Origin of the sequence: Myroides sp. N17-2 (genome assembly GCF_002286775.1) — a bacterium.
Taxonomy (GTDB): domain Bacteria; phylum Bacteroidota; class Bacteroidia; order Flavobacteriales; family Flavobacteriaceae; genus Flavobacterium.
This window is the reverse complement of sequence record NZ_NSGJ01000038.1, coordinates 1-52896: the sequence shown is the minus strand read 5'-3', so window position 1 is coordinate 52896 and position 52896 is coordinate 1. Positions and strand designations below refer to the sequence as shown.

45 protein-coding genes and 1 tRNA gene are annotated in these 52896 nt (G+C 32.9%); 10 read left to right on the top strand and 36 right to left on the bottom strand.

What is annotated here, in order from left to right; all coding sequences use genetic code 11:
• The first annotated feature begins 365 nt into the window (after nucleotides 1-365).
• Nucleotides 366-1895, top strand: a complete 1530-nt coding sequence (locus tag CF599_RS14625; protein ID WP_006266575.1) for a SulP family inorganic anion transporter — start codon at nucleotides 366-368, stop codon at nucleotides 1893-1895.
• Between the two features lie 254 nt (nucleotides 1896-2149).
• On the opposite strand, the gene arsA is transcribed toward CF599_RS14625, so the two are convergent.
• From arsA to CF599_RS14570, 11 genes are all read right to left on the bottom strand, one after another.
• Nucleotides 2150-3880, bottom strand: a complete 1731-nt coding sequence (gene arsA / locus CF599_RS14620) for an arsenical pump-driving ATPase (RefSeq protein WP_121966740.1) — start codon at nucleotides 3878-3880, stop codon at nucleotides 2150-2152.
• 86 nt (nucleotides 3881-3966) lie between these two features.
• Complete coding sequence (arsD, locus tag CF599_RS14615; protein ID WP_006266573.1) at nucleotides 3967-4299, bottom strand: arsenite efflux transporter metallochaperone ArsD; 333 nt, start codon at nucleotides 4297-4299, stop codon at nucleotides 3967-3969.
• A complete protein-coding gene (locus CF599_RS14610; RefSeq protein ID WP_006266572.1) occupies nucleotides 4296-4538 on the bottom strand; it encodes a thioredoxin family protein in 243 nt (80 codons plus the stop codon). Before CF599_RS14610 ends, arsD begins: the two co-directional genes overlap by 4 nt.
• 10 nt (nucleotides 4539-4548) lie before the next feature.
• Complete coding sequence (locus CF599_RS14605; protein WP_121966739.1) at nucleotides 4549-5247, bottom strand: aromatic aminobenezylarsenical efflux permease ArsG family transporter; 699 nt, start codon at nucleotides 5245-5247, stop codon at nucleotides 4549-4551.
• 6 nt (nucleotides 5248-5253) lie between these two features.
• Nucleotides 5254-5715: a nitrophenyl compound nitroreductase subunit ArsF family protein gene (locus tag CF599_RS14600; RefSeq protein WP_121966738.1), complete on the bottom strand. Its 462-nt coding sequence runs from the start codon at nucleotides 5713-5715 to the stop codon at nucleotides 5254-5256.
• 92 nt (nucleotides 5716-5807) lie between these two features.
• Nucleotides 5808-6128: a helix-turn-helix transcriptional regulator gene (locus tag CF599_RS14595; RefSeq protein ID WP_058699355.1), complete on the bottom strand. Its 321-nt coding sequence runs from the start codon at nucleotides 6126-6128 to the stop codon at nucleotides 5808-5810.
• A 63-nt stretch (nucleotides 6129-6191) separates the two neighbouring features.
• Nucleotides 6192-7280: an ArsO family NAD(P)H-dependent flavin-containing monooxygenase gene (locus tag CF599_RS14590; protein ID WP_121966737.1), complete on the bottom strand. Its 1089-nt coding sequence runs from the start codon at nucleotides 7278-7280 to the stop codon at nucleotides 6192-6194.
• 12 nt (nucleotides 7281-7292) lie between these two features.
• A complete protein-coding gene (arsB, locus tag CF599_RS14585) occupies nucleotides 7293-8327 on the bottom strand; it encodes an ACR3 family arsenite efflux transporter (RefSeq protein WP_121966736.1) in 1035 nt (344 codons plus the stop codon).
• 3 nt (nucleotides 8328-8330) lie between these two features.
• Nucleotides 8331-8945: a low molecular weight phosphatase family protein gene (locus CF599_RS14580; RefSeq protein ID WP_121966735.1), complete on the bottom strand. Its 615-nt coding sequence runs from the start codon at nucleotides 8943-8945 to the stop codon at nucleotides 8331-8333.
• A gap of 17 nt (nucleotides 8946-8962) precedes the next feature.
• Entirely contained in the window at nucleotides 8963-9415 is a 453-nt protein-coding gene (locus CF599_RS14575) for a DUF6428 family protein (protein WP_121966734.1), read from the bottom strand.
• Nucleotides 9416-9476: 61 nt separating this feature from the next.
• Nucleotides 9477-9806 carry a helix-turn-helix transcriptional regulator gene (locus CF599_RS14570; protein WP_121966733.1) on the bottom strand — a complete coding sequence of 110 codons (330 nt, stop codon included), beginning with the start codon at nucleotides 9804-9806 and terminating at the stop codon, nucleotides 9477-9479.
• Between the two features lie 192 nt (nucleotides 9807-9998).
• On the opposite strand from CF599_RS14570, the gene CF599_RS14565 reads away from it, so the two are divergent.
• A complete protein-coding gene (locus CF599_RS14565; RefSeq protein ID WP_121966732.1) occupies nucleotides 9999-10565 on the top strand; it encodes a hypothetical protein in 567 nt (188 codons plus the stop codon).
• A gap of 40 nt (nucleotides 10566-10605) precedes the next feature.
• Here CF599_RS14565 and tatC read toward each other — a convergent pair whose 3' ends face one another.
• The 4 genes from tatC to CF599_RS14545 form a co-directional block, all read right to left on the bottom strand.
• The gene (gene tatC, locus CF599_RS14560) at nucleotides 10606-11412 is read right to left on the bottom strand and encodes a twin-arginine translocase subunit TatC (protein ID WP_121966731.1); all 807 of its coding nucleotides are present in this window, start codon (nucleotides 11410-11412) and stop codon (nucleotides 10606-10608) included.
• A gap of 345 nt (nucleotides 11413-11757) precedes the next feature.
• Nucleotides 11758-13092 carry a DUF389 domain-containing protein gene (locus CF599_RS14555; RefSeq protein ID WP_058699347.1) on the bottom strand — a complete coding sequence of 445 codons (1335 nt, stop codon included), beginning with the start codon at nucleotides 13090-13092 and terminating at the stop codon, nucleotides 11758-11760.
• 18 nt (nucleotides 13093-13110) lie between these two features.
• Nucleotides 13111-14433, bottom strand: a complete 1323-nt coding sequence (gene nhaA / locus CF599_RS14550; protein WP_058699346.1) for a Na+/H+ antiporter NhaA — start codon at nucleotides 14431-14433, stop codon at nucleotides 13111-13113.
• 566 nt (nucleotides 14434-14999) lie between these two features.
• Nucleotides 15000-15314, bottom strand: a complete 315-nt coding sequence (locus CF599_RS14545; protein ID WP_058699345.1) for a hypothetical protein — start codon at nucleotides 15312-15314, stop codon at nucleotides 15000-15002.
• Nucleotides 15315-16156: 842 nt separating this feature from the next.
• Between CF599_RS14545 and CF599_RS14540 the strand changes: the two genes are divergently transcribed.
• Nucleotides 16157-16411: a helix-turn-helix domain-containing protein gene (locus tag CF599_RS14540; protein ID WP_121966730.1), complete on the top strand. Its 255-nt coding sequence runs from the start codon at nucleotides 16157-16159 to the stop codon at nucleotides 16409-16411.
• A gap of 319 nt (nucleotides 16412-16730) precedes the next feature.
• Here the strand turns inward: CF599_RS14540 and CF599_RS14530 are convergent, their stop codons facing one another.
• The 11 genes from CF599_RS14530 to nhaC all read right to left on the bottom strand — a co-directional run bounded on the left by CF599_RS14530 (nucleotide 16731) and on the right by nhaC (nucleotide 28712).
• Nucleotides 16731-18053 (bottom strand): site-specific integrase, encoded by a 1323-nt coding sequence (locus CF599_RS14530; protein WP_121966728.1) that lies wholly within the window; start codon nucleotides 18051-18053, stop codon nucleotides 16731-16733.
• A 272-nt stretch (nucleotides 18054-18325) separates the two neighbouring features.
• Nucleotides 18326-18410, bottom strand: a tRNA-Ser gene (locus CF599_RS14525).
• 201 nt (nucleotides 18411-18611) lie between these two features.
• Nucleotides 18612-19745, bottom strand: coding sequence for a 3,4-dihydroxy-2-butanone-4-phosphate synthase (gene ribB / locus CF599_RS14520; RefSeq protein WP_121966727.1), 1134 nt, complete (start codon nucleotides 19743-19745; stop codon nucleotides 18612-18614).
• 2 nt (nucleotides 19746-19747) lie between these two features.
• Nucleotides 19748-21265 (bottom strand): LptF/LptG family permease, encoded by a 1518-nt coding sequence (locus CF599_RS14515; RefSeq protein ID WP_121966726.1) that lies wholly within the window; start codon nucleotides 21263-21265, stop codon nucleotides 19748-19750.
• An 11-nt stretch (nucleotides 21266-21276) separates the two neighbouring features.
• Nucleotides 21277-21924, bottom strand: coding sequence for an outer membrane lipoprotein carrier protein LolA (locus tag CF599_RS14510; protein ID WP_121966725.1), 648 nt, complete (start codon nucleotides 21922-21924; stop codon nucleotides 21277-21279).
• Between the two features lie 9 nt (nucleotides 21925-21933).
• Nucleotides 21934-24447: a DNA translocase FtsK gene (locus CF599_RS14505; RefSeq protein WP_121966724.1), complete on the bottom strand. Its 2514-nt coding sequence runs from the start codon at nucleotides 24445-24447 to the stop codon at nucleotides 21934-21936.
• Nucleotides 24448-24775: 328 nt separating this feature from the next.
• Nucleotides 24776-25276, bottom strand: coding sequence for a thiol peroxidase (tpx, locus tag CF599_RS14500; protein ID WP_121966723.1), 501 nt, complete (start codon nucleotides 25274-25276; stop codon nucleotides 24776-24778).
• Nucleotides 25277-25513: 237 nt separating this feature from the next.
• Nucleotides 25514-25771: a hypothetical protein gene (locus CF599_RS14495; protein WP_121966722.1), complete on the bottom strand. Its 258-nt coding sequence runs from the start codon at nucleotides 25769-25771 to the stop codon at nucleotides 25514-25516.
• 20 nt (nucleotides 25772-25791) lie between these two features.
• Nucleotides 25792-26100: a co-chaperone YbbN gene (locus CF599_RS14490; protein WP_121966721.1), complete on the bottom strand. Its 309-nt coding sequence runs from the start codon at nucleotides 26098-26100 to the stop codon at nucleotides 25792-25794.
• Between the two features lie 78 nt (nucleotides 26101-26178).
• Nucleotides 26179-26817: a peroxiredoxin gene (locus CF599_RS14485; RefSeq protein ID WP_121966720.1), complete on the bottom strand. Its 639-nt coding sequence runs from the start codon at nucleotides 26815-26817 to the stop codon at nucleotides 26179-26181.
• Nucleotides 26818-27257: 440 nt separating this feature from the next.
• Nucleotides 27258-28712: a Na+/H+ antiporter NhaC gene (gene nhaC / locus CF599_RS14480; protein WP_121966719.1), complete on the bottom strand. Its 1455-nt coding sequence runs from the start codon at nucleotides 28710-28712 to the stop codon at nucleotides 27258-27260.
• Nucleotides 28713-29101: 389 nt separating this feature from the next.
• On the opposite strand from nhaC, the gene CF599_RS14475 reads away from it, so the two are divergent.
• On the top strand, nucleotides 29102-30028 hold the full coding sequence (locus tag CF599_RS14475) for a bestrophin family protein (protein WP_121966718.1): 927 nt from the start codon (nucleotides 29102-29104) through the stop codon (nucleotides 30026-30028).
• 1093 nt (nucleotides 30029-31121) lie between these two features.
• Here CF599_RS14475 and CF599_RS14470 read toward each other — a convergent pair.
• The 5 genes from CF599_RS14470 to CF599_RS14450 all read right to left on the bottom strand — a co-directional run bounded on the left by CF599_RS14470 (nucleotide 31122) and on the right by CF599_RS14450 (nucleotide 36681).
• Nucleotides 31122-31322: a hypothetical protein gene (locus CF599_RS14470; protein ID WP_121966717.1), complete on the bottom strand. Its 201-nt coding sequence runs from the start codon at nucleotides 31320-31322 to the stop codon at nucleotides 31122-31124.
• Between the two features lie 254 nt (nucleotides 31323-31576).
• Complete coding sequence (locus CF599_RS14465; protein WP_173835561.1) at nucleotides 31577-31777, bottom strand: hypothetical protein; 201 nt, start codon at nucleotides 31775-31777, stop codon at nucleotides 31577-31579.
• A gap of 364 nt (nucleotides 31778-32141) precedes the next feature.
• On the bottom strand, nucleotides 32142-32576 hold the full coding sequence (locus CF599_RS14460; protein WP_121966716.1) for an HPP family protein: 435 nt from the start codon (nucleotides 32574-32576) through the stop codon (nucleotides 32142-32144).
• Between the two features lie 366 nt (nucleotides 32577-32942).
• Nucleotides 32943-35510 carry a WG repeat-containing protein gene (locus tag CF599_RS14455; protein ID WP_121966715.1) on the bottom strand — a complete coding sequence of 856 codons (2568 nt, stop codon included), beginning with the start codon at nucleotides 35508-35510 and terminating at the stop codon, nucleotides 32943-32945.
• A 220-nt stretch (nucleotides 35511-35730) separates the two neighbouring features.
• The gene (locus CF599_RS14450) at nucleotides 35731-36681 is read right to left on the bottom strand and encodes an NADP-dependent oxidoreductase (RefSeq protein WP_121966714.1); all 951 of its coding nucleotides are present in this window, start codon (nucleotides 36679-36681) and stop codon (nucleotides 35731-35733) included.
• A gap of 79 nt (nucleotides 36682-36760) precedes the next feature.
• On the opposite strand from CF599_RS14450, the gene CF599_RS14445 reads away from it, so the two are divergent.
• Together CF599_RS14445 and CF599_RS14440 are read left to right on the top strand one after the other, a co-directional pair.
• Entirely contained in the window at nucleotides 36761-37594 is an 834-nt protein-coding gene (locus tag CF599_RS14445; RefSeq protein ID WP_121966713.1) for an AraC family transcriptional regulator, read from the top strand.
• A 123-nt stretch (nucleotides 37595-37717) separates the two neighbouring features.
• Complete coding sequence (locus CF599_RS14440; RefSeq protein WP_121966712.1) at nucleotides 37718-38329, top strand: hypothetical protein; 612 nt, start codon at nucleotides 37718-37720, stop codon at nucleotides 38327-38329.
• Nucleotides 38330-38515: 186 nt separating this feature from the next.
• Here the strand turns inward: CF599_RS14440 and CF599_RS14435 are convergent, their stop codons facing one another.
• The 5 genes from CF599_RS14435 to CF599_RS14415 form a co-directional block, all read right to left on the bottom strand.
• Nucleotides 38516-39397 carry a hypothetical protein gene (locus tag CF599_RS14435; RefSeq protein WP_121966711.1) on the bottom strand — a complete coding sequence of 294 codons (882 nt, stop codon included), beginning with the start codon at nucleotides 39395-39397 and terminating at the stop codon, nucleotides 38516-38518.
• Between the two features lie 351 nt (nucleotides 39398-39748).
• On the bottom strand, nucleotides 39749-41140 hold the full coding sequence (locus CF599_RS14430) for an efflux transporter outer membrane subunit (protein ID WP_121966710.1): 1392 nt from the start codon (nucleotides 41138-41140) through the stop codon (nucleotides 39749-39751).
• Nucleotides 41141-41641: 501 nt separating this feature from the next.
• A complete protein-coding gene (locus tag CF599_RS14425; protein WP_121966709.1) occupies nucleotides 41642-44779 on the bottom strand; it encodes an efflux RND transporter permease subunit in 3138 nt (1045 codons plus the stop codon).
• A gap of 12 nt (nucleotides 44780-44791) precedes the next feature.
• Nucleotides 44792-45913 carry an efflux RND transporter periplasmic adaptor subunit gene (locus CF599_RS14420; RefSeq protein WP_121966708.1) on the bottom strand — a complete coding sequence of 374 codons (1122 nt, stop codon included), beginning with the start codon at nucleotides 45911-45913 and terminating at the stop codon, nucleotides 44792-44794.
• Between the two features lie 459 nt (nucleotides 45914-46372).
• On the bottom strand, nucleotides 46373-47236 hold the full coding sequence (locus CF599_RS14415) for an AraC family transcriptional regulator (RefSeq protein ID WP_121966707.1): 864 nt from the start codon (nucleotides 47234-47236) through the stop codon (nucleotides 46373-46375).
• Nucleotides 47237-48042: 806 nt separating this feature from the next.
• Here CF599_RS14415 and CF599_RS14410 point away from each other — a divergent pair.
• From CF599_RS14410 to CF599_RS14395, 4 genes are all read left to right on the top strand, one after another.
• Nucleotides 48043-48882 (top strand): NAD(P)-dependent oxidoreductase, encoded by an 840-nt coding sequence (locus tag CF599_RS14410; RefSeq protein WP_121966706.1) that lies wholly within the window; start codon nucleotides 48043-48045, stop codon nucleotides 48880-48882.
• Between the two features lie 31 nt (nucleotides 48883-48913).
• Entirely contained in the window at nucleotides 48914-49729 is an 816-nt protein-coding gene (locus CF599_RS14405) for a 2,3,4,5-tetrahydropyridine-2,6-dicarboxylate N-succinyltransferase (protein WP_121966705.1), read from the top strand.
• Between the two features lie 85 nt (nucleotides 49730-49814).
• Nucleotides 49815-51677, top strand: a complete 1863-nt coding sequence (locus tag CF599_RS14400) for an LTA synthase family protein (RefSeq protein WP_121966704.1) — start codon at nucleotides 49815-49817, stop codon at nucleotides 51675-51677.
• Between the two features lie 267 nt (nucleotides 51678-51944).
• Nucleotides 51945-52691 (top strand): glycosyltransferase family 2 protein, encoded by a 747-nt coding sequence (locus CF599_RS14395; protein ID WP_121966703.1) that lies wholly within the window; start codon nucleotides 51945-51947, stop codon nucleotides 52689-52691.
• The last annotated feature ends 205 nt before the right edge of the window (nucleotides 52692-52896 follow it).

The following is a 52896-nucleotide window of genomic DNA, read 5'->3' as shown; positions in this document are numbered from 1 at the left end:
GAGAGACACTGTGTCCATTTGTGCCTTGATATTCCATATATCAAAGGTAAACATTTTTAGAAGCTGAAAGCTAAATGCACTAAAGTGCATAGTTTTAACTATAGTCTGCGACCAATAAAAATTAAAAAAGTCTTCAGAATACAATAAAAAAGCAATAACTTTGTAACTTATGAAAAAAACAGTAAAAATATCTTCTCAAATTACTCCGCCTTGATCTTAGGCTAATAGTTTTTTTTATCCAATTATTTCCTTTGGCACTTTTGTCATGGACTTATCTTATATATACTTATAAAAGTACATATATCATATCTATTATTGCTTGTAATTAAAATTACAAAGCGTCATACTTATTTAATTTTTTTTCTATGAAGCAACTAATCAATTTATTTGATTTTAGTCAACCAATCAATTACAAAAATGAGATATTGGCTGGTTTAGCGGTATCTATGACTATGATACCTGAATCCTTATCTTTTGCTATACTAGCAGGTCTATCACCATTGACAGGTTTATATGCTGCTTTTTTAATGGGACTTGTAACAGCAATATTAGGAGGAAGGCCTGGTATGGTCTCAGGAGGAGCTGGAGCAACTGTTGTAGTACTTATTGCTCTTGCAGCTAGTTATGGAACAGAATACCTCTTTGCTGCTGTTGTATTAGCAGGACTTTTACAACTACTTGTGGGAGTATTAAAACTCGGTAAATACATTCGGTTAATTCCTTCCTCAGTAATGTATGGATTTTTAAATGGATTAGCAATTATCATTTTTATGTCACAAATTGTTCAATTTAAAATTACTACAAATGGAGTTGAAAATTGGTTAGAAGGTTCAGCCTTATATCTTATGATTGGATTAACTTTACTTACAATTACAATAGTAATTTTACTTCCTAAAGTAACAAAAGTAATACCATCTTCTCTTGCAGCTATTATTGTTGTTTTTGCACTTGTTTACTTTTTTAATATTGATACTAAAAAAGTAATTGATATTGCCTCTGTAGGAGGCTCCTTACCTACTTTCCATATTCCAAATATTCCCTTTACCTTTGAAACTTTAAAAATCATATTCCCTTACTCTATTGTTATGGCAGGAGTTGGGCTTATTGAGAGTTTACTTACACTTAATATGGTTGATGAAATTACGAATACAAGAGGACATTCAAATAGAGAAGCAACTGCCCAAGGTATTGCTAATATTACGAATGGATTTTTTGGTGGTATGGGAGGTTGTGCTATGGTTGCACAATCCCTAGTAAATATAGGTGCTGGGGGAAGAACAAGACTCTCTGCTCTTGTAGGAGCATGTTCTATACTATTAATAATTTTAGTTGCAGGTCCTGTAATTGAGCAAATACCTATGGCTGCATTAGTTGGAGTAATGATGATGGTAGCCATTGGAACTTTTGAATGGGCTAGTTTTAAAATAATAAATAAAATGCCTCGCCACGATATCTTTGTTATTATCCTAGTAGCGAGTATAACAGTTATATTGCATAATTTAGCATTAGCTGTATTAATAGGAGTTATTGTTTCTGCTCTTGTTTTTGCGTGGGAAAGCGCTAAACGAATAAGAGCTAGAAAATATATCGATAAAAATGGAATAAAACATTATGAAATATATGGACCTTTATTTTTTGGTTCAACTACAATATTTCTTGAAAAATTTGATATAGAGAATGATCCTGATCAGATTATTATTGATTTCAAGGAAAGTCGAATTACAGATATGTCTGCAATAGAAACAATTAATAAACTTACTGAAAAATATGCTAAAGCTAATAAACAAGTTCATTTAAAACATTTAAGTTTATCCTGTAGAAGATTAATCAAAAATGCACAAGGAGTTGTTGATATAAGTATCCTCGATACAGACTATAAGCAATACAATTCCTAATATTTTACTAGAGCATACTATATCTCATGTATAAAAAACAAATACAAGCCAAATAGTTAAATTTAAAAGAATATAACTAAACTTTCCTTATTGAGTTTTATTTTCTGTTACACAAGGCTATAAATCCCAAAAGGTTTTGGAAACTAAATTTACTTTAACGTATAGTTTTAATTATAATCTGAGACCAACAAAAGCATCACACTTAAATTAGTATATCATTCTAATTCAGTGTGATGTTTTTAAAAAGTACTTCTTTATTCAACCTTTTCCATCCAAGGTATTACAACAAAATTACCTTTAGAAAGTTCATTGACTTTATTAATCCATTGTACTTCCGTTTTTGCTTTATCTTTTAAAAAAGTACTTGTTGTATCTGTGAGATATAAACTTGAGTTTATTACCCACCATTTATTGTGTATACCTGCTCTTGCAAGATCTTCTTGTAAGCGTTGTGCTTCAAATACAGGTGTTGTTTCTGGTAACGTAACAATAACTACTTCTGTTTCTTGTTCATTTCTTAAACGTGGTAATAAATTCTGAACAGCCTCGCTAATATCTCCTTGTGTACGCTCTACTTCTTTGTGATAACTTTGAGTTGAATCTAATAACAATAAAGTATGACCTGTTGGTGCTGTATCGATAACAATTACTTCATGATCTGCTATAGCTACAATCTCAGCAAAAGCGTCAAAAACAGCTATTTCCTGTGTACAAGGAGAGCGTAAATCTTCCTCAATATAACTTAAATCACTGTTTCCCATAGTTAGTCTTGCCTTAGCTAAAACTTTCTCCTTATAGGCTTCTAACACCTTCTTCTCATCAATATGACTAACAGTAAGCCCTTCTACCTTTGTATTTACATACTCTAAGTGATTGGCTGGATCTGTTGTACTTAGGTGAACCTTAACTCCTTTTTTAACCAGTCCTCTAGCGATTCGAGCAGCTATTGTTGTTTTCCCTACACCTCCTTTACCCATCGTGAAAACCACTTTTTTCTTAGATATAAAAAGGTCTTCTATCAATACATCAATATCTTGTAACTCGTTTTTGTCTAAGCTATTTTCAGTCAAAATTGCACTTGTATTAGAAATAAGCATATTTCTAATATTATCAATTCCAGTCATATTATACGATCTTAATGGAACATAATAGGTTGGAATATCAAGAAGCTTTTTAGTTCTATTTTCTAAAGCATTTTGCTGGCGTTTATACAACTTACTTGAAATAGAATCATTCTGATCAAAATTCTCTAGCACTTCATTGATAATTAAACGCTGAGATTGTATATCTAAATCAAGTAACTCCTTATATGAACGCTCAACTTCTTTTAATGGTGTTTCATCTGGACGACTCACCAAAAATAAAGTTGTATTATTTTTATCACTCAATGTTTTCACTGCCTGCTCATATACTACTTTACGATCACCTAATCCCGACAATTGCCCAAGACAAGAAACACCTGTTGTATTTTCATCAATAAAGGTATTCCATGCTGCTGGTAGTTGTAACATTCGAAGCGTATGCCCAGTTGGTGCTGTATCAAACACAATATGGTCATATAAATCGTGTTTCTCTTTATTTGTAATTACATCTGCAAATTCATTGAAAGCAGCAATCTCCACTGTACATGATCCTGATAGTTGCTCTTCCATATTAAATAAAACAGCCTCTGGTAACTTTCCTCGATAAGGTCCTATTATGGATTCTTTATATTCTAAAGCTGCTTGCTCTGGGTTTAAATTCAAAATAGAAAGAGTGGGAATATCTTTTAACTTAGTCACTTTATTGCTCAAAGGTATATCAAATACATCCTGCAAATTTGATGCAGGGTCTGTACTAATAAGTAATACATTTTTCCCACTGTCTGCCAAGTTTAAGGAAGTAGCACATGCAATTGATGTTTTTCCTACTCCTCCTTTACCTGTAAAGAAAATATATTTTGTAAATCCTTCATTAGAGGGATTATATAGTTTAAAATTACTCATAACTACTATTTTTTTATTCAATACAATTCCTGTTCGACATACAATTAGGTATGCCGAACTAAACTGAAATTGAAAATTGGGTTAGATTATTTTGTAACAATCAAATCAGATTCTGACACTTCAAGCCATTCTGAAATTTGCTTATTACTTGGATATGATTTGGTAAGAACAATTACTCCATTTAAGGTAGTAATAGGAAAATTATCGATAGACTCTTTTTGGATAAAGTCATTAACTACTTTAGTATCTACATAAACTTGAGGATTGTCACGTAAATTAAACCGCTCAATTAAAATGCCTTTTTTCTTTAAGCTTTCTATTACAACAGCAATACGCATTAATTCAGGATCAATATTAACCCCACAAAGCCCTGTTGGACAACATAAAGCTGGATCGTAAATCTTTACTTCATTTTTCATATCTGATGTTTTTTAATTAATTCTTTTACTTCTTCTTTTGATGGAACATACCCCTTAACAGTAACTTCTCCATTAATAACCAAAGCAGGTAAAGACATAATGTTATATTTTACAATCTCTATAATATCATCCTGCTTTGTAACTTTGATATCAGAACCTACTTCTTTTACTACAGATTCTACGGTTTCTAAAGTTACCTTACACTTGGCACAACCTGTACCTAAAACTATTATTTCCATATCTATTTTTTTATAAATTCACATATATATAATAAACACCTACAACAATAAAAACAGCAGATATAATACGTCTGAACCATATTTCAAAACTCTTCATCTTATTGTAAAAATGCCCTACATTAGATATACTGTAAGCAAGTAAAAAAGCTATGATGATTACAGGTAACCCCGTTGCTAAAGCAAAAACTGGTGCTAATAATAATCCTGAAGCACTCGCCATAATTAAAGGAATCATCACTCCAAAAAACAATACTCCACTGTAAGGACAAAACGCTAAAGCAAATAAAACACCAAGTAAAAAAGCATTGAAGTAATTCTTCTTAAAGTTCTTTTGATTTACCTTCTGACTTAGTGATTCTACTCCTGGTATATTTAATTTAATAATATCAAGCATTAAAATACCGATAAGGATTAATCCAATCCCCAAATAAACACCACTTACATTTTGCAATAGTTTTGCTACTTGAAACTTACTTGCTCCAAAATAGAAAATAACACCTAATACAGTATAAGTAAATGCACGACCTAAGGTGTAAAACAGTCCATTAAATAATACTTTACGCTTAACTGTAATATCTTTACTTAAATAAGCTGTGACTGTGATATTAGTCGCCAAAGGACAAGGACTAATAGCTGTCATCAGTCCCAACAAAAACGCAGTTACTATTGGAATATCAGAACTGTCTACTAATTGTTGTAGTAATTCCATCTAACATTAAAGTTTTTTATTAACTTGTTCAACTATAAGCTCTTCTAATACCTTTGGTGTTGTTAGCGCTGTTGCAAAAGCATCTTCTGTTAGATTAATTGAATCATCGCCTTTGGCAATAATAAGTGCATTCCAAGTCACTTCATACTTCTCTATTAAATCACTATACTGCTTTTCACTTGTATCGACTTCAATAAACTTCACTAACTCATTACTAGCAAAAGCCCCTTCTACAGTTTTCTTAGTTAAATCTCCAACTGCTAAACAAGTTTTACAACGTTGCTTTCCATGGAAATAATAAACATAGACCATTGTATTATCCGATTTTTCCTGTAAGAGTTGCTCTTGATCTAATACTTCCAAGCTCGACTCAACTAAGGCATCTTGTTCTTGTGTTTTTTTATTGTTTGAACATGAACTAGTAACTAAAGCTAATACACAAATAAGGCTTAAAAAGGTTGTTTTCATAAATAGTAATTTTGATGTTATTTAAATTTTTATTTTTACTAATTCTTAATGTTCGTAATTCGTAAAACTACGAACATTAAAGGTAAATTTTTTTATGAGCACTCAGAAGGCTTTTTAATATCCTCAAAAAATTCGTTTAATAGTTGCTTAGCAATTTGCCAATTCTCTTTATTAATACAATACTTTACTGTAGGTAAATTAATCGTTCCTTGAATCAAGCCAGCCTCTCTTAATTCTTTTAAATGTTGAGACAATGTACTTTTTGCTACAGGTAATACCTCTGACATATCTCCATGAAAACAACATTCCTGAGAAGCAAGCATCTCTAAAATAGCTACTCGTATAGGATGAGATAAAGCCTTCGTTATTCTTGCTATCTCTACTTGTTTTTCTGTTAAGTCTCTTTTCAACATACCCTTATCCTTTATCAAATTAATATGTTCGTAAATATACGAACAATTTATCTAAAGTTGTTCTTACAACTTTAAAAAATCTACAACTTCTTCCACTGTACTCCTAGCAGACCTACCAACTCCAATCAATGTTGCAGAAGCAAAACCAGTCCAATCACCATACCCTACAAGCCACAAACCATTAATTCCTTCAACTTTGCTGTTACCATTGGTATTCACTCTGCCATCTGGTTGAAGTATCCCCAAAGGTTCTAAATGTTTTAATGCAGGTTTAAATCCTGTGCACCAAATAACAACATCAAAATTTTCTTCTTCTCCACTTTTCCAGACAACACTAGTTTCTGTAAAACGTTCAATCTCTCCTTTGCTATTTAAAACACCTCTAGCTCTAGCATCCACAACAGGGGGAACCATAACAATACTTCTTACATTATATTTTGCTTGTACCTGATCATTGCCCGCCTTTTGCTCATTATATTTTTGCGTTGCCACATCGAAAAGAACTCTACCATCAACATCGTCAGGCAAAAAAGCTGGTACTCCTATTGTTGACCAAGTAACAGCCGTATACTTTGAAACTTCTGCTAATATTTGAGCTCCAGAATTACCTCCACCAATCACCAATACTTTTTTTCCTATAAAATCTAAAGCATTTTTATAATAGGCAGAATGTAATTGTTCATTTCTAAACTGATTTAAACCTTTAAAGACAGGAACAAAAGGACTCGCCCATGTTCCTGTAGCAGATATTACTGCTTTTGCTTTAAAATCGCCAATCGAAGTTTTTAAAGTAAATCCTCCCTCCTGTTTTAAAACTGCTATAACCTGAACAGATCTTTTTACAGGGAGTTCATATTTAGACTGATAATCATCCATGTAGGAAATAACCTCGTCTCGAACAGGGTAATAGTTTTCTGATTTAGGAAACATAAAGCCTGGTAAAGAGCTAAACTCAGCAGGAGAAAACAAAGACAAGGAATCCCATCCGTGAATCCAAGCTCCTCCTGGTTGAGCTTGCTGGTCTAAAATCAAATACTTTATTTGTGTTCTTCTTAAATAAAACCCACAAGCCAAAGCACTTTGACCACCACCAATAAGGATTAAATCATACTCATTTTGATCAACTTTATTATCATTTACAAAACTTTCCATAAAGGCTATATTTTACTTTGAATAATACTTCTTTTTCATCCATAAACTTACTCGTACAAGTAGAATCAGTACAGGAACTTCAGCTAAAGGTCCGATAACTCCTACAAAAGCTTGGGGCGAGTGAATTCCAAATACGGCAATAGCAACAGCGATAGCCAGTTCAAAATTATTGCCTGCTGCAGTAAAAGAAATAGCCGCATTTTTATCATAGTCTACCTGCATGGATTTATTTAAAAAGAAACTAACAAAGAACATCAATACAAAATAGATAACAAGTGGAATAGCAACCTTAACTACCTGCATAGGTAACTGAACAATTTGTTCTCCTTTTAAGCTAAACATAAGCACAATGGTAAACAGTAAAGCATATAAAGTAAAGGGTGATATAAAAGGGATAAACTTACGCTTAAACCAATCTTCTCCTTTTAGTTTAATTAGGTACTTATGACTTAAAAAACCTGCCAAAAATGGAATTCCTAAATAAATAAGCACACTTTGTACAACATCGCTCATCTTAATTGAAATAGCATAATCAGCAAATCCAAAATAAGAAGGTAATACGTTGATAAAAAGCCAAACAAAGAAGCTATAAAACAGTACTTGAAAAACACTATTTAATGCAATCAGTAAGGCTGCATATTCTCTATTACCCTTTGCTAAATCATTCCATACAATCACCATTGCAATACATCTTGCTAAACCAATAAGGATCAACCCTACCATGTAATCAGGCTCATCACGCATGAAAATAATAGCAAGAACAAACATTAAAACAGGTCCTACAATCCAGTTTAAGAAAAGAGATAAGCTTAAGACTTTCTTATCCTTAAAAGCCATGGGCAATAGATTATAATCAACCTTAGCCAGTGGAGGATACATCATGATGATTAGCCCTATAGCCAATGGAATATTGGTCGTTCCAATAGACAGTTTATCCATCACATTAGAAACACTTGGGAATACATTACCTATCAAAACACCAATTCCCATAGCCAAGAAAATCCAAAGAGTCAGGTATCGATCTAAAAATTTCATTCTAACTTGCATAACTTACTTTTTAATTTGTGATAAGATGTAAAACATTTCACTTGCAATTTCAAGGCTTCGATTAAAATATCCTGTTTGTTGGTTTTCTGTTCCATCAAATGCCTTAGGATCCTCGAATGTAATAGGGATTCTTCGCTCAGCACCTGCTATAAAAGGACAACCTCCATCAGCCTGTGAACAAGTCATTACCGCTGCAAAATCGCTACTTGGATTAAAAACTGCATCGTAATTCTTAGAAAAACCAATAATAGGAATTTCATTATCACCATACTTTATCGCATAAATAGGATTTTCTCCTTCTGCAATTTTAAACACATCAAGTCCTTGTTCTTTGAGAACTGTAGCAACCATTGGATACATCGCTGTTTGTTCAGTCCCTCCTGAATAACAAGTAAGATTTGGAATACCATAGTAACTAGCCGCTACTTGCATCCAAATCTGAGTCAAATGACTTCTTCTTGAATTATGTGTACAGATAAAATTGATTCGAATTGGACATTTGGAATCAACCTTAGATTGGATATAAGCCACCAAGGGAGCTAAAACTTCTTTTCTACTATCACTTATTACTTGTGATTCAAGCATAGTACTAATTGTAGTTGATAATGTTTTATACATCTTTTACTTTTTTACGATTAACAACATCCAGAGTTAGGATCGCAACAACTCGTTTGAGCTTCTTGATTACTTGGTGTAATTCCACAAGCATCTTCTGCCAAACAAGCAGTCAACGTATTTTTTAAAAGAAAGTGAGTTCCATTAAATGCTAAGAAATACTTTCCTATTGTTTCATTACCTTGAACTTCTACTTCGATCTCGGCATCAACAATACCTAATTTTGTTTCTGACAATCGAATAATATGAAGCAATTTACCCGCTTTTAAACGGTGTTCATAATCATCTGCATTCCACAATTGAAAGCTTACCTTTACCTCTTCTCTCATCGTTCCCCCGCAGTCAATAAACTTTTTGGTTACTTGACCTACTTCTGTTACATGAAAATGTTCGGCTACAAATGTTCCATCTTCAAATTGAAAATCTACCCGATCTAAATTTCCTAAAACGGCTTTTACTTCTGATAATTTCATATTTTATCTGTTTTAATTTATTTTAATATCGCAATATTACGATGATATGAATTAAAAAATATTAACAGCAATCGTTTGATGCTATTTTTTGAGCGAAGAACAATTCAAACTCCTTGAAAAATTCATTCCAAACTAAATCGTCAATACAATAACAAACGGATTTACCCTCAATTGTTCCTTTTATAAGTCCACTATTCTTAAGCTCTTTTAAGTGCTGTGAAATAGTCGCTTGAGCCAATCCAAGTTCTTCTACCAAATCATTGCAAATGCAAGCCTCTTGATTGATAATATACTGAAGAATGGCAAGTCTTGCTGGATGCCCTAAAACCTTAAACATAAGCGATAATCTATTCTTTTTATCACTAAATAATTCTGATTTTGTTACTCCCATTGTTTTATACTTAAATACACATCGCAATATTACGATGAATATTTAAACTGACAAAATATTCATTAAAAAAATTTATACATGATAGATTCAATTTCTGTAAAACACATAGTAATTAAATCGTAATATTGCAATACAAAAACTTAATATTCTAAGGAATATCAATCAGAAATAACCACGTAATTACTTAAAAATATGGAAATAGCTTTTATCATATCATCTATTTTATTAATCTGCTACTCTTTATTAGCTGTATTTGATGGTGTATTTTTACATCTTTATAAATACCGACTATATCAACATAAAGAAAGTAAATTTGAGCATTTCACTCATACTTTAAGAGCTTTTTTTTTCACTGGTATCCTTATTTCTGTATTTATCAATATAGAAAACAATAGTTGGTTTTTATTTGGTTGTATATTAATCGTTTTAGATGTAATCACATTATTGATTGATGCTTATGTAGAGAAAGATAGTAGGAAATTTATGGGAGGACTACCGCGTTGGGAATACATCATACATCTTTTAGTGAATGGATTTCACTTTGCTTCTATCGCAGTATTTATAGTAATAAAAGTTGATATTAATTATAATAGAATAATCTTAAATAGTAATTTCCAACAGATAGAAAGTTTTAAATTTTTCAATATCATTGCATTAAACTTACTACCAGGAGCTATCATAATAAGTCTATTGCATATTTTAGTTTATAATAAACAATTCAATTATTACTTTAACAAAATACAACTAAAATGTTGTTAGGTATTTAAAAAGCTAACAATATAAATCATATTCTATTTTTTTATTCTACAATAAGATTAGACTTCATAAACTTTGAAAGAAATATACTGGTCTCATATAATATCACTAATGGTATAACCAAAATAACTTGACTCAAGATATCTGGAGGTGTAATAATAGCAGATGCAATCAAAATAAGCACATAAGCATACCTGCGATAACCTTTGAGCGTATCTCTTGATAAAATCCCCATCTTGTATAATACTAGAATTATAACAGGTAGTACAAATACAATACCTGAGGCTAACAAAGTAGTTCTAACAAGTGAAATGTATGAAGTAAGATCAATTTGATTAGTGACAATACTACTAATCTCTATATTCATAAAAAAATGAATAGATAGAGGAACTATAATAAAATATCCAAACAAGACACCTGTAAAAAATAAAAGACTTGTCATTGTTACAAATAGCACACTATATCTTGTCTTATTCTTATATAACCTAGGTTGTACGAGCCTCCAAATTTGATACAAAATCCAAGGAAATGAAAGTATTAAACCAAAGGTAAAACTAGTCCAAATCATGATCATTAACTGACCTTCCATTTTTCGATTTTGAATATCAAAATCAATCCCTTCCATATACAATGATGAACTCAAATTAAAAAAATCTATCAAAGAACGATGCCAAATATAAATAGGAAAATTAGGGTTCTTAGGAGCAAATAATATTTGCTCAAAAATAAAGTTAGTATATAAAAACGCTATGCTACTACATAAAACAATTCCAATAAAACACTTGATTAAAAAACTTCTTAAAAGTCCAACAAAATTTAAAAATGTCTTTTTCTTAATATCTATATCCATATCTTATTATAAGATTCTAAACTACTGCTATTTTACTTGTTCAGTATTCAAAGCTTGTTTTTTAATATATTCCCTTAAACATTTCTTCTTTTATAACAACTTTAAACTTAGTTTTAATTATAAAAAAGTCTCATTCTTAATTTTTTACTTGTAATAATTTTAAACTAGTTCTCCTTATTTACTAGTTGTCTTTAAAAAGAGAAAGTCCTAGGGCTTTCTCTTTTTTCTATTTAATTACAATTTAAATTTCGTCTATAAAGTAACGCAAACTCCGCTTATTACCAAAAATATTATATCTGCTTTTTGTCTTTACCTCCTAACAGACCTTAATGAAGATAACTGTTTTTACTTTATCTGGTTATTCCCTTTCTCCTGTATAGGATTATTTCCTTGAACAAGTAAAATGGTATCTGCCTTTAATCGAGTTTTTAACCAATTATTAAGTAGCTTACCATCTACTACCATTGTTTTTTCTTTTTGATTAAAAAGAACTAACCAATTCATTGTAATACTATCAGTTTTTATATATCGCTCTACTTTGCCAATGGAGACTTCTTCTATATTAGGAAAAAGTACATTAATTTCATTTATTAAATTAGGTTCATCCACTTTATACTTAGACAGTTCTTTTTTTAAGTCATTAATTATAATATCTTTCTCTGCATATGATCGATCTTGCTTACTGAGTTCATTTAAAATTTCTGATTTAATATCCTTTTCATCTTGTTTAAATGTCAGCTCTACATTGTCTAGACCTCTTTCCTTTAATAACCTGTTGTAGAGTAAAATATTTTCTTCAGTCAATTTCTTATCCAAAAAAGCAAGTTCTACTTTTTTGGGCTTAGTATTATAATTAATCTTTTTATAAATCACAGTATACCCTCTATCATTAAACTCAGAGTTAATGAACTCCTCAACAGTTTTTGTGAATTTCTTTTCTTCGAATAACGTATAAGCCAAGTAGAAACTAGGTACAATCATAACAATAATCAACATACTAATACCATATCTTATACGTCTTTCTTTCTGGGTATCTAAAGTAGATGATGTTGGATATTTCAAGTACTTAATAACAAAAAAAGTAGCAATACAAATAAAGAAGCAGTTAATAGTATATAGGTAAAAAGCTCCAAAAAAATAACTTATATTAAATGTAGCTAACCCATATCCTGCTGTACATAAAGGGGGCATTAATGCAGTAGCAATAGCAACTCCTGGTATAGGATTTCCTTTTTCAACCCTAGTAATAGAGATAACACCAACAAGACCTCCAAAAAAAGCAATCAAAACATCATAAATTGTTGGAGAAGTACGAGCTAATAACTCAGATTGAACATCCTTAAAAGGACTAACGTAGAAATAAATAGCAGAAACTAATAAACTAACAATAGTAGCAATGATTAAATTCTTTATTGCGATTTTTAGCAATAAAAAATTATAAGTCCCTAAGGCAAAGCCAGCACCTACAATTGGTCCCATCAATGGAGAAATTAACATGGCACCTATAATTACTGCTGTTGAATTTACATTTAACCCAACAGATGCAATGATAATGGCGCAAGCTAAAATCCATAAATTAGCTCCTTTAAAGGCAATATTAGCTCTAATGTTTTCTAAAACTTTTTCCCCTTTCTCTTCGCCTTTATGGAGATTGATGTAATCAAAAAACTTATTTGTCATCTACTATTATTTTTAATGTTATTGCTTTGCCCTACTCAAAACATAGTAACCTATCACACCTCCAAAGATAGAAGCTACAAAAATACCTATCTTGGCTTGCGTTATATATTCCTCGCTTGTAAAGGCTAATGAAGTTACAAATAAAGACATGGTAAAACCAATAGCTGCAAGAAGGCTCAGTCCAAAAAGAGTTTTAATATTCATCCCCTTAGGAAAAGGAGCTACTTTTAATTTTACCAAAACAACCGTAAAACCTACTACTCCTATTACCTTTCCGACCAATAAACCAAGTGCTACACCTAGAGCTACATTTGTACTAAACAAATGATCAAGATCAATGGCTAAAGATACACCAGCATTGGCTAAGGCGAAAATAGGAATAATTAAAAAAGTAACCATAGGATGCATCATATGCTCTAAACGCTGTAAAGGCGGTGTTGCACAAGCGGTGCTTTTTTCTATCTCTTCTAAAATATGCAATTGTTCATTAGTCAAGATAGGTTTAGTATTATCGGGATCTATTGCCTTGAACTTATCTAAAAGTCCTTGTATCTTTTCACTAAATACTTTTTCACTAATTCTAACATTAGCAGGAATTGTAAACGCTGCTAAAACTGCAGCAATAGTGGCGTGGACACCTGATAATAAAAACGCTGTCCATACCCCTCCTATTCCTAAAATAGCGTAAAACAATATATTTCTAACTCCTATTCTATTACCTAAATACATAACAACTAAAATGGAAGCTCCCAATAATAGATGCAAAGTTGAAATCTCAGAAGTATAAAAGAAAGCTATAACAAGTACAGCCCCTAAATCATCAACGATAGCTAATGCCGTTAGAAACACTTTTAATGTTAAAGGTATTCTACTTCCTAATAAATAAAGAACCCCCAAAGCAAATGCAATATCGGTTGCCATAGGAATTCCCCAACCATTAGACATCTCTCCGTTTGGATTTAAGGCAAAGTAAATAACCGCAGGAACAACCATACCTCCTAATGCCGCTCCAATAGGTAACATTGCCTTTCTAGGATTAGATAACTCTCCTGCTACAATTTCTCTTTTCAGTTCTAGGCCCACAACAAAAAAGAAAATAGCCATCAATCCATCATTAATCCAATGATGTAAACTATATTCAAAAAAACTATTTCCTGCCCATTGAAAACCAAACTTATATTCCAAAATATGATGATAATGTTCTTTTAACGAGGAATTAGCTAATACAAGTGCAATAATTACACTTATCCCTAATACTATACCACCTGACTTTTCTTGTTTAATAAATCGTTGTATGGGTGATACCATCCTCTCAATGGTGGTCTGATTTGACTGGCTCATAAAAATAATTTTTCTTTTTTTAATGTTATAAATAATTTACAAAGTCAAAAATAAAAAATTAATTTTAGCACCTACTATATAACAGTTGTTTCTATGAATTCATGCTTATATTTAACTTTTTTAACATCTTTACCTCAATATTATCTAAAGTTAAATACAAATTAATCTTGTGTTAATAAATAAACTAAAAGACTAAAAAGAACATAAACGTTCTTTTTTAGAAAACTACTAAGCTAAACAATTTCTACTATCTTTGATTTATTAGTTTTTTTTAGAATTAGAAGTAAAATATTAGATAAATTGGTTTTAAACAAAAGAAAAATGTATGTCCGTTTGATGTAATAAGAGGGGTCTAATGTTGTAATTATCCCATTAAACTAGATAAGACTAATTTTTATAATTACTGTATATTAACTAGTTACTTGTTTATATGATCAGTTCCTTAAACCTATAAATTATCAGTATGACACTAAACGGAGATACATAAAGAAAACAATTATTTAATTCAAGAATATTTATAAGAAGTGGTTCGAATTCTTCCACAAATAAAAAATTATTATCGATTTCTAATTCATTTTAACGCCAACATCCATTGCAACATCTTTGTTTTTTTCTTTAAATAATAAATTAGGATTTACAGTAGTTTTTAATGATTTATAATGAATTAAATCCTTTTGTAAAACATCAACATACACTTCGTCTCTCTGTATTAAAAATTCATCTCCATCATCAAACAAACAATGGGATGCAGTTAATACATAAAGCTGTTCCTTTAACTCATCTAAATAATATATTACACCTGTTCCGATACAAGCCCCATTGTTTACATCTCTCAGTCTTATAGAAAGTTTAGATATTATTTGATCCAATTTCTCAATCATTACCTCAATAAATTTAGTCTATAAATATTTTAAAAATTAATCATAATACAAGTACACCTATTTACTCCATTAAACTAATATTAGTAAAACTACAACAAATACCTTTCTTTTAAAAAACACCTAGAAGAAGAAAAATCTACAAAATATTCTAAAATAAGATCTTCTTGGAGTTTCAATTTGCCCTTCGTTAGTATTGGAATAAAATACTATCCTAAAACAGTTAATCAAGAAATAAAATCAAATTTAAAACATGAACAAATGAAATTTAAATTCGAGAATAATAAAATTATAGGTATTATCCTAGAGAGTTAAAATAGTTCAATTTTTTAGGTCTAAAAACATATAATTAAAGCTAAAAACACACCCCGACAACACAATAATACCATAACTAGTATATCATTTCACAACAAAATACATCAAATTAAATTAGTTAACTAATAATATAAAATAAACAAAACACTGAAAAACAAAATAAAAACAAACAAAGGCTAAAACTAATATTTTTACTAAAATATTCGCTTCCATCAATCAAAAAAACAGGTTAGTATTTAACTTTTAGTACTTTTTTAATACATTTAAAATCATTATATTTGATTTTAACCTAATTTACCAAGGTGAGCTATTAGGTGAGTTGGTTTTTCACAAACAAGACAATTGATTGATTTAAAGATATTTACGAGGGATGGTTCGAATCCTGCCACAACTAAAAATTAATATTGGTTTGCAATTCATTTTGTAAATCAACATCTCATTTTAACGCCAACCTCTTCTTTATTATTCCAGTAATACTAAGCATTCCTATTCTCCACATAAATTAGTTGTTTAACCTAAAAACAACTATTATGGACAATCAAATCACAAAAGAAGATTTAAGGCTGTTTAGTCAAATAATCATTACAGAATTAAAAGAATTCTTTAGTCAGAAATCAAATGAGACTTCATTCGAATGGGTAAAGACAAAAATCGCAAGGCAATTACTTAGTATTTCAGCAGCTTCCCTACAAACACTTCGTATTAGTGGAAAGCTTAGATATAGAAAAATACTTGGTTCCTATTATTACAATAGAGCGGATATTGAAAATCTTTTTAAGGAGTAGTGTTATGTGTATATCAAATAAACTACTTCGTTATATAGTGGAGCTTAAAAATGATGCTAAGCTTAATGTTTGGCATTTTGCTTTACTTCTTGGGATTGTTCAGTTTGCATTTGTACAAAAGCAATGTAAACTAATTAGAATAAGCAGGCGTAAACTAATGAAATACGCTCATATTAATACGCTTCCTACTTATCATAAATATTTAAAAGATCTCCAAGAATTAGGCTATATAAAATATACTCCCTCGTATCACCCTGACATGCGTAGTACAGTTGAATTATTGCATAAAAGCTTAGATTGTACGAGGGAGTAATTACTATTAAACTAACTTAGTTACAATATCTATTAACTGAGTTAGTTTTTCTTGATCAAGATCAAGTGATTCAAGTTTTTCAACTAAACTCTTATACTCTGCAGTTCTCTTAGTAGCTTGCCCTTCTAACTTGCCTTTTAAAATCTGCATTTCACTCTTGATAGCTTCCTCTTCAGTTAGTGCATATTCCTCTGTTTGTTTAACAGAGTGATGACCCAACATTTCTTTTACCACATGAATAGGTACCCCATTGCCAAGAGTTACAGTACTACCAAAAGTTCTTCTTGCTTTATGAGTATTTAGCTCACTAATTTCACATAGTGAAGAAATCTCCTTTAGATAGGCATTCATCTTTTGATTAGAACGAACAGGAAGAACTACATCTTTTCCAATACAATCAGGATGGTCTTTATACTTATCCATTATCTCAATAGCTTTAGGAAGCAATGGGATAGTAATATTAGCATCCGTTTTTTGTCTATTGGTTCTTATCCATAAATTACCTTCTGAGTCTTTAGTAATATCACTTTTCTGAAGTTGAAACACATCGATATAAGCTAGTCCAGTGTAGCATTGAAACACGAACACATCTCTTACAATAGATAGCCTTTCATTATTAATCTCTTTTTTCTCTAAAATAGAAAGCTCCTCTTTACTCAAAGGCTTTTTATTAAGCTTAGTCTTCTTAGGCTTGTATTGTGCAAAAGGATTAGAAGGAATAATTCCTTTTGCAACAGCTATTAAAACAATCTTCTTAAAGTTCGATATATACTTTATAGCCGTATTGTTAGAACACGCTCTAACGGTCTTTAAATAGTGTTCATATTCAAGGATAAACTCATGATCAAGCTCTCTGAACTCAATATCATCCTTATTGTATACCTTTTTAATAAACTCTCCTACATGAGATCTTGCTGTTACATATCTCTCATAGGTACCAGGAGCATACTCTCTAGGAACTAGTTCCAAAATTTCATCATTGTGCTTTTGAAACTCAACTAAGACTTTACTCTTATCAGACCCTTTACCTTGAACAAAGTCCATTAATACAGAGACTGTAATAGGTTGCCCACTACTTACAAGTTCTAATTTGTAATGATTAATCTTAGATACGATTGTATCCAATAGAAAATTAAGAGTTCTAGCATCTTCTTTCGTGCCACTTGCCCGACCTGCCCTTTGGTTCCATCTATTGATATCCCATTTTTGGCTAATGGAAGTCTCTCTAGCGATTCCATCTACAATGATTCTAAGGTAAACCATCCTTAAATCACCTCCATCTCTTCCTTTTTTAAGGAAAAAACTAATTGATAAGCGTTTTTCTAACATAATTCAACTGTTTAAAATTAGTAATAAATGTCGAATTAAAACACTCAAAAATCAAGATGTAAATCTCTTTAACCCCTTACTATCACTAGGATTCAGCTAATTTTTGTGGCGCAAGACAGAACATTCTCTCTGTGCCATGAATTACGCGATTCCTTATGAGCATTTTTGAAAAAAATGCGATAGGGCTAAAAAAGAAAAAACCTATAATTCATTGAGAATCATAGGTTTTAAGCTGTTTTGATAACTTTTAAAAGTTATCATTTATAATTTCGCGGAGAAAGAGGGATTCGAACCCCCGGACCTGTTACAGTCAACAGTTTTCAAGACTGCCGCAATCGACCACTCTGCCATTTCTCCTTTGGTCTGCTTCACTTCCGTATTGCGAGTGCAAATATAGACACTTCCTTTAGAAATGCAAAAAAATATACACTAAAAAATACACTTTTTTTACTTACTAAAACTAACCTACTCTACAGTAAACATTTATACCAATAAAAAAAGGTCTTAATAAGCATAAACTTACTAAGACCTCTGTATTATAAAGTACTATTTGAATTATTAGTACTGTATATATTCTGTTATCTCTAGACCATATCCTGTCATTCCTACTCTTTTACCTTGAGCTGAATTTGACAGTAATTTAATTTTCGAAATATTTAAATCGTGAAGTATTTGAGCTCCGATTCCGAAGTCTTTCTCGTCTCCTGATAACTTAGGAGTATCAAGATCTAACTTCGCTCCAGTGCTCTTTAGCATAGCAAGTCTATTTAAAAGACTAGCACTGTAATCTTCTTGCGTGATAAATAAGATTGCTCCTTTATCACCTTCATTAATCTTCGCAAAAGTATTCTCCATACGAATACTCAACTTTCCACTTAAAGCATCAAGGATATCGTTATTACCTATTGTAGAATTGATACGAGTAAGAACTGCTTCTTCCCCATTCCAATCTCCTTTAGTCAAAGCGATATGTACCTGTCCGTTTGTGTTCTGTTGGTAAGCTCTTAATCTGAAACTACCATATTTAGTATCTATCTCAAAGTCTTCTTTCTTCTCTATAAGACTATCGTGTTTCATACGATATGCTACAAGAGCTTCTATAGATATAATTTTCAAGTCCCACTTCTTCGCTACCTCCATTAACTGAGGCAAACGAGCCATAGAACCATCTTCATTTAATATTTCAACTAAGATTCCCGCAGGTTTAAAACCCGCTAATCTAGCTAAGTCTACTGCAGCCTCTGTATGACCAGTTCTTCTAAGAACTCCTCCTTCCTTAGCTATTAAAGGAAAAATATGACCAGGACGACCTAAATCATCTCCTGTAGTCTCCTCTTTTACTAAAGACTCTATCGTTTTAGCACGATCATATACTGAGATACCAGTAGTACATCCGTGTCCTTTTAAATCAATCGAAACAGTAAATGCTGTTTGATGAAGTACTGTATTATTATTAACCATTGGATGCAAGTCTAGTTCTTGACATCTTTCCTTTGTAAGGGGAGCACAGATAAGTCCTCTTCCATGAGTAGCCATAAAGTTAATCATCTCAGGAGTTACCATCTCTGCAGCGGCGATAAAATCACCTTCGTTTTCACGATCCTCATCATCTACCACTATGATTACTTTTCCCGCTTTGATATCTGCGATTGCTTCCTCGATAGTGTTTAATTGAATGTGATTATGTGACATTATTATAGTTGTTTTTTGTTGTTCTCTGTTGATTTCATCTCTTCTCTATTACCTCTAAAACGCGCCTTTACAGCGAAGAATAAATCTTTAAATGTATCTAATGATAGACTGAAGTTTACATCTCCATTATCTTTAGTTGCTTTATAGGTCAGGTATATAGCTAAAGGAGTAAGTGCTAGTGATCCTATCCACCCACCTAAGAAAGGAATAATTCCGTCCTCTTGTGCCATCTTTTTACCAAAGGTATTGATAAAGTGATATGTAATAAAAATACCTACAGCAAATACAATCGGTAACCCAATCCCTCCTTTGCGGATAATAGCTCCTAATGGTGCTCCTATATAAAACATAAGGAAACAAGAGAAGGCTATTACGAATTTCTCGTATAACGCCAACCAGTGATCATTAATCTTCTTTACTTGATTTAATATAGAAAGATCATTGCTCTCTGCATTAAAACTAATGTTATTAGTATAATCTATAGCTGACTGTAATATACGGCTTTGATTATCATATGTAAATCCTTTTAGGATATCACTTCCCGCTTTTTCAACTCTCTTATCTGCTTCAGCTTTTTTAATAGAATCGTTCTCTACACTATGAGTTTTATCTACTGATAATAGATTACCTAACCTCAATGTCAAATTATCTGCATTAGACGCTTTCTCCTTATTCATTGCATTTTGTAGAGAATCTATCGTATAGTTTAGCTCTTTAATATTAAGCATTCCATACGTATTAGTAATCTTCTCTTCATCTTTACCTTCATTCTGAAAACTACTCAAATCAATATTCATTGTATACTTAGAGAAATGAGTCTTGATAAAAGGGTACTTCTTCGCTTCTTCATAATTCTTAGCAGCCACATCATCGTAGTAATTACCATCAAATAGATGAAGCTTTAAGATATTTGAGCTTTCTTCTGTTTCTAATTCACCATTAACAGATCTAATTACAGTTTTATTCTCATAACCCGAATTAGACTTCACGTGCATCGTTACATTATCAAGATACTGCCCCTTATCTCCTGTCTTATTATCTACCTTAATATTCACCTGTCCTAGATCGTTAAACTGCCCTGCTGCTATAGCCATAGCTGGCTTAGTCTGGATAATCTCTTTTCTAAGATTTAGGAACTTATACTCCGCCTTAGGGATTACATCATTAGCAAACCAAAAAGATATACCTGCAAGTATAAATATAAAAATAGACAGTGGACGCATAGCTCGTTTAAGAGATATACCTGACGCTTTCATAGCAGCGAACTCATAGTTCTCTGCAAAGCTACCAAATGTCATAATAGACGCTAATAAAACAGATAATGGCAACACTAATGGTACCATCTTAGGAGAATAAAACAATAAGAACTGTACGACTACTATTAAGTCAAGATCCTTTCCTGCTAATTCTGAAATAAATAGCCAAACTCCTTGTAGGATAAATATGAAGTATAAAATAGCAAACACTGTCAGCAGTGTTGATATAAAACTCTTTAAAATGTAACGGTCAAGTATTTTCACTTAAAAATATTCTAATCTATATTGTTGATGTAATAATTAGGGTACAACGACTGTGTAAAGGTAAAGTGATTTTTCGACATTGCTTGATTTGTTTTGAAAGAATTAACCGTCAATGTTGATTTAGAACCGTCTTTATTAACCTGTATCTTGTTATAAATATCCTTTGTACTTGAATCTATTCCTAAATAAACCTCCTTAATAACTGATTTCTTATCAGTTGGTATTAACTTGATATATTGAATTTTCTTACCATTCACATTTTGGAGAATATCCCATTGAAAGTCATATCCTTTATTAAAAAACGTAAGCATTTGAGATGGTAATATTCCATCTACTGCTTTCGCGTCATATTTAGAGACAGTCACTTCTTCATCTTCAGGAGAGATAGTATAAATCTTCTTACCATCATAAATCTTCTGAATTCCCATAAAAGTCAAGTTATACAGGTCTTTCTTCAAATCTAAATGTCCTTTTCCGTCAAAGTCCTGTTTCGCATTCTTTTCGTTCTTTTGATTAAATGAGAAGTCAATCGAGATATTCTCATAACCATTTATCTTTTTTGTTACTTCTAATAAATAGTTCTTTGCACGTTGACTACTTTGAGCATTTGCTGTCAAAGTGAACAATACAATACCTATAAATGCAATAATCTTTTTCATCTTTTCCAATTAATTGTTGTTTTCTTCATTGTCGAAGAATTGATCTAAGGACATCAAATCAGGTATATTCACACTACGTGCTTTACTTCCTTCAAACGGACCTACAATACCTGCAGCCTCCAATTGATCAATTAATCTTCCTGCTCTATTATATCCCAGTTTTAATTTTCTTTGTAATAAAGATGCTGAACCTTGTTGCGCCGTTACTATTATCGCTGCGGCATCTTTAAATAATGCATCTCTATCACCAATATCTATATCTAGATTAGCACCTCCATCCTCTCCAACATATTCAGGTAGGATATATGCATCTGGATAAGCCTTCTGAGAGCCAATATATTCTGTTAACTTCTCTACCTCTGGTGTATCTACGAAAGCACACTGTACACGTACTAATTCATTTCCTTGTGTATACAACATATCCCCTCTACCAATCAACTGATCTGCACCTTGCTGATCTAAGATAGTACGTGAGTCAATTTTAGAAGTTACTCTAAATGCTACACGTGCAGGGAAGTTAGCTTTAATAATACCTGTAATAACATTCACAGATGGTCTCTGAGTTGCGATAATTAAATGAATACCAATGGCACGAGCTAACTGCGCTAAACGTGCGATAGGAGTCTCCACCTCTTTACCTGCTGTCATAATCAAATCCGCAAACTCATCTACGACTAATACAATATAAGGCAAGAAACGATGTCCATTCTCTGGATTTAATTTGCGTTGCTTAAACTTCTCATTGTATTCTTTGATGTTTCTCACCATAGCATCTTTTAATAAGCTATAACGGTTATCCATCTCTATACATAAAGAGTTCAGTGTATTTATAACCTTCGTATTATCTGTTATGATAGCCTCTTCTGAGTTAGGCAATTTAGCTAAATAATGCCTTTCTATTTTATTAAATAAAGTTAATTCTACTTTTTTAGGATCTACTAATACAAACTTAACTTCTGCTGGATGCTTTTTATACAACAATGACGTTAGTAATGCATTTAACCCTACAGACTTACCTTGCCCTGTTGCTCCTGCCATTAAAAGGTGTGGCATCTTCGCTAAGTCAACAACAAATGTCTCATTAGAAATAGTCTTCCCTAACGCTACTGGCAACTCCATCTCAGCACTCTGAAACTTAGGAGAAGCAATAACACTGCGCATAGAGACAATCGATGGGCTATTATTAGGCACCTCGATACCGATAGTTCCCCTTCCTGGAATAGGAGCGATAATACGAATACCTAATGCTGATAATGAAAGTGCAATATCATCCTCTAAGTTTTTAATCTTAGAAATACGAATACCTGCTTCTGGAACTATTTCATATAACGTAACTGTTGGACCAACTGTTGCTTTAATTTGCGCAATATCTATCTTATAGTTACGCAGTGTATCTACGATTCTATTTTTATTCTCTTCTAACTCCTCTTGGTTAATAGTAATACCTGAACCAGCATACTCTCTCAGAAGTTCGATAGATGGATACTGATAATTAGACAACTCTAATGTAGGGTCAAACTCCCCAAAGTCTTGTACTAACTTAGCAGCTAGGTTTTCTTCTAAACTTCCTTCTTCTTTTACTTCTTCAATAACGAAGTCTTTAGAAGAATCTTTAGCTACAGTAGGATTGCTTTTTGGTTCACTATTTTTAGGCGTGTTGTGATCTAATACCAACTCTGAGCTATTCGTAATAGTTGGTTTGATATCTTTCTGTTCGACTATAGCAGATTTAGGAGACTCAACGATTGGTTCCTCATATATGCTAAAATCTTCTTCCTTGATAGGTGTTTCTTGTTTTGGCGGCACTACTGTACTCGCTACTACATTGCCTATTGGATTAGGATTAGTATGTGTAGTTGATACTTCACTCTTATCAAAGTCAATAGATGATTCGATATGATCTTTTTTAATCTTCTTAAAATAAGTAGGTATATTCTCTAAACCAGCTTTAATGGCTGCAGGAGATAATTTGAATCTAAATAAAGCAAAAACAATAGTAACAAAAAACAATAACAATACTGTACCTGCTGTACCTAAATAGTCTACTAGGTATAAGTTTAAATCATATCCTACTGTTCCTCCAAGTAATGGATAGTTACTCCAAAAGAAACCTAGAAATACAGACAATAACAACATCGAGAACAAATCCCAAAAGATTACTTTCTTAATTCTACGTGCTGGAATAGTAAAGAATGCATATATCCCAGACTGTATTAACATCTTAGCAAAGAAGAAAGAAGCTACTCCGAATCCTTGATAAATAAAAACATGCCCTAAATATGCACCTATTTTACCAAGCCAATTCGATACATCAACATCTCTATCTCCTAATAATTCTAAATTACTTTGATCGTGAAAGCCTGTAATCATATACGAAATAAAGCTTAAGGTTAAAGCTATTCCACAAATAATGACTAATACAGTAGATATAAATCTAGAATTGATATATATCGTAGTATCTACTTTCTTACTGGTATTATTTGACTGTGCAGTTTTCTTTTTAGTAGTATTCTCTTTTTCCATTTCAGTTTTTATTGACAATATGGCTATATTGTTTTACCTATTTTTTAATACCTTAAATCCGAAGATAACATTTAAACAAGAATGAATTGTACAAAACAGAACTAAATTAGTGATAAAAGCATACTGTGATGCGTTTTAGAGCTAATTAAAGCTATGTGAAGTAGACTTAATTCGTCATAAATGTTCGTTACCAATTAAAGATAATAATATAGACTGCTATAAGAAAACCTTATAACAGTCTATATAACTATAAACCGATTAACATAGAGCAAGCAATAGTCAAAAGCTATAAGCTGAATTATCTACTACCTTCCCTAAGTTTACATCATTATTTTAAAGCTTCTATCGCTTTTGCATAATTTGGTTCATCTGCAGTCTCTGCTACTTGTTCTGTGTAAATAACAGTTCCTTCTTCATTAATAATAACGATAGATCTAGATAACAATCCTTTTAAAGGACCATCAGTAAATAAAACGCCATAATCCTTTCCGAATTGTCCATCTCTAAAGTCAGAAGCCATCACTACATTAGCAATTCCTTCTGCTCCACAGAAACGTCCTTGAGCAAATGGTAAATCTCTTGACACACATAATACTACTGTATTCTCTAGTTTAGAAGCATCTTGATTAAAATGTCTAACTGATGTAGCACATGTAGGTGTATCAACACTAGGAAATATGTTTAAGATAACTTTCTTTCCTGCATAATCTGCTAATGTTATATCTCCTAAGTTCCCTCCCACTAATGTGAATGCTGGAGCTTTAGTACTTGAGTTCGGTAATGTTCCTATTGTTTGTATAGGATTACCTTTTAATGTTACAGTCGCCATATTGTTTTATTTTTAGGTTATACAAAAATAGATAAAATTCAATACATTTAAACGCTAATTACTGATAGATATATTAGCAAAATACAAAATGGTTGATTATTTTATTAAGTCAATTACTTTATTGCAATTTTATTTTTTCTTTATATCTCCTCAACTACTCCTTAATCACATCTTAATCTAATATCAATAAATAAAAAAACCACACCGAAGTGTGGTTTTATATGATTACAAGAAGTTTTATTTATCAATTGATCCTAAAACTCTTTGCATAAAAGTATTTAATGCTTCTTTCTGTGTAGCCCCTTCCTTCATTAACTTCTGAACTTCTAGTGCTCCATACATATTCGAAATAAGCTCTCCTACTACATCTAACTCCTCGTCTTTAAGAGAAGGAACTTCTGTAAGGTTTTCTAATACTTCTATTGTTTCGATAATATAATCTTGATCATTTTGCTCAATAAATTGAGTCAAATGCTTGATAACTGGTAACTTCATTGTTTATACTATTTATGAAATTATACAATCTCGTTTACTAATTCGTGTAATACCTCAGTCTTATTTGTCTGAGTTTGGTTTACTAACTTACCATTAACGAAAGTAGCAAAAGTTGGTAAGTTACTTACATCAGCCAATTTTCTTGACTCAGGGAAGTTCTCAGCATCTGCAATTACAAATGTCATATCTTCTTTCTCTGTTGCCAATTTTTTAAATTTAGGCTTCATAATTCTACAATTACCACACCAAGATGCAGCGTATTGAACAACCACTTTTTCATTTGAATTCACAATCTCTTGTAAATTATCTTTATCTAGTTCTAAAAGCATTTTTTTTGATTTTTTGTGTTAGTAATATAAGAGCCTGTTTAGAATTTTGAATTATAAACAGACTCTATAAGCTTATTCTTAGTGTTTGCTTAAGTAATCAGCTACTCCACCTCTGTTTGCATTCATTGCATCTTTTCCTTCTTCCCAGTTAGCAGGACATACTTCACCATGAGTTTGTACGTGAGTGTAAGCATCGATTAATCTTAAGTACTCATTTACATTTCTTCCAAGTGGCATATCATTTACTGATTCATGGAAGATTTTTCCTGACTCATCTACTAAATAAGTAGCTCTATATGTAACATTAGATCCTTCGATTTGAACTGAATCTAACTCTTCATTGTATACTTCATTTTCGATGTCTAAGATTCCTAATACTGAAGATAGGTTTCTTTGAGTATCTGCGATGATAGGGTAAGTAACTCCTTCAATTCCTCCATTGTCTTTTGCTGTGTTTAACCAAGCGAAGTGTACTTCGTTAGTATCACATGAAGCTCCAATTACAATAGTATTTCTTTTTTCAAATTCTGGTAATGCAGCTTGGAAAGCGTGTAATTCTGTAGGACATACGAATGTAAAGTCTTTTGGATACCAGAATAATAATACTTTTTTATTGTTTTTTGTTGCTTCTTCGAAGATGTTGATTTTTAAATCATCTCCCATTTCAGACATTGCGTCAACTGTGATGTTTGGAAATTTTTTACCTACTAAAGACATAATATTTATTTTTAAAGTTATTAATACTCTCTTGATTTCTTTTACAAATGTAAGTCGACTTAAACACTAAATCTATTAATTATGATTATTGTTTCTTATTCTTACATAAGTAAAATCTATACCTAGTAAATCTAATTACTTTTTTTAGATATCTCTAAAGATAGTATTTTTTATATAAAATCGAGAAGCATCTATTGTTATAAAAATATTAATTAACAAAAAAGGCAATGAACATCACTACTAGTGAATTCATTGCCTCTCATATATCAATAGTAAGATACTCCTTAAATCTGCAGATAACATTTAAACGAGAATGAATTGTACAAAACAGAGCAAAATTAGTGATTAAAGCACACTGTAGTGTGGTTTTAGAGTTAATTGAAGCTATGTAAAGTAGAATTTATTCGCAGTAAATGTTAGTTGCAGATTTAAGGATAATCTTACTCCTTCTTTAATATTCGTCTTATCTTAATATCAAATGCCGCATATAACAACGTTACGAATGGACTCAAGTAATTAAAGAATGCATAAGGTAGGTATGTCATCGTAGGAATACCTAAGACTCCCGAGTGATATGCTCCACAAGTATTCCATGGTATTAACACAGAAGTAACTGTACCTGAATCTTCTAACGTACGGCTTAAGTTCTCTGGCGCAAGCCCCTTCGCTTTATAAGCATCTGAGAACATCTTCCCTGGTACGACGATTGACAGATACTGATCTGATGTCATTATATTAATCGCTAGACAGCTTGCTACAGTACTAGCAAATAATCCAAACATATTATTCGCTATATTTAATAGTGCTGTAGAGATCTTCTGCAATGCTCCTATCGCCTCCATCGCCCCTCCAAAAAACATAGCACATAGAATTAACCATACTGTATTCAACATACTAGCCATACCTCCTGCTTCGAATAATCCGTTTAAACTTTCTAAAGGTGATAAGATTCTTATATCAGTTGTCAAGGCTAACATCACTCCTTTATATGCATTATAAAAATCAAAAGTCTCTCCTCCCGAAACTTGAACTACGATATCCTGTTGAAAAATTAATGCAAAAACAGCTCCTAATAAGGTACCGATTAATAATGCGGCTATTGGTTGTACCTTTTTTACAATCAAGAACACAACAAAAACTGGTACAATGAATAATACTGGTGTTACATTAAATGTGTCAGATATAGCATTTAACGTAGCTGATGTATCTACATTTCCTCCTGTCCCATAAACTAATCCTAATATTATAAATAAGATTAATGTCACAACATACGTAGGAACAGTAGTATACAACATATATCTAATATGTGTAAACAAATCAGTACCGGCCATCACAGGTGCTAAGTTAGTCGTATCTGATAATGGAGACAACTTATCTCCAAAGTACGCTCCCGAAATCACAGCTCCTCCTATCATACCAATAGGCATACCTAAAGCGTGACCGATTCCTACTAATGCGATACCTACTGTTGCCGATGTAGTCCACGAACTACCTGTCGCAATAGATATAATCGATGTAATTATTAAACAAGCTGGCAAATAAATAGCAGGATGTAATATCTGTAATCCATAATATATCATACTCGGTATAATACCACTTAACAGCCATGTCCCTGATAATGCTCCTACTAATAAAAGAATAAATATAGCTCCAGAAGTATCTCTAACATTATTTATAATCTGAGTTAATACTTTATCATAGCTAACTCTATTATAAAGCCCTACCATGGCAGCTATAGATCCACCAATAAGTAAAATGAACTGATTAGTGCCCGACAGAGCATCATCCCGGAATACATACACGTTAATAGCTAATAACGCTACTAATATAGTAACAGGTATTAACGATTGAAGCAATGTAATGGGTCTTTCCGCTTTGTCTTGATTTTTACTCATTTATTTTAAACTTTAATTTTAATTTACTGCGAAAGTAAGTATTTTACAGATAAACCTTAGACAAAATAACTTTTATTACTTTCCCCTTACCTTTTAACGCTATTTTACCTTACTGATTTTAAGTTTATTATAAAAACTATTACCAAAACATTAATATAATCATCGAAAAAAATTGTTAAAAACAAAACTTATTTATATATTTACTACATACTATAAAGAGATTTATATGTATTCTTTATGCTTTATCTCGTAAAAGAGGATAGTATTTAGATATAAAATATTGTTGTTTTGATGTTTTTAGAGGACATCATATTAAGCTACTTATCTATAAAATAAGTAGCTTTTTTTATGTTTTCACTTTAACTTTGTCATTCTAAAAAACAATACTTATGATCGTTAGAAACAAAAAGCATATTGTTCAAATGCTTTTTATCTGGAAAGGTTCAGTTCTTAAAAAAATATTCCCTACCCTAATCGCTATTTTTATATTCTCTTGGATAGTATACTTTGCACATTATTTATTTCCTGATGTGATTATACCACTAAATGTAGGTGCTTTTGCATTGATAGGTATTTCTCTGGCTATCTTCTTAGGTTTTTGTAATAGTGCAGCGTATGATCGCTTCTGGGAAGGCCGTAAACAATGGGGAAGCTTAGTCATCCATTCTAGATCTCTCGCTTTTCAAATTCAGAATTACATTGAAGAAAACAATCAGTTTACTAAGAAAGATAAAGAAGAAGGAATCAATCTGATTATAGCTTTTTGTTATCTACTTAATAAACAGCTTAGAACTAAAATAGACTATGACACTGTACGTCCTTATCTTAAAGAAGATGTGTATGAGGCTATGCTAACTAAGAAATTCAAACCTTCATTTATCTTAAATGAATTAACGAAGTGGATAGCTACTCAGCAACGCGCAGGAAGATTAGATACAATCACACAGGCTAGAATAGATAAGAATATAGATGAACTATCTATTGTATTGGGAGCTTGCGAACGCATCGTACATACTAAGATTCCTTTCGTATATTTTGTTATCCTACACAGAACAGTATATGTATATTGTTTTATACTTCCTTTTGGCTTGATAGATCTTATTATATGGGCTATGCCATTCTTCGTAACCTTCGTTGCATATACATTTATTGCCTTAGATGCTGTAGTTGCAGAGATAGCAGAGCCTTTCGGAGAAGAAGAAAATGACTTAGCACTAGATCAAATGTGTGCAAATATAGCCTATTCTTTAAGTGAAATATCTGATATGACTCCTCCTGAGTTAATCACTCCGGACAAGAATTACATAGTTACTTAAACCCACATTCAGCATTAGCCAAATACTACAAAGCAATTATACAAAATAGAAAAGCTCCTGTAAAAGATATTTTACTAGGAGCTTTTTTTATTATTACGGTAAGCAAAAACAGAATAACAAATTCTATCTTCTTATTTTAAATCAATGTATATGATAACTAATCAATATGTTTTTAAACAAAACTAAAGACTATACTTATATCAGTGGTAATATAAGTCGATGGTAAACAACCTTTCTTTGGGGGAGTAAAGTTCTTACTCTTCTTAAAAAACTCACTTGACTAATATCTTTATATCAGCATGTATAGTCTTCTAATTCTGTTTCTTACTACATATAAAACAAACAATATGCCAATAATTCTAATCATACATATAACTTGTACTAACACTTATTTTTCATACATTTGCTTCATATTCTGATTTCTATTTCATTAGAAATCAATGTTTTTTAATTCCTCTAAGGATTATATATCTTATTACTTCTCTCAAGAAAAAGCAAACTCCCTTATTTATCGATACCTAGTTATGAAGTTGTTATGTGGCCTTATATGAAACTATATTGACAGCATTGTGAATACATAATGACTCCATTAAAACAGCCCTTTTAATGGAGTCACGATGGACTCATTATGGACTCACTATGGACTCACTCGAACCAAGGTTGCATAAAAAAAGCTATCCTTCCTATTAACGTATGTTATTCTGATTATTTTTAAATATTGACCTTGAAGATTGGCCAAGAAAAAGCTATTGAATACTAAAAATCAATACTTTGCAAAGATACATATTAAAAACCAAAAAAAATTATACACCTTAGTTTATTGCTAGCACCTTAAATTTATAAAATCAAAAAAACTTCATTATATCTTCCTAATAAAATGAATGAAGAGTGAGGAGCTTATATCTGCTCTCATCTGTAGTTTATCTGCAGATTCATTGAGGTTTCCAATGTAAAAAGGACTATTTCAGTAATAAACCTTCTAGAAGTCTGCTATAATAATGAAGCTAGAGAAAGTGACATTGCCCTTAAATAAAAGAGAATGGAAGAATTAGGCACAAAAAAAGCACCTCTTTCGAAGTGCTTCATATTATATTTAAACATTAATTAAATTTAAAGATTCTTGAAGTTCTGGTTTTCCTTGAACATATCCACTAACCCACTTTCCTAATTGTTCTACATCATATGGCAACAAATGATTAATTGCCTTGTGTAGTTCTTTGTAAAATAGTTTAGGATCAAAGCTCACATTTTCTAATATTGTCTTTGCAAAATCAAACATTAAACGTGTTTTCATATTTGTAACTTTTTATCTTACTACATAGTAAACATACTCATTTAGAAATACCTTTCATATTTTTACTTTAGACTTTAATACAATTTTAGCAATTAATATTGCATTCTCATTTTATAGATTTAATCAATGAATATCCTGAATTAAAACTAAATAATAATTTATTTACTTCAATAAATAAACACTCTTTTAATTGTCTTATTAAGTTGTTTTTTAGAACAAAAAAAAACAACTCTATAAGAAGTGCTTTTTATACCTTAAATCTTAATTAATTCTAACGAGTCACTAAGCTCAGGCTTCTCTTTTACATATCCGCTAACCCAATCAGTTAATTGCTCTAGGTCGTATGGTAAAAGATTTTGAATAGCCTTTTGCAATTCTTTATAAAATAACTTTGGATCAAAACTAACATTCTCTAGTATTGTTTTCGCAAAGTCAAACATTGTCTTTCTTTTCATATCTGTAGTACTATTGTATCACTGTATCAAATATAAAAAACATCTCAATAAAACACAAAAATAACTAAGCATTTAATACTTTTTTAATCATTTATGAATTAAATAAATTTTTAAACCTTAATTAAGCGAACATATTCAACAGATTCACTCTCTTTTTAATATAAAACCACATTCACTGATGTTTTAATCACAAAATGTAGATTTTCTGTATTTTCTAGGCATAAAAAAAAATGAAATTCATTAATAGATATGAGCAATTATAGTACTCTATCTCTAACGAAATTCATTTTTATAGGCGTGGAAAAACTTTTCGACCGATTTATCCTGCTTTACATATTTTAAACTCTATAATAGAGTACTTGTTCTAATTTTGATATTGTTTTAAAAAGTACTTTAATAAATCTGTGGTAGTCACTATTCCCAATAGATTATTCTCTTCATCTACTATAGGTATAGAGTGAAAACTCTGCTTCGCCAATATCTCCGTTACTTCCTTAATAGTAGCAGTAGGCAATGCACTAACAACAACTTTAGCCATCACTTGACTAATAGAGTATACATCATATACTACAGAAGATACATCCATTAAATCATCTTCATCATCTAATACATCAGCATAGCTAATCTTAAGCAAATCTGAATAACTAAGTACACCTATCAGCTTCCCTTCATTAACTATAGGTATATGCCTAATATTATGTTTTTTAAACAACTTTTCTGCATCATACAGACTATTACTTAATGTAAGAGTAATTAACTCTTTAGTCATAATTTCGGCTACTGGAACATTTTGTCTCATAATAAACGGATTTAAGTTAGACACCTACTCTCTAATAAAGTCACTTTTTGACATCAATATCTTGCTAACTTTATCTTTATCCTTATAATCCACAGTTATCATTTACCTATAGATTTAAGGTTTACTAAATTTAAGAATAATCATTGATTCAAACAAATAACCAAGGTAGTTTTATCTAAATTAAGACTATCAATATCAACACCTTAACAAATACCTAGCTGACATAATACTTCAATATCTAAATATAGTCTATGTCTAGCTCTTATAATTACAAATCACTTCTTACATCATCAATATAGTTACAAAAAAAAGCACTCCTTTCGAAGTGCTTTGTAGTATTTGGCTAACACTGATCATGGGGTTAACCTATATTTCTTTTCCATCTAAACCTACCGTCACTGTAGTCCCATTTCTACTAGCAGAAGCTTTTCCTCCACTAAATGTTCCTATAGACTCATAAGTATTTGCTTCTATTATAATCACTCCTCTCGCATTCATTACCCCCACATATCTTCCTGCGTACATTCTCACCGTATTATCACTATTATTAAAGCGATCTATCTTATCATACTTTGCTTTCGCTATTTCATTACCATCCTTATTCTTTATTCCCCATTTACCTCCTATTTCGAATGAAGCATATCCATTAAACAAGTTATCTACATCACTTACGCTACCTGGTTTAAATAATTCTGTCCCTTTAGTGTAATCAATAATCATCGGGTATCCATTTAATCTCACTTTAGACAAACCATCTCTTATCAATTTCTGATCTACCATTTCATACTTTGCTTCTACTGTTAACAGTCCCGAACTATTCACAAAACCATAAAGACCTCCTCTTATCACCCTAGCATAGCCGTCTTCACTAAATTCTGTTATACGATCATAAGTGGCAGAGATAACTTTAACTCCAAACTTATTCATAATACCCCATTGTCCATTTAGCTCAAATGGAGACACAGAAGCATTTTTGAAATCAAACTCCTTTCCATACTCGGCATCTACCACCACACTTAAGTTCTCACTAGCAAAACCATACTTACCATTTAATCCTCTTAATAAGATCACACCATTCTCATAATTAACCTTGATTTCTTTATAATTTGACTCTAACGTTTTCCCTCCATCTGTATAGAAATTAAAAAGAGGTAAATCCCCTTCTTTATCCTTACTGTCTAATATTCTATTTCTCTTAGTATCTGGTTCATTGATAAAGTAATATTTCGTTTCTAATACTTCTTTCCACTGTCTATTAATTAATCCTCTTCTACCTAACCCTGATTCTACTACAGCTTTATTGTCTTTCTCAAAGCTGAATATCTTCATATAACGATCAGCTTTAACTAATTCTACTAACGCATTACTATAAACACCTGCATAAATTCCCTTTGTTACCCTATATGTATTATCTTCTTCTAAAAGACTAATACTCGCAAAGCTTTCATTAAGCCCCTCTACTAAAGATTTATTTAACAGATTATACCTACTATCAATACTCTGAACCAAAACGTATCCATTCTTATCAAAGCTTCCAATAGCTTTATACACTGGCTCTAATACTTTATGTGTTTTTACATCAAATAACCCAATGGCATTATCCTGTCCTATTATATCATTATTAATCTGCACAAAACCATTATCATCTGTCATCTTAATATCTTTATACATCACAGGTAACACCACGTTCCACGCCTTATCAGCAAGACCCAACTTGCCATTTTGCGTAAGTCTAGTCATCCCATAAGGTAAGATATCTCCTATGTTATCATACTCTATCGGCAATACTATCTTCCAATCTTTATTAATCACTCCAAGTTTTTTATCCTTAATCACGCGGGCATATCCCTCAGCATTAAACCCTATAATATCATCATAGATAGGTTCTAACAGTACTTTGAAACTTCTATTTATGACTCCCCATTTCTCTCCTACTTTAATTCTAGCAAACCCTTGTATATCGAACTCCGTTATCTCATCATAGATAGGCTCTAACAAGACCTTGTGATTACTATCTATAAATCCCCATTTATCCCCTACGTGTAATCTAGCGTATCCCGATTTATCAAACTCAAATATCTTAAAGTCAGCTTCAAAACGAGGTGATATGATCTCTTTCCAATCTTTATTTAATAATCCCCATTTCTCTGCTAATACTACTTTATAGGTAACTTCTTTCTCATCATTAGACTCTTTTATTATATCATATTTGGGTTCTAATAATCTCCCTTCAGCATTAACCATCCCTACCTTTAAAGAATCAATTAAAAAAGCAACTCCCTTAGCATCAAACTTAGTGATACTATCGTATTTTGCCTCTGCTATTGTTTTCCACTCTTTTTTGATTAATCCACGTTTCTTAGTTTGTTCTACGATAATGTGATTTGCATTTACACCATCAGTTCCAAACTCGCGAATCTTCGTATAAGTAGGTTTTATTACCACTTTCCAATCCTTATCTACTATACCAAATTTATTCTCTGCTTCAACCTTTACATACTGCTTATCATAATACCCAAAGATTTTATCATAGACTGGCGCTACCTTTTCTTCTCCCTTTGTATTTATTACTCCGCTTTTCTCAAGCTTCACTACGGTAGCATATCCTTGTCCACTAAAATTCTCTATATCATTATAAGTAGGCGAGATAACTGACTTACCTAACATATCTATAAGCCCCCATAATTTGCTCTTCTTTACTCTAGCGATCTTGTGCTCATCAAAGTCTTTTACAGCCTCATACTGAGGTACCACTACTACTACGTTAGCCTGTGGATCTCTAAATCCCCATAATCCTCTTTCTTCAAAAGGAATTAAAACTTTAGGCTGATAGTCTGGTTTCTCTACAGGTTTTTCTTTTTTACCACCGCCATCATCGTTACTACACGAAAATGATAATACTCCAAGCAATATTAGTAAGGGAATTCTTTTCATTTATATTGTATTGTTATTTGATTATTTAAATTATAAAACATCCTCTTTCAACTAATCCAAATATAAAAAAATAAAGAATTATTTACTAATAAACACAAATCACAAACAATACAATCACAATAAACATAATTATAAATAAAAAATACAATATATTTAAAACAAAAAAGACACTATAATCAAATATTATAATGTCTTATATTGTTTGAATATTATATTTACTCTAATAAATACACACAACCACCTTACCTACAGTATTTCCACTTTTTAGTTGTAAATGTGCTTTATCCATCTCTTTAAAGTCAAAAATATGGCTAATATGAGCTCTTATAATTCCCTTTCCTAACAGATCCGCTATGATTTTCATATCTCGAGCGCTAGAATACACACACATAAAGTGACTGCCGTGTAGCTGTTTTGCCTTAGCAGCCACCTCATCCTCTTCTGTATATCCTGACGGTAGAACGACCATAGTCCCGAACTCTTTAAGCACCTTAACAGACTTCTGGAAGTTATCTCCTCCTATGGATTCTAAGACGAAGTCTATATCTGATACCTCTTCTTCAAACTTTACACTTCTATAATCGATATGCTCATCTGCGCCTAGCTCCATTACGAACTCCTTATTCTTAGCAGAGGAAGTCCCTATCACATATGCGCCTAGATACTTAGCCATCTGCACAGCATAATGCCCTACACCACCTGATGCGGCGTGTATGAGCACTTTATCATTTGGTCTTAATTTGCCATAACTCGTAAACGCTTGCCAAGCTGTTAATGCTGCTAATGTACTAGCTGCTGCCGCTTCGTGGGTTATATTACTAGGCTTTAACGCTATTTGATCTACTGAGACAGTGATGTACTCTGCATAAGCTCTACCGTGCCCTGGAAAGTTTACCATACCAAAAACAGCATCCCCTACTTTAAACTCTTGTACGTGATCTCCTATTTCCTCTATTACACCTGAAAAGTCCCAACCTAATATAATAGGATCATACTGCTCTAAGAGATTTGCAATCTCTACTTTATTTGCTCTAGTCAGAGTATCTACAGGATTTACACTTAATGCCTTTACTTTGACTAATACCTCTCCAGTTTTTAAAACAGGAATATCAATATCCTGAATTTGAAGCTTATCTACACCTCCAAATTCTTTTAACACAATTGCTTTCATATAATAATTACTTTTACACAAAAATAAACTGATACCAAGCTTAATAATAGGTACATTTTAATTATAAATCAGTATATATATGGCAAGAGAAAATATCTATCAACCTTTTGAAGTCTTCTGTGAAAAATTTGATTTTTGCCCTCTACAGAATAGATTATTTAACTTTTTTGAGTTTGTATTTGTAATATCTGGAGAAGGCTACCACATCGTTAATAATAGTAAGAATAAACTTAAGAAAGGAGATCTATATTTAATTACACCTGAAGACAAACACTCTTTTGATCTAACTAAGCAATCTGAATTCTTAGTTATACGTATTAATGACGAATATCTTAAACAGTCTAGTGCTTTAACTATTAACCATCTAGAATGTGTCCTTTATTACGCTTCACATCTATCTACTTCTATCATAACTGATGAGGAAGATAAAGAAGTAATATATCAAATAGTACAAAACTTAATCCAGAGTATACAAAACCCAAAAGCTTATAACTGTGATTTACAGAGACAATATATTAATGCCATCATGATTATCGCTACTCGTAATCTAATGCACTATACTCCTAAAAACTTAGAAACTAAGGATGAGCGTATATTAGATATCATCGCATATATCCAACAGAATATCTATGACCTAAAGCTACTCACCGCTCAGGTCATTGGAGATAAGTTTGGACTTGCGTCATCCTATATCGGCGCTTATTTTTTAAATCAATGTGGAGAAACTATGCAGCAGTATATTATCTCCTATAGACTTAAGCTGATTAAACATCGCCTACTGTTTAGCGATCTTAGAATAGGTGAAATAGCTTCTGAATTTACGTTTACAGATGAAAGTCACGCAAACAAGTTCTTTAAAAAGCACGAAACACTGAGTATGTCTGCTTTTAGAAAGACACATAAGAAAATATAGTGTTTTTTATATCACAAATAGTTGTACTTTCATTTCTAGTACAACAACCTGTCATTATGAGAAGTTTATATTATATAAACCACCTCATCAAATGATTACAACTTATCACATTTAAAAGAAATTATGAAAAACAAAATCAATTGGCAAAGAATAGGGATAATCACGAGTACGATTATCTTCTTTATCGTAGCCATAACCTTTGAAATATTTGAGCTTGCTTCCCTACCAGGTCAATTCTTTGGTACCTTACTAGGGGTAGTAATTACAGCTATTATCACGGTATTATTACTTCAAGGACAGACTAAAAGTGAGGAGTCGAGAGAACGCCACTTACTTGTATTCGAGAAGAAACAGGAAGTATTCTTTCAGTTCTTAACTCAACTAAATACTATCCTTCAGCGTGAGTCTTTAAGCCCTGGATTATCTAATGGAAAGAAGATAGAGAAAGAAGTGAATAATTTACACGATCTTATTTTTGAGTTTGGATTCTTACAGATGCATACCTCAGCAGAGACCTTCGATAAAATACTCGTACACGTAGGTAATCTTATGACAGAAAGTAAACAAATCAAAATAGCAGAGAACCAATCTATAGATAAAGTAGAGAAGTATTACTTAGTACTAACTACTGATTTCTTCTCTATCGTATCCCTGCTAAAACACGAATTATACAACGAATTTAGCCCTCATATAGACAAAGCTAAACTAGATAGAATCATCAAGCTATCTTTTTAAAAACAAGAAAGCGAATCTAGAAGTTAGATTCGCTTTCTTATTTTTGGGTTAAAAGAGTTTCTTCCAAAATCCCTTATTATATTACAACAACTCTTCTTCCGACTATACAATCAACTATTAAGCTACTGAACACTTCTGTTAAGGCTATGAATAACAAATTCATATTATTAAAACATCACGAGTCTATTATTCCTCTTTTACATTAACTACTAAGTCAGTACGAATAGATTTACCAAAGTCTTTAACCCAGCCTTCATACGCCAAATTATTCAAGATATGTTGTGCTTTTTTTACTGAATTAGTGTTCATAATCTTACAATTTTCGAATTCATATTCTTCTAATAAATCCTTCATCTCTTCTATAAAAACACCATACGCAACTACCTTAAGCTCTTCGGTTCTCTTAAACCACCTCCAACGCTCTACTAAAACAAAGACATAATCTACCTTAGGCAATATAGATGGTAGCTCCCTTATCCAAGCAGCACCAGTACATAACTTATCTTCTTTAAATGTTTTATAAAAGAACATTTTAGGTACATTATAGTTGTCCCCTAAAGTATCCTGAAACTCCTCTAAACGTAAATTATATTCATAAAAGTAATTAGACTTATCTATGGGATAATAATTTAAATTATACTCTTTAAAATAATTTGATGAGATTGAAGCATTTCTTGTTGACCAGTCCTTATACAGTTCTTCCTCACTATACTTAACTGGTAGCTCTTCTTCAGATGGACTCTGAGGATTATATATGTATAAATCTAAATCATTAATAAACTGATTAACAAAATTAAACGAAGCAAAACCAAAGAAATCAGGTCTTATAAAATTTAAACTAAAACTAATATTAATAGATTCAAAACCTTCAAACTCATCATCCTCTCCTTCGCTATCATCTATATTTTCTGTGTTTTCAAAAAAGAAGTAAGCCTCTGTAGCTCCTACTTCCGCATACCAACAACTTCCATTCTCATTTAAATTTAAATGTTCAGTCAAATACCCCAATACATCATCTCCTGATAAAGTACTTTCCTTTCGTTTAAAAAACTTCAAATCATAAGCCATAATTACCAATTTATATTCAATACCATAAATATAACACAACAATCTATAATAAAATAACACTATTCAAACCAAAAAAAAAGCCACATCTATCGATGTGGCCCTCGGTTAAAAAGTAGTAAAAATTCATAGGTAATTACTTACCTAAACACTTTAGTCTATCAGCATCTCATTCTATACATTGGTATGGGTAATGTAATAGTAACTCCCAAATTAGCATATTGATGAGTTACCTATAAAATGAGCTGTTTTAAAAACTTAAAGTTAGCTACATCGAATGCTCGAAAAAATGAACACTTAAACAAAACTCAATGCCTGAGTCACTCGATTAGCAATTATATAAATAGAAAAAAATTACTCTCTCCAGCCCCCTCCTAATGCTCTATAAAGCTTAACAACAGACTGCCATTCTAATAACTGGTCGTTGCTATGTGCTAACTGAGCATACAGATGAGCTTGTTCAGATGTTAGTACATCTGTATAATTCGTAGACGAGTGATACACTAACAATTTCTTCGTGTAATCAACTGCTAAAGCCAACTTATCGACCTGCTGTTGTCTCATTGCTAATTGTTCTCCTGCCATCTGGTAAGCGTATAAAGCATCCGACACCTCTTGCCCTGCTACTAACATTGTCTTTTGAAAATTATGTGCCTTCTCTTGATAACTCGCTTTCGCTACCTCTAATCTCGTTTTGTTTAATCTCTTGTTGAATATAGGCTGTAATAGTCCACCTGCTATATTAGCAAAGAATCCTGTCGAACTAAACCAATCCTTAAACTCATAACTTGAGAATCCCGCTCCACCTGTTATTGTCAATGCTGGATAGAACGCTCTCTTCGCTACATTCACATCTTCGAAGTAAGCCGCTAATTCATACTCAGCTGCCATTACATCAGGTCTGTTTTGTAACAAGCTTGCAGGCACACCAATACTAGGCTCTATAGGCAAAGCTTGATTACCTAACACTCCTCTATCTATCGTACCTACTGACTTCCCTAACAATACACTTAAGGCATTCTCTACCTCTCTTATACTGCGTTTTACTCCTGGTAGTGTAGCCTCAGCATCATAGTAGTTCGCCTCGCTCTGTACTACAGCAGCCCCCGTTACTACGTTTGATTCCTTCAGCTTTTGCATTGTCTGCACATCTATCTTGCGGTTCGCTATTGTCTTTTCAATAATAGTCTGTTGCTGATCTAACGCTAATAACTGATAATAATACTCCGCTATCTGAGCCACTATCTGTGTCTGTACGGCTTTTTGTCCTGCTTCAGACTGTAATAATCGATAAGCAGCGGCACGTTTACCACTTGCTAACTTTCCCCAAATATCGATCTCCCAAGACGTATTAGCGAATATATCATACTGTGTTGCATTCTCTACAAAGCCAAAGCCCTGCGGATATGCTAAACGAGATCTTTTAACTCCTCCACCTACACTTAAGTCAGGTAAGAAAGCAGCCTTAGACTGTTTAAGCATAGACTCAGCAATTTGCAGACGGGCTATCCCCATCTTTAAGTCTAAGTTATTCTCAATTCCCTCTGTTATTAGGGCTTGTAGTTGCGCATCTTTAAACAGAGATTGCCAAGGCATCATCCCCATACTCAACGTATCGCCTTCTTTTGCCTCTCGATATAGCTCCTGAGGTGCTGTATCTTGTTGGTGATAACGAGTAGTAGATTGACACGATGCCAACATACCTACCACTAATACACCTATATATATATTATATGTCCATTTCATTATTGTTCTGATTTATCATTCTGACCTAAATCGTATTCTTTCAAACTTCTAAAGGCTTAATAAAAAGCTTTTACAACACTCTATCCTCTCTAAAAACCAATTAATCTAAAACTCCCAAAATGAATAGTCTACCTCAACTAATTAATCTTGCGAAGCTCTAACTAAAGCTTTTACAACACCATACCCTTCCTAAAAACCAACTAACCTAAAGCTCCCCAAATGACTAGTCTATCTCAACTAATTAATCTTGCGAAGCCCTCTTGGCCTTAACGAAAAAGCGAGTGTCAATAGATGCAAATTCTGCAAAACAAAATTCTGTTTGAGCGCCAGCGAGTTAATTTTGTTTAAGAATTTGTATCGTAATTGACCGCTTTGGAATTACAGCCTTGATTTTTTTGCTTTACTTTTTTTATCAAGAAAAAAAGTAAAAGAATAACCGCGTAGCGAAAAACTATACGTTTTATAAAATGTAGGTACGCTCTCACATACCTACACTATCACTTACTCTATTTCCTCTTCTATAACAGGTGCTCCACTGATCTTCTCTTGTAAAGCCTGGAATACAATAAATAAAGACGGAATAACTAATACCCCGATTATTGTACCGATTAACATTCCTCCTACTGCTGCAGTACCAATTGATTTATTACTCAATGCACCCGCTCCACTTGCCATCATCAAAGGCAATAATCCAAAAATGAACGCAAAGGATGTCATCAAGATTGGTCTTAGACGGATACGTGCTCCCTCTATCGCCGCATCTGCTATAGACTGTCCTGACTGTCGTCGCTGCAAGGCAAACTCTACGATCAGAATAGCGTTCTTTGCTAATAAACCAATCAACATAATCAAACTAATCTGTAAGAAGATATTGTTTTCTATTCCGAAGATCTTAGCGAAGATGAATGCTCCTGCTAACCCTATCGGCAACGAGAACAATACTGCCAATGGCAAGATATAACTCTTAAACTGCGCACTTAATAAGAAGTACACAAATAAGATCGATAGAATGAAGATAATCACCGTCTGATTACCACTACCACTCTCTTCTCTTGACAATCCTGAATACTCAAACCCATATCCCTTTGGCAAGGTCTGAGCAGCTACTTCTTCTATCGCACGGATAGCATCACCCGAACTATAGCCTGCATTAGGACTACCGTTAACAAAGGCTGAATTAAACAAGTTAAAACGTGTCAAGAACTCCGGACTGTATACTTTCTTCAAATCAATGAACGTTGTAATAGGAGACATTACTCCCTTGTCGTTCTTCACATACAGTCTATCGATCGCTTCTTTATTCTCTCTAAAGTCAGGAGCAGCCTGTATAACTACTTTATATTGTTTACCGAATCGGTTAAAATTAGTTGCATAGATACCTCCTAAATACCCTTGTAGCGTAGTTAATACCTCCGTTACACTCACACCCGCTTCTTTAGCTTTCGCTACGTTTACAGATACTTCATACTGTGGGAAGTTAGTATTAAACGAAGAAGTCGCATACATAATTTCAGGACGTTGGTTTAACGCTCCTAAGAACCCACCGATAGCTTCCTCGAACTTCTTATAATCTCCACCTGTCTTGTCTTGTAGTTGTACTTCAAAACCTGAGCTGTTACCAAAACCTTGTAAGGTAGGTGCAGCGAAGAATACGATATTTGCATCTTTAATATGTGCAGTCTTGGCGAATAATTGCTCTACTACTTTATGAATATTTTGCTCTGGATTAGGGCGTTCTTTCCAATGTTTCAATTTAATAAACTCTACAGCATACGAACTACCATTACCACTGAAGAAGTCCATCCCTGCTAATCGAGAGGTAAACTTGACTTCTGGTATGCTCATCGCGATACTGTCTATCTGATTAGAGATACGCTCTGTCTCTTCTAATGAAGTAGAGGGAGCAAGAATAATATTACCATAGATAGAAGCACTATCTTCATTAGGTACAAATCCTGTTGGCGTAGTTTTCGTCAAGAAGACAAACACAGCCCCAAAAACAACAATACTTCCTAGTGACAACCATTTGTTCTTATTTAAGAAGCCTAATACGCCTACATAGCGGTTAGTCATCTTGTCAAAAGAACTATTAAATGCTACCTTAAACCTATTGACAAAACCTCTTTTCTCGTGATGTACACCTGACTCAGGTTTAAGCATTATCGCACATAAGGCAGGGCTCAAAGTCAAGGCATTAATAGCCGAAATCAAAATAGCTACGGCTAACGTAATACCAAATTCTTTATAGAATACTCCTACTGATCCATTGATAAACGTCACAGGTACGAATACTGCCGACATCACTAAAGTAATAGAGATAATTGCTGTACTCAACTCACTCATCGCACTGATAGTTGCCTTTTTTGCACTCTCTGCTCCTTCATAAAGCTTGGCATGTACTGCCTCAACTACGATAATAGCATCATCCACTACGATACCAATAGACAGCACCAAAGCAAATAGTGTCAATAAGTTAATAGAGAATCCAAACAAGTTTAAGAAAAAGAACGTACCTACGATAGCTACTGGCACTGCAATAGCGGGTATCAATGTAGAACGCCAATCTTGTAAGAATACTAATACAACTATAAACACTAATATGAACGCTTCTATCAACGTCATAATCAACTTATCAATAGATGCTAATAAAAAGTCATTTGAGTTAGCATATACTTCAAACTTCGCCCCTGCAGGCAAGTCTTTCTCTGCTTCTGCTAACAGCGCCTCACACTGTTTAATAATCTCGTGAGCATTAGACCCCGCTACCTGGTTAACAGCGATATAAGTACCGTGCTGTTTAAACGTAGTCATTGACATCGCATACGAGTAAGCTCCTAAGTCTATCTCTGCCACATCACTAAGGCGAAGTATCTTACCTGTACCGTTAGATCGGATGATAATATCACCGAACTCTTCAGGTGTCTCAAGGCGACCTGTATATTTAAGAGCATATTGAAAACTCTGTTTGCTGTTCTCACCCACCTTACCTGGTGCTGCTTCTACGTTTTGCTCTTGTAAGGCACGTACTACATCACTTGGCGTTAGCCCATAAGATGCCATCGCATTAGGTTTTAACCAAATACGCATACTGTACTCACGGCCTCCATAGATAGCCGCATCTCCTACTCCGTTAATACGCTTAATCTTAGGCAATAGATTAATACGAGCGTAGTTCTCTAAGAACGCCTGATCATATCTACTATCCGAACTATACATTAAGAAACTGAATATCTCACTACTCAATCGCTTTGTCGTTGTCACCCCTTGCTTAATCACCTCCTCCGGCAGTTGACTCATCGCCTGACTCACACGGTTCTGCACATTCACAGCTGCCATATCAGCATCTGCCCCTTGTGTAAACGTAACAGTGATTACAGCCGACCCATCATTACTCGCCTTAGAGTTCATATAAGCCATATTCTCTACCCCGTTAATCTGTTCTTCTAACGGGATAATCACACTCTTCATCACTGCCTCAGCATTTGCCCCTTGATAATTAGCGGTCACCTGTACTGTCGGTGGCGCTATCTCAGGATACTGTGTAATCGGCAATGAATACAATCCTAATAACCCAAGTATCACGATGATAATAGATATCACAGTAGATAACACAGGGTTCTCTATAAATCTTCTTAGCATATCTCTTCTCCCTTACATTTTAATCTTAGTTCCTTCTCTCAGTCCACCTATATCAGCACTTACGATCTTATCTCCCGATTTAAGTCCTTTAGTGACTACGAAATATTGACTATTCGGAACTTTCTCTAACACACTAATCTCGGTACTCTTCACTACACCTGTAGCATCTGCCACGTATACAAAGCGTTTACCCTGTACTTCGAATGTTGCTTTCTGAGGAACGAGGATAGCACTTGCTACTTCTTCATATACACGGATAGTAGCACTGTTCCCACTGCGCAGTAGCCCTTGTGGATTAGTGAATATCGCTCTAAAGTTCACACTACCCGTCTGCGGATCTACTTGCCCACTCACTGTGTTAATCTTTCCTTTTTGATTGTATTCACTGCCATTTGCTAAGATTAATGTTACCTCCTGAAGGCTTGCTAATCGCTGTTGCATTGTTTGCTCTCCATTTTTTTGCATAAAGTCAATAAACTCTTTTTCGTTCATCGAGAAGTACGCATTGATACTACTAATTTCGGATACTGTAGTTAATGCTTCAGGAGAAGCACTACTTACTAAAGCTCCTACTTTATAAGGGATCAGCCCTATCACTCCATCAAAAGGAGCTACTACTTGCGTGTATCCCACATTAGCCTGTGCGTTATTTAAATTTGCTTTGCTTTGTGCTAACTGAGCCTCCTTACTTCGCTGTGCATATTCTGCCGACTCTAATTCATAATTACTGATAATTCCCTCTTTCACTAACGGCTTCGCTTTCGCTACCTGCATACGCGCATTATTTAATTCTGCCTCCGCATTCTTAATAGACGCTACCGCAGCCATACTCTCTTCGTGATATTGAGGAGCGTATATTTTGAATAAGGGCTGCCCTTTCTTCACTGTTTGCCCCTCGTCTACATAGATCGCTTCTACGAACCCGTCTATCTTCGGACGCATCTCTACGTCTTTGATTCCTTGTAGTACTACGGGGTAATCTGTAAATAAATTGGCTTTTTCTGTTTTCACAGACAGGACAGGATACTGCTCAGCAGGCCCCTCAGCTCCCCATTCTCCCTCTTGTTTTTTATCTTGACACGCCCATAATAAGGCTATTGCAGTAAGACCTAAAAAAGTAGATGTTTTTTTCATCTCTAATTATTTATTAAATATTGAACTATTGCGTTACTAGTGATAATACCTTTTTTTAACGTAGCAAAAGTATTCGCTAAAGGTTCGAAGTGAAAGGGCTAAAAAGTAGCAATTTTAGTCAAAAGGTAAGATTATAGAAATCAAGATGGCTCTTACCTAAGTACTAATAGCGTGATTATTCCGTTCTAAATCATATCGTTTAGGTATATGTACGCTACTTACGTATAGGTATTTCACGAATAACATTCTATTGCAAAAGTCCTCCTATCAAGAAGAACAGACAAGCCCAATAACTCGGTATAGATGTTCAATATGTCGGTTTTGTAAACTTTAACTATAATCATTCTAAATACTTAATATTTAGCCAATAAGTAAGTTATAATCATTTAGATACATAGTTCTTTATTGCCTTCTTAGAACAAAAAAGCATAACATTAGAAGAACCTTATAGAATATTATCTATAAAGTATGGCGATACGCAGTTGGATTGATTCCACTATATTTTTTAAAGTATTTACCGAAGGTACTCTGGTCACTGAAGTGCAGTATCTCAGTGATAGTTCCGATAGATAGGTTCTTATCTTGAAGCAAAATCTTTGCCTCTAAGATAACTTGGTTTTGTATCCATTCACTTGCCGTTAGTCCTGTCTCTGAAGAAATGACGTGACTTAGGTATTTGGGGTGTATGTTTAGATAATCAGCATAATACTGTACACTTCTTTGTTCTTTACATTGTTTGCCAACAGCTTCTCTAAAACGAAGAGCAAGGTTGTGAAGATGCTTAGTAGCATTGCCATATTTCTCATAGAGATAAGCCACCTCATTGACCATACTGTACACCACACCACGTATTACCTCAGCGTGAAATGGACTAGCCGAATCATAGTTCAAATCAATCACCTTAAACATCGTCTCAAAACGATCAAACTCTAAGGGGCTTAACTGAGTCACACATCCCCCTAAACTTGACAAATCAGAGAATGAAGTCAACACATTACTCTCCACTAATTTGTCTTGCAGAAAGTCTTCTGAGAAGAGTATAGTTTTCATCTCATAGTTAGTACCAGCCTTATCCCAACGTTTAATTGAAATAGTATCTGCAAAAATAATAGCAGGTCCCGTAATCGTGTATTCCGTCAGATCAATATAGAAGGTAATTTCCCCTGACTCTAATAGTCCTATCCCATAATAATTAGAGCGATAAGGCTCAGCAGGATAGTAATTCGTATTAATAAATGGCATATAGATATAGCGATCCCTTGTCTCGAATTCTTCAAAACTATCTTTTAATCGCTCTAATGTTTCCCATTTTATATTCTTCATATCTACTAAACTACAAGGCAAATATAATCTTCAATCTCCGAGTATTTTATTTGTATTTTCTCTTTTTACTACCAACAGTGATTCTCTATCACTCAGAAACAAATAGCACTAACAGTCTACTTTTTTCCTTTTAGCAATACTACTTACCCCATCTACTCTCTTAAAAACTCACTCTATCTTTTTTTGTTTTTTGGTTCAAAACAACTTCTTTAGACCTCTTTTAGTAGTTTATTCCACTTCTTTTATTACTAATCCCTTCCTAAATCAACTAAATAATGCACAATACCAAAAAAAATACTTCACTTTTTTTTCACCAAAAATCAACACAAACACTTACTAATAAACACAATAAACAAAATTAAAATAAAGATCACTATTGCCATATATGCATCTCATCCCTTATAAACACTACTACTAATAGCAAGTTGCTCGACTATTCGTCGAGAATACCTCGAGAATAGTCGAGTAGAAAGGCATTTTATCGAACAAATCTCCAGCTATACTTCAGTTATTATTCATTGACTTTAGAGATATTTGAGCTTGATGCAAATTTGAGTTTTGATGGGTTAACCATTACTCATTTACTTAAACCTTTCTTATGGAGGTTGGGCTGTTTGTTTTAGGTTGATTGATTATTTGTTGAGATTGGTATTATAGTTGATTTTGATAATAGATAGGGATGATAGAATACAGAGGATTATTTTTTTGCTATTTAAGGTAAAGAGTAAGTAATCTGATTATTAATCCAAAAAAAAATTATCGCTATATTTGCTTTATCGTTAACCTCAATACAAAAATTAAGAGATATGAAAACATTAGGATGGATAGGACTAGGGAATATGGGAGCTCCGATGGCTACTAATCTTTTAAAAGCTGGATACAAGGTTAACTTTTACAGAAGAGATATAACTAAATCTTCTCCATTAATTGCTTTAGGAGCAACACCTTTAGATGATATCAATAATTTTATCACGCATACAGATATCATATTCTTAACTTTACCTGATGATGCTATAGTAGAGGATATGTTTAATCAGATAGTGACTAATGATATCTCGAGAAAGGTATTTATCAACAGCAGTACAATCTCTCCTAACCTAGCAACTAATATTAGTAAAGCTATCCAACTAAAAGGTGGTCATTATCTAGATGCGCCTGTATCTGGTAGTGTGAAGCCTGCGATAGATGGAACTCTACTATTCTTAGTCGGCGGGGAAAAAGAAGTCTATGAAGGTGCTATTCCATTCTTCGAAATAATGGGAAAAAGTCACTATTACTTAGGAGAAGCAGGTAATGGTAGCAAGGCTAAACTAGCGATTAACTACTATATGGCGGTGGTAGTACAGGGACTCGCAGAGACTGTATTATTCGCTGAACAAAATGGTGTAAGCAGAGAGCTGATGACTGCGATAGTAAATGACAGTGCTTGTGGTTCTGGAATGAGCAAGATAAAGACTCCTGCCGTGATTAGCGATGAATATCCTGCTGCATTTCCACTGAAGTTTATGCTAAAAGATATCCGACTAGCACAAGATGCTGGATGGAATACAGCATTAACACAGGCGACAGAGCAGGCATATGCCAACGCTAGTGGACAAGGATTAGCAGAACAAGACTTAATGGCTGTAATCAAAGCTATTCAATAATTATATATTAATAAACCTCAATCTAATACAGATGACGCACTTACAAGAAGTAATCGAAAAAGCGTGGGACGACCGCTCACTTTTACAAGATCAAAATACTCAAAATACTATTCGTGAAGTTATAGAGCTTATTGACAGTGGTAAATTGCGTGTAGCTGAACCAAAAGGTACTGAATGGCAAATCAATGAATGGATTAAAAAAGCAGTAGTGCTATACTTCCCTATCCAAAAGATGGAAACGCTAGAAGCAGGTATCTTCGAATACCACGATAAAATGCCACTAAAAAGAAATTATGCTGAGAAAGGTATCAGAGTAGTGCCTAATGCTGTGGCTCGTCATGGAGCGTATATCTCTACAGGTGTTATCTTAATGCCATCTTATGTAAATATCGGTGCTTATGTAGATGAGGGAACGATGGTAGATACATGGGCTACTGTAGGATCATGTGCACAGATCGGTAAAAACGTTCACTTATCAGGTGGTGTAGGTATTGGTGGTGTATTAGAACCATTACAAGCGGCTCCAGTAATCATTGAAGATAATGCATTCATCGGATCTCGTTGTATCGTAGTAGAAGGTGTTCGCGTAGGTAAAGAGGCTGTATTAGGTGCTAATGTAGTACTTACAGCATCTACTAAAATTATAGATGTGACAGGAGATACTCCTGTAGAAATAAAAGGATATGTACCTGAGCGTTCAGTGGTAATCCCTGGTTCATATACTAAAAAATTTCCTGCTGGTGAATTCCAAGTACCATGTGCTTTAATCATCGGTCAGAGAAAACCATCTACAGATCTTAAGACATCATTAAATGATGCACTTAGAGAGTATAACGTAGCAGTGTAACATCCCTTAAATATATAAAATCTAAGCAGGGCACTTTAGAGTGCTCTGTTTTTTATTTATTACTAAGTTTTTTTTAAAATTCATTATGAGTAAATTATTTTCTCAAAACTGTCTCTTGTTTTTCAAGAGGTTTTTATTAATCTTCTTCTTCTACCAACTGTGTAGAATAGGTTTTTATTTCTATAATGCACATCTACTAGATCCGTGGGATTTAAAAGTCTTTATAGGCGGAGTACGTTTTGACTTAGCTGCATTAGGATTTATTAATATAGGATTTGCACTATTGCATTTATTCCCAGGTAAGTTTCAATCAAATAAAGGATATCAGAAGTTCTTATTTTATAGTTTCTTCTTGGTGAATATTTTCTTCTTATGTTTAAACTATGTAGATTACGAATACTTTAAGTTTATAGGACGTCGTAGTTCGTATGCTTTCATTACTGCTAGTGGTATGGAACAGGAGTTACCAGGTTTATTAAAAAACTTCATCTTTGACTATTGGTGGATTCCTCTATTTATGTTTTTATCTTTCTTATTCTTCTGGTTAATATACCGCAAGATTAACTTTAAGATTAAAAATAGTAGATTTAATATTAAAGATACCATCATCACTATATTAGTGGTTGGAATAATGTTGGTATTAGGTCGTGGTGGTGTTCAACCAAAACCAATACGCTTAGTAGATGCCTCTCAATACGGAGGACTTAAGAATACTGCCTTAGTATTAAACACTCCTTTCTCAGTACTTAAGACAATGGGGAAAAGTGAAAATCTAGAAGAAGTACACTTTTATACAGACACAGAATTAGATAAGATATTTAACCCTGTACAAGAGTTTAGATATGATAGTATCAACAAAAAGAACGTTGTGCTATTAATCGTAGAAAGCTTTGGTAGAGAGACTATGAATAGAGGATTAACTCCATTTATGGATTCATTAGCTCAGAACAGTCACTTCTTTGAAAATGCTTTTGCAAATGGAAAAGTATCTATAGATGCTGTACCCTCTTCAATCTCAAGTATACCTAGCTTAATGAACAGAACGTTCATATCATCTAGTTATGCGTTAAACGATGTATACACACTGCCTAAAGTACTAAAAGAATATGGGTATCATACTGCGTTCTTTCACGGAGCATTTAATGGTAGTCAGAACTTCGATCAGTATGCAAATGTAGCAGGATTTGAAGAGTATTATGGCAAGAACGAATACGAAGGTCCTGAGGCATTCGATGGTGCCTGGGGAATATTCGATGAAGAATTCTTACAATTTTATGCAAAGAAATTAGATGAGTTTAAGAAGCCTTTCTTCACTACTTTATTTACGATATCTTCACACAGTCCATATACTATCCCTGATAGATACAAAGGAAAATTCCCTAAAGGACAAGCAGATATCCACGAGTCTATCGCTTACGCTGATCATGCACTGAAGAAGTTCTTCGAAACTGCTAAGACAAAAGACTGGTATAACAATACGATATTTATCATCACAGCTGACCATACCTGTGCTGAGCCTCAAGAAGAGGAATGGAAAACGAATGTAGGTAAATTCCGCATACCTATCTTATTCTTAGCTCCTGGAGATACAAATATGACTACTGAGAAAGTTGAAAAGAACTTTCAGCAGATAGATATCTTGCCTAGTTTAATGGATTACTTACAGATAAATACTAAAGTAGTGACTTACGGTAAGTCGTATAAATCTGATAAAGATTTCGTAGTAAACTATCTTGATAACATTTATAATTACGAGAAAGGAGATTATTATCTAGCCTTTGATGGTAAGAAAACATTAGGTCTTTACAATTGGAAAAAAGATCCATTACTTAAGCAAAATCTAATGAATACAGAAGTTGCAAAGAGGAATGAAATGGAGAAATTCATTAAAGCATATATCCAATCTTTCAATCATCGAGTAAAAAATAATCAACTTACAATAAAGTAAATCATCAACAGCCTCTTGTTATTTCAAGGGGCTGTTTTGGTTTATTTCAACATCACTAATTGAATTAACAAAGTATCTTTCTTCTACTAAACTATACGCTAGACAGGTAATAATCCTTAACTAGAACACTAAAAAAATGCTAAAAGTCAAATAATTTCATTTAAAAGATATACTTTTAACCAGACGTATTAACCTAACGACGAATCGGAATAAACTACATTAACAAAATCACCTTAATTAGTTTTTTTTTAACACCTTACAAAACAAATGGCAATAAGTGGACTAGTAATAACATTTAACGAAGAGAAGAATATCGCTAAATGTATTGACGCTTTATTTCAATATTGTGATGAAGTAATCATCATAGACTCTAATAGTAAAGATAAAACTGTAGAAATAGCTGAAGCAAAAGGAGCTCAAGTATACTCTCAAGCCTTTTTAGGCGATGGACCTCAGAGAACACATGGTCTACAATATTGCAAAAATGACTGGATAATGAACTTGGATGCAGATGAGTTTCTAGACACTGATGCTTTAGAATTTATTAAAAAGAACGAATATGAAAGTAGCCAATATGATGCTTTTAAATTTAGAGTTAAAAACTTCTTAGGAGAAAAATTAATAAACTATGCTGGTTGGTATCCAGATGCTAAAGTGAGATTTTTTAATAAAAAAACTGCTCATCCTTCTGCCCATATGGCTCATCAGTATATAATAAGTACCAATGAGAAAAGTGTCAATGTACATATATTACACTATGGTTGGGAGTCTTATAAACAAGTTATTGATAAGAAAAATCAATATTCAACTTGGGCAGCACAACAGCTATATGAAAACGGCAAAAAAGTATCAGCATTTAAACCCGTTCTTAATGGATTAGTAGCGTTTATTCGTTGTTATTTCTTTAAGAAAGGATTTCTAAATGGAATAGATGGTTTAGCATTTTCTTTAATTCAATCATTCTTTTCGTTTATGAAGTATGTGAAATTAATTAGATTAAACAAGATTAGTTAAAAAAAACACTATTCAAATATCTGTTTTTTATTCTTAAACTATAACAGTTGAAACTTATTTTCTTTTATAAATCAAAAAAACATACATTTATATTTTAAAGTTTTCAGGAAAAAGCTGTATCGATTGAATACTAAGCTTTTATAGAGATAATCAAAGAAGTCAGGTAACGATTTGGTAACGGTGCTTACTGCTTTGTTTTTCAACG

Coding starts and splice junctions, on each gene's coding strand:
- CF599_RS14625 (WP_006266575.1), top strand. CDS start 366: ATGAAGCAACTAATCAATTTATTTGATTTTAGTCAACCAATCAATTAC.
- arsA (WP_121966740.1), bottom strand. CDS start 3,880: ATGAGTAATTTTAAACTATATAATCCCTCTAATGAAGGATTTACAAAA.
- arsD (WP_006266573.1), bottom strand. CDS start 4,299: ATGAAAAATGAAGTAAAGATTTACGATCCAGCTTTATGTTGTCCAACA.
- CF599_RS14610 (WP_006266572.1), bottom strand. CDS start 4,538: ATGGAAATAATAGTTTTAGGTACAGGTTGTGCCAAGTGTAAGGTAACT.
- CF599_RS14605 (WP_121966739.1), bottom strand. CDS start 5,247: ATGGAATTACTACAACAATTAGTAGACAGTTCTGATATTCCAATAGTA.
- CF599_RS14600 (WP_121966738.1), bottom strand. CDS start 5,715: ATGAAAACAACCTTTTTAAGCCTTATTTGTGTATTAGCTTTAGTTACT.
- CF599_RS14595 (WP_058699355.1), bottom strand. CDS start 6,128: ATGTTGAAAAGAGACTTAACAGAAAAACAAGTAGAGATAGCAAGAATA.
- CF599_RS14590 (WP_121966737.1), bottom strand. CDS start 7,280: ATGGAAAGTTTTGTAAATGATAATAAAGTTGATCAAAATGAGTATGAT.
- arsB (WP_121966736.1), bottom strand. CDS start 8,327: ATGCAAGTTAGAATGAAATTTTTAGATCGATACCTGACTCTTTGGATT.
- CF599_RS14580 (WP_121966735.1), bottom strand. CDS start 8,945: ATGTATAAAACATTATCAACTACAATTAGTACTATGCTTGAATCACAA.
- CF599_RS14575 (WP_121966734.1), bottom strand. CDS start 9,415: ATGAAATTATCAGAAGTAAAAGCCGTTTTAGGAAATTTAGATCGGGTA.
- CF599_RS14570 (WP_121966733.1), bottom strand. CDS start 9,806: ATGGGAGTAACAAAATCAGAATTATTTAGTGATAAAAAGAATAGATTA.
- CF599_RS14565 (WP_121966732.1), top strand. CDS start 9,999: ATGGAAATAGCTTTTATCATATCATCTATTTTATTAATCTGCTACTCT.
- tatC (WP_121966731.1), bottom strand. CDS start 11,412: ATGGATATAGATATTAAGAAAAAGACATTTTTAAATTTTGTTGGACTT.
- CF599_RS14555 (WP_058699347.1), bottom strand. CDS start 13,092: ATGACAAATAAGTTTTTTGATTACATCAATCTCCATAAAGGCGAAGAG.
- nhaA (WP_058699346.1), bottom strand. CDS start 14,433: ATGAGCCAGTCAAATCAGACCACCATTGAGAGGATGGTATCACCCATA.
- CF599_RS14545 (WP_058699345.1), bottom strand. CDS start 15,314: ATGATTGAGAAATTGGATCAAATAATATCTAAACTTTCTATAAGACTG.
- CF599_RS14540 (WP_121966730.1), top strand. CDS start 16,157: ATGGACAATCAAATCACAAAAGAAGATTTAAGGCTGTTTAGTCAAATA.
- CF599_RS14530 (WP_121966728.1), bottom strand. CDS start 18,053: ATGTTAGAAAAACGCTTATCAATTAGTTTTTTCCTTAAAAAAGGAAGA.
- ribB (WP_121966727.1), bottom strand. CDS start 19,745: ATGTCACATAATCACATTCAATTAAACACTATCGAGGAAGCAATCGCA.
- CF599_RS14510 (WP_121966725.1), bottom strand. CDS start 21,924: ATGAAAAAGATTATTGCATTTATAGGTATTGTATTGTTCACTTTGACA.
- CF599_RS14505 (WP_121966724.1), bottom strand. CDS start 24,447: ATGGAAAAAGAGAATACTACTAAAAAGAAAACTGCACAGTCAAATAAT.
- tpx (WP_121966723.1), bottom strand. CDS start 25,276: ATGGCGACTGTAACATTAAAAGGTAATCCTATACAAACAATAGGAACA.
- CF599_RS14495 (WP_121966722.1), bottom strand. CDS start 25,771: ATGAAGTTACCAGTTATCAAGCATTTGACTCAATTTATTGAGCAAAAT.
- CF599_RS14490 (WP_121966721.1), bottom strand. CDS start 26,100: ATGCTTTTAGAACTAGATAAAGATAATTTACAAGAGATTGTGAATTCA.
- CF599_RS14485 (WP_121966720.1), bottom strand. CDS start 26,817: ATGTCTTTAGTAGGTAAAAAATTTCCAAACATCACAGTTGACGCAATG.
- nhaC (WP_121966719.1), bottom strand. CDS start 28,712: ATGAGTAAAAATCAAGACAAAGCGGAAAGACCCATTACATTGCTTCAA.
- CF599_RS14475 (WP_121966718.1), top strand. CDS start 29,102: ATGATCGTTAGAAACAAAAAGCATATTGTTCAAATGCTTTTTATCTGG.
- CF599_RS14470 (WP_121966717.1), bottom strand. CDS start 31,322: ATGAAAACACGTTTAATGTTTGATTTTGCAAAGACAATATTAGAAAAT.
- CF599_RS14465 (WP_173835561.1), bottom strand. CDS start 31,777: ATGAAAAGAAAGACAATGTTTGACTTTGCGAAAACAATACTAGAGAAT.
- CF599_RS14460 (WP_121966716.1), bottom strand. CDS start 32,576: ATGAGACAAAATGTTCCAGTAGCCGAAATTATGACTAAAGAGTTAATT.
- CF599_RS14455 (WP_121966715.1), bottom strand. CDS start 35,510: ATGAAAAGAATTCCCTTACTAATATTGCTTGGAGTATTATCATTTTCG.
- CF599_RS14450 (WP_121966714.1), bottom strand. CDS start 36,681: ATGAAAGCAATTGTGTTAAAAGAATTTGGAGGTGTAGATAAGCTTCAA.
- CF599_RS14445 (WP_121966713.1), top strand. CDS start 36,761: ATGGCAAGAGAAAATATCTATCAACCTTTTGAAGTCTTCTGTGAAAAA.
- CF599_RS14440 (WP_121966712.1), top strand. CDS start 37,718: ATGAAAAACAAAATCAATTGGCAAAGAATAGGGATAATCACGAGTACG.
- CF599_RS14435 (WP_121966711.1), bottom strand. CDS start 39,397: ATGGCTTATGATTTGAAGTTTTTTAAACGAAAGGAAAGTACTTTATCA.
- CF599_RS14430 (WP_121966710.1), bottom strand. CDS start 41,140: ATGAAATGGACATATAATATATATATAGGTGTATTAGTGGTAGGTATG.
- CF599_RS14425 (WP_121966709.1), bottom strand. CDS start 44,779: ATGCTAAGAAGATTTATAGAGAACCCTGTGTTATCTACTGTGATATCT.
- CF599_RS14420 (WP_121966708.1), bottom strand. CDS start 45,913: ATGAAAAAAACATCTACTTTTTTAGGTCTTACTGCAATAGCCTTATTA.
- CF599_RS14415 (WP_121966707.1), bottom strand. CDS start 47,236: ATGAAGAATATAAAATGGGAAACATTAGAGCGATTAAAAGATAGTTTT.
- CF599_RS14410 (WP_121966706.1), top strand. CDS start 48,043: ATGAAAACATTAGGATGGATAGGACTAGGGAATATGGGAGCTCCGATG.
- CF599_RS14405 (WP_121966705.1), top strand. CDS start 48,914: ATGACGCACTTACAAGAAGTAATCGAAAAAGCGTGGGACGACCGCTCA.
- CF599_RS14400 (WP_121966704.1), top strand. CDS start 49,815: ATGAGTAAATTATTTTCTCAAAACTGTCTCTTGTTTTTCAAGAGGTTT.
- CF599_RS14395 (WP_121966703.1), top strand. CDS start 51,945: ATGGCAATAAGTGGACTAGTAATAACATTTAACGAAGAGAAGAATATC.